Here is a 54,640-nt window from a genome sequence, read left to right on the forward strand (position 1 = left end):
TACCGGGCCCGGGGGCCAGGCGCCCCATTGCGGGGCCACGGAAAAGGTAACGGGGCTGGGGATGCCGTCGCCCGGCCGCTCGGCGTTCTGCAGAGCGGCGAAGTCGGCGCGGGCCGCTTCGACGGCTTCGGGGTATGCCTGGGCCTTCTCGTGCTCGGCGAGCGCCGGTAGATGCTGGCCAGGGAAGGGTTCTGGCCTTTGCGCTTGCCGGTAAGGATGATCAGGTCGGACCGGATCTGCTCGACGGACTCGCCGTTCGCCCGGCGCCGGAGCACGGTGTGCAGCATGTCGTCGGTGATGACCGCGGGCCGGCCGCCCTGCTTGCCCCTGCGAGCCGCGGTGCCGAGTCCTTCCAGCGTCGACTCCCGGATGTTCTCCCGCTCGGTCTCCGTCATCGCCGCAAAGAACGCGAACAACAGCCTCCCTGCGCCGCTGGGGTCGTACAACCCCTGGAGGGGGCCCGCGAGCATCTCCAGCACCAGGCCGTGCGCGGTGAGGTGGTCCGCAAGGGCTGTGAGCTCGGCGGCATCGCGTCCCAGCCGTTTCGTCTCGTACACGCGACCGGGCCGGGCGACGGCCCCCGCTCGTCGCTCGGCCCGGCAGAGCGTGCACGATGACCCGGCAGTGCGGGGCATGGGCCTTGATCTCCCGGGCGGCCGTGAGCGCAGCCTCGAACCGCGGGCGCACCCGCAGAACTGCGGGCGCACCCGCACCCGGGTGCTGATCTTCTCGCTGAAGATTTTGTCCCTCGGGATGCCGTGCTTGGCGAGGGCATCCAGCTGAGACTGGAGCTCTTGGCTCCGGTGCGAGCATCTCGCATACCCGATGCGGATGTCCGCGCTCGGGGTGTCCGGCCGATCGGCGCCGGGGGCGGGGTGCCGGGCCGCCACGACTGCCCCGGGCTCCGGTCGGCCGGGGTCGGCACCCGTAGCGGCTTGACAAGCCGAGCAACCTTCGTGAAGCGGCCTGTGCGGTAGGTGCCTGCGACCGCGCCGCCGCGCGAGCGGCACGGAGAGCCGGGCTCGGCCGCACAGCGGGGGCAGGGATGGCGCCCGACTTCGTCCGCGTCGGTCGGGGAAGGCCTTTGAGGGCCCGTCATGCCCCTGGATCTTGTCACAAACATTTCCCAGAAGGGGGCAGCTCACCTCTTTGAGCGAGAACGGGTTCTGAGAATCGATCCAAGATCAACGGCGTCCCGGTCGCCCCAGCAGCCGCAGCCGGATCGCCGGAGCAGTTCATCCAGACCGGCGCAGAACCGCGCCACATCCGACTTCAGGAAACCGATCGTCGGGTCATCGCTCACCACGCACACCCTGGCAGCACAGCTCACGGTCCGTCAAAAATTCTGACAGCTCAGCCGGCTTTCTGTTGCGTTCCTACCCGGCCCCCGGTTCGGCTGCCGCCCTCCCGAGTGTCACCTCGCGGGACGCGACCGAATCCCTGCGGAAGCAGGCGCTCAGCGCTCCAGCAGCATCCGCTGCAACTCCCTGGCCGCCCGCGGCGGAGCCACATCGCTGCGGTGCGCGAGCGCGATGGTGCGGTGCAGTCCGGGCCGGGCCAGGGGCGTGACGCGCAGTCCGCGGCCCGACCGGGTCGCGACCATGCGCGGGACCACGGCGACGCCCAGTCCGGCGCGCACGAAACCCAGCACCGCGTCCATCTCGCCCCCCTCCACCGCGAAGTCCGGCTCGAAACCCTCGGCGCGGCACGCGGCCACGGTCAGTTCCCGCAGGTCGTAGCCGTGGCGGAACATCACCAGGCGCTCGCCCTCCAGATCGGCGACGCGGACCGTGCGCCGTCCGCCCCCCGGCCGGGGCGCGTCAGGGGAGGACACCACCACCAGGTCCTCGCGCAGCAGCTCCACGGTGGTCAGCGCGGGGGAGGGGGTGGGCAGCGGGAGGACGATCAGCGCGAGATCGAGGGCGCCGCGCGCCAGCTCCCGCACCAGATCGTGCGAGCCGCCCTCCTCGATCAGCAGCCGGATGCCGGGATAGCGGTCGTGGAAGGCGCGCAGCACCTCTGGCAGCAGGCCCGTGCACACGCTCGGCGTGGCACCCAGGCGCACCCGGCCGCGGCGCAGCTGTACCAGCTCCTGCACCTCGTGCCGGGCGGTGTCCGCGTCGGCGAGGATGCGGCGGGCGAGCGGCAGCAGTGCCTCGCCCGCGTCCGTGAGCGTGATGTTGCCGCGCGCCCGCAGGAACAGATCCGCCCCAAGCTCCCGCTCCAGCGACTTGATCTGCTGCGACAGCGACGGCTGGGCGACATGGACGAGATCGGCGGCACGGGTGAAGTGCCGGGTCTCGGCGACGGCCACGAAGTACTGGAGCTGCTGGAACTGCACCCCATCAGCATAGGGTCTTCCTATCGAAACGAGCCGGACCATGTCTTGGACCGATAGGGACCTTCGGCCCTAGCGTTCTGACCCATGGCTCTGGCAACGCGGACGGACCGACGGCCGTCGATGGCACGCACCGTGTGGGACAGCACCGTCGGCAAGAAGACAGTGATGGCGGTCAGCGGCCTGATCATGCTGCTGTATCTGCTCGCCCACATGATCGGGAACCTGAAGATCTACTTCGGGGCGGGCGAGTTCAACCACTACGCCCACTGGCTGCGTACCGTCGGCGAACCGTTCATGCACTACGAGTGGACGCTCTGGCTCATCCGCGTCGTCCTGGTCGCCGCCGTCGTCGCGCACGCGGTCTCGGCGTACCAGCTCAGCCGCCGCGACATCAAGGCGCGCCCCAGCAAGTACGTGCACAAGCGTCCGCAGGCGAGTTACGCCACCCGCACCATGCGCTGGGGCGGGATCATCCTCGGCCTCTTCATCGTCTGGCACATCCTCGACCTGACCACGGGCACCGTGCACTCCGGCGGCTTCCAGGAGGGCCATCCTTACCAGAACGTCGTCGATACGTTCTCCACGTGGTACGGCAACGTCGTCTACATCGTGGCGATGCTCGCCCTCGGCCTGCACATCCGGCACGGCCTGTGGAGCGCGGCCCAGACCCTCGGCGTGGGCAGCCGCACCCGCGACCGAGCCCTGAAGACCGTTGCCAATGTCCTTGCGCTGCTGCTCACGGCCGGGTTCATCGCCGTACCCGTGGGCGTCATGACCGGAGTGGTGAGCTGACATGACCGCATCCTCTGAGTACACGGACTACGTGACCGGCGCGCCGGTCACCGACACCAAGGCCCCGTCCGGCCCGATCAACGAGCGCTGGGACAAGCGCCGTTTCGAGGCCAAGCTGGTCAACCCGGCGAACCGGCGCAAGCACACCGTGATCGTCGTCGGCACCGGCCTGGCCGGCGGCTCCGCGGGCGCCACGCTCGCCGAACAGGGTTACCACGTCGTCCAGTTCTGCTACCAGGACTCCCCGCGCCGGGCGCACTCGATCGCCGCGCAGGGCGGTATCAACGCGGCCAAGAACTACCGCAACGACGGCGACTCCATCCACCGCCTCTTCTACGACACCGTCAAGGGCGGCGACTTCCGGGCGCGCGAGTCCAACGTGCACCGACTGGCCCAGATCTCCGTCGAGATCATCGACCAGTGCGTGGCGCAGGGCGTCCCCTTCGCCCGCGAGTACGGCGGCCTCCTCGACACCCGCTCCTTCGGCGGGGTGCAGGTCTCGCGCACCTTCTACGCCCGGGGCCAGACGGGCCAGCAGCTGCTGCTCGGCGCGTACCAGGCGTTGTCGCGGCAGATCGCGGCCGGCAACGTGGAGATGCACCCGCGTACCGAGATGCTCGACCTGATCGTCATCGACGGACGGGCCCGCGGCATCGTCGCCCGCGATCTGGTCACCGGCAGGATCGACACCCACTTCGCGGACGCGGTCGTGCTGGCCTCGGGCGGCTACGGCAACGTCTTCTACCTGTCGACGAACGCCATGAACTCCAACGCCACCGCGATCTGGCGGGCCCACCGCCGTGGCGCCTACTTCGCCAACCCCTGCTTCACGCAGATCCACCCGACCTGCATCCCGCGCACCGGCGACCACCAGTCCAAGCTCACCCTGATGAGCGAGTCGCTGCGCAACGACGGCCGGATCTGGGTGCCCAAGGCCAAGGGCGACACCCGTCCGCCGAACGAGATCCCCGAGGAAGAGCGCGACTACTACCTGGAGCGCATCTACCCCTCCTTCGGCAACCTCGTGCCCCGCGACATCGCCTCCCGCGCCGCGAAGAACGTCTGCGACGAGGGCCGCGGCGTCGGCCCCGGCGGCCAGGGCGTCTACCTCGACTTCGCCGACGCCATCAAGCGGATGGGCCGGGGGAAGGTCGAGGAGAAGTACGGCAACCTCTTCGACATGTACGAGCGGATCACCGCGGAGAACCCGTACGAGGTGCCGATGCGGATCTACCCCGCGGTGCACTACACGATGGGCGGCCTGTGGGTCGACTACGACCTGCAGACCACGATCCCGGGCCTGTTCGCGATCGGGGAGGCCAATTTCTCCGACCACGGGGCGAACCGGCTCGGCGCCTCCGCGCTGATGCAGGGCCTCGCCGACGGCTACTTCGTCCTCCCGTCCACGATCAACGACTACCTGGCCCGCAACCCGCGCCAGGAGGAGGTCACCGCCGAACACCCCGCCGTCCAGGAGGTGCTGACCGAGACGCAGGACCGGCTCGCCCGTTTGCTCTCCGTCGACGGCGACCGCACCCCCGACTCCTTCCACCGCGAGGTCGGCGAACTCATGTGGGAGTTCTGCGGCATGGCGCGGACGGACGCGGGACTGCGCAAGGCCCTGGAGCGCATCCCGCAGATCCGCGAGGAGTTCTGGCGGCGTATCAAGGTGCCCGGCACCGGCGAGGAGTTCAACCAGTCGCTGGAGAAGGCCAACCGCATCGTCGACTACCTGGAACTGGCCGAGCTGATGTGCCTCGACGCGCTGCACCGCGCCGAATCCTGCGGCGGCCACTTCCGCGAGGAGTCCCAGACCCCGGACGGCGAGGCGGCCCGCAAGGACGACGCGTTCGCGTACGCGGCCGCCTGGGAGTTCACCGGCACCGGCACGGCCCCCGTCCTGCACAAGGAAGACCTGGTCTTCGAGTACGTCCACCCCACTCAGCGGAGCTACGCATGAAGCTCACCCTGCGCGTCTGGCGGCAGAAGAACACCGACGCCGACGGTGCGATGTCCACGTACGAGGTGGACGGAGTCTCACCCGACATGTCCTTCCTGGAGATGCTGGACACCCTCAACGAGGAACTCATCCTCAAGGGCGAGGACCCGGTCGCCTTCGACCACGACTGCCGCGAGGGCATCTGCGGCGCGTGCTCGCTGGTCATCAACGGCGACGCGCACGGCCCCGAGCGCACCACCACCTGTCAGCTGCACATGCGGTCCTTCAAGGACGGCGACACGATCGACGTCGAGCCGTGGCGGGCCTCGGCCTTCCCGGTCGTCAAGGACCTCGTCGTCGATCGTTCGGCCTTCGACCGCATCATCCAGGCCGGCGGCTACATCACCGCCCCGACCGGTGCCGCGCCCGAGGCCCACGCCACGCCCGTACCGAAGGCGGACGCCGACTTCGCGTTCGAGCACGCCGAGTGCATCGGCTGCGGAGCCTGCGTGGCCGCCTGCCCGAACGGCGCGGCGATGCTGTTCACCTCGGCGAAGATCAACCATCTCAACGTCCTGCCGCAGGGCGCGCCCGAGCGGGAGACCCGAGTGCTCGACATGGTGGCGCAGATGGACGAGGAGGGCTTCGGCGGCTGCACGCTCACCGGCGAGTGCGCCACCGCCTGCCCGAAGGGCATCCCGCTGGTCTCCATCACCGCCATGAACAAGGAGTGGCTGCGCGCGACCCGCAAGGCGGGCCGCCGCTAGGGGGTGTTTCGAAAGTCCCGCACAGCACCCACGGCGCCCTGCACGCCGTCCCAAGCTCTTCGAGCAGGGGGCACCCCCACTCGCCGCGCCGGGTCCAGACCCGAGTACATCCAGTACGAGGGTCAGGGCCCGGCACGCCTAGAGCACGCTCCCCCACGCTCGGCTGCGCTCGCGCGGGCTGTGCCCCCACGACGCCGCGCGGCCCGCCCCTCGGGCGGACGACGGGAATGCGACGGCAGGGCCCGGCCGGAAGACGCGGCGCCGCCGGGACGGGGCGGCTTTGCAGCTTCCGACGGCGGGAATCCCGGCCGCGGCTCCGGCCGGGCTTGTGCGGACGCGGCGCGGGCGTCGGGGCGGTCGCGACCGCGGTCCGGTCGAACGGACCGGTCAAGCAGCGTGACGCTCGCCATCACCCTCACGCCCAGCCGTTCAACAACCTCACACCCCCTCTCTCCGCGCCGGTCACGCACAGGTCAGCCGGCATCGGCAGAACTGGGGCGGCGGACGCACGACACCGGTCCGCCGCTCCCGCCGAACCGGCCCGTGACCAGGAGAGAGCCATGACCGGCGTTTCCGCCCTCGCCAGCCCCCCACCGACCGCGGCACCGACCCGCTACACGGTCACCCTCGCCCGTGACGAGGACGACGTCCGGGCCGCGCAGCGGCTGCGCCACGACGTCTTCGCCGGGGAGATGGGCGCCCTCCTGCCCACTTCGCAGCCGGGCCTCGACGTCGACGCCTTCGACGCGTACTGCGACCACCTGCTCGTCCACGACACGGTGAGCGGCCAGGTCGTGGGCACCTACCGGCTGCTGCCGCCCGAGCGGGCCGCGGTCGCCGGGCGGCTTTACTCGGAGGGCGAGTTCGACCTCGGCCCGCTCACCGGGATCCGCTCCGGGCTCGTCGAGGTCGGCCGCTCCTGTGTCCACCCCGACCACCGCGACGGCGCGGTCATCGGACTGATCTGGGCGGGCATAGCCCGCTACATGGTGCAGGGCGGCCACGAGTGGCTGGCCGGGTGCTGCTCCCTGCCGCTCGCCGACGGCGGGGCGCTCGCCGCGGGAGCGTGGGAGCGGGTGCGCGCCAGGCACCTGGCTCCCGCCGAGTACCGCGTACGGCCGCTGCTGCCCTGGCACCCCGGCGTCGCAGCCCCGGCCGGGCGCACCGAGCTGCCCCCGCTGCTGCGGGGCTACCTCCGCCTGGGCGCCTGGGTCTGCGGGGAGCCCGCCCACGACCCGGACTTCGGCGTGGCCGACCTGTATGTCCTGCTGTCGATGCGCCGGGTGAACCCGCGCTATCTGCGGCACTTCCTCTCGCTCGTCCCGGCGTGATGACCGCGCCTCGCAGCGGTGCGACGCCCATGTCCCGGATCGGTGCGTCCCTGCGGCCGCGCCGGGGCACGCCGGTGCTCGCGGGCCCCGGCGCGAGCGCGGCCGTGCTGTCGGCCGACCCGGCCCCGTCCACGCCGCGGCGCGTCCCCGCCCACCCGGCCGCCGCCCCGGCGAGCGCGTGGCTGCCCGGCGCGCCGTGCTCGCCGCAGTCCTGCGTGGACGCCACGGCGTCGGTCGCGGCCGTCCCGCGCGCCGTCCTCCGGCTCCATGCCGTCCTGGCGCTGGTCGTCACCGGGATCGTGTGCTTCCCGGCCGTCCGGCGGTTCCCCGTCGCCCCGGGCGAGCGGATCACCAGGGCCTGGTGCCGGACCGTCGTGCGCGCCGCGGGCGTCCGGGTACGGATCGCCGGGTCCGCGCCGCCGCGCGGCGGTCTGCTGGTGGTCGCCAACCACATCTCCTGGCTGGACGTCCCGCTGCTCGCCGCAGTCCGTCCCGGCCGGATGCTCGCCAAGACCGAGATCCGGCGGTGGCCGGTGGCCGGCGCGCTGACCGCGCGCAGCGGCGCGCTCTTCATCGACCGGGACCGGTTGCGCGCACTGCCCGGCACGGTCGCCCGGATCGCGGACGGCCTGCGCGCCGGGTCGGCGGTCGTCGTCTTCCCCGAGGGCAGTACCTGGTGCGGACGGGCGCAGGGCCACTTCCGGCGGGCCGCCTTCCAGGCGGCGCTGGACGCGGGCGTGCCCGTCCAGCCGGTGCGCCTGCGCTACCGGCGCGACGCGGGCCCGGCGAGCACCGCGCCCGCGTTCGTGGGCAGCGACTCACTGCTGACGTCCCTGTGGCGGGTCGTCTCGGCACGCCGGCTCGTTGCGGAGGTCAGGGTCATGCCGGTGCTCGCGCCGGACTCCGGCACCGACCGGCGCTGCCTGGCCCGCGCCGCCGAGCGGTCCGTGGGACTGCGGGCGGGACGGCACGCCGGGACGCCGGCACGGCATACGGCCCTGCCGTGAACTCCCCGGACCGCCAGGGGAGATGACGGTGGGATCCCCGTCCGGCCACGCCCCCGTCATTGCTACGGTTCACCGGTGTCCGAATCGTCATCCGAATCGTCATCCGAATCCTCGCGCGACACCGCCGAGGGCGCCGGCTGGGGCGCCGCGGAACCCGGTGGCTACCGCGCATTGATGCCCCGTCAGGTCGAGAAGCTCTCCTGGCTCGACCCGAGAACCCTGTGGGCGGCGCGCAACGGCGTGGTGGCCTCCTGGTTCGGGGACCCCACCGGACGGACCCGCGGCCGCTGGGTGCGGCAGTGCGAAGCCGAGGGGGCACCCGCCGACAAGCTGATCCGGCGTGACGACCCGGACCGCTTCTCCTTCATGGTGCTCGGAGACACCGGCGAGGGCGACGGCCCCCAGTACGCCGTGGTGCCCGGCTTCCTGAAGGCCGGTCAGGACACGAGGTTCGCCATCGTGGCCAGCGACGTGATCTACCCCGTGGGGGACGCGGCCGACTACGGTACGAAGTTCTTCCGGCCGTACCGGGACTACCCGGCCCCCATCTACGCCATACCCGGCAACCACGACTGGTACGAGGATCTGCACGGGTTCATGCGCGTCTTCTGCGACGCCGAGCCGCTCGCCCCGGAGCCCGCGCCACGCCCGCCGACCCGTGCCTGGCTGCGTGCGCTGCTGTGGCACAGGCCGCACCGTGTGGACGAGCAACGCCTCTCCGAGGCACGGACGTTGCGCTCCGCCCCCGCCCAGCGGGCACTCCAGCCCGGCCCGTACTGGGCGATCGACGCCGGACCCGTCCGCATCATAGGAATCGACACCGGGCTGCTCGGCACCATCGACGCCGAACAGGGCCGCTGGCTGCGCGAGGCCGCCCGGGGACCCCGCCCCAAGATCCTCATCACCGGCTCACCGCTGTACGTGGACGGCGAGCACCACCCCTGTCCCATCGACGGCGGCGGCACGGTCGACGACATAGTCCGCGACCCGGACCACCGCTTCGTCGCGGCGATAGGCGGTGACATCCACAACTACCAGCGCTACCCGGTGGACGTGGACGGCCGCACGATCCAGTACGTGGTCTCCGGCGGCGGCGGGGCGTTCATGCACGCCACGCACACCATCCCGCGCGTGTCCGTCGCGAACGTCACGGAGCGGGACTTCCGCTGCTATCCGCTGCGCGGCGACTCCCTGGCCTTCTACAGCAGGCTCTACGGGCGCCGGCTGCGACTGCGCCGCTTCTTCACCCTGACCGATGCGGAGGCGACCGCCGTGGTCGCCGAGCGCCTGGGCATCCCCCCGACCCGCAGCCCGGGCACGTCCGCCCGGATCACCCGGCGCACCCGTCTCGTGGCCGGTCTGCTGGGAGCGGGCGGCCGCCCCGACCGTACGTCGCGGTTCCGGCTGCCCGTGCGGAAGATCTACACCCGGCTCTTCTCGCCGGGTTCGGCCACCTACAGCCCGCCGTTCTTCAAGAGCTTCCTGCGCCTGGACGTCGCCCCGGAGGCGATCCGGCTGCGCTGTTTCGCGGCGACCGGCAATCTGCGGCAGGAACAGCGGCCACCCGTCGAGGACGAGGTGACCATCCGCCTGGCGTGAGCGCGGGAGCGGTCGTCGCGCGCCGGGCCGGGAGCGCAAACGGCCGCGCCCTTGCGTGAGAACCAGCGTTCTCCTACCGTGGTCCCCCATGGAGAGAACGGTCGTTCTCTCCGTCGGTCGGCCGCTGCCGCCCGGCGTCCCGACCCCATGGAGACGACATGACGCACGAAGTGCGCCCCCCGTTCCCGCCTTTCACCCGGGAGACCGCCGTGGAGAAGGTGCGGCTGGCGGAGGACGGCTGGAACTCCCGTGACCCGGAAAAGGTCGCCCGCGCCTACACGGCGGACTCCCGCTGGCGCAACCGCGCGGAGTTCATCCACGGCCGCGACGAGATCGTCGCCTTCCTCACCCGCAAGTGGCGCCGCGAACTCGACTACCGGCTCATCAAGGAACCGTGGGCCTTCGCCGGCGACCGCATCGCGGTCCGGTTCGCCTACGAGTGGCATGACGACGCCGGCACCTGGTTCCGCTCGTACGGGAACGAGAACTGGGAGTTCGACGAGAACGGACTGATGCGGGTCAGGCACGCCAGCATCAACGACCTGCCCATCCGCGAGTCGGAACGGGCCTACCACTGGCCCCTCGGGCGCCGCCCCGACGACCACCCCGGCCTCGGCGACCTCGGTTTCTGAAGCGCCGGGCGGGCATCACCCGCGGACCGCCTCGGGGCGACGGCCGGTGGCGCGACGCTCGCACCACATCGGCGCCGCCCCGGCGCGGCCGTCAACCTCACGTCCCGGTTACGGATCCCTCAACCGCTGGTGTCGGTGCGGTGAGAACACGACGATGGGGCCATGACTCTGGCTCAGCGTGCCCTGGAGCGGCTCGAGGGCTGGCCCGACCTCACGGCGGCGCCGGCCGGTTGCGGTACAGGGCGGGCACTTCGCTCCGCGCTCAGCGAGATCGTCCACCTCCACTCCGGCCACGAGGCGGACGTCCACCTCACCAGCCGGGCCATCCGGCGCTTCTCCGCGAACCTCGCGGAGTCGACGGCCTTCCGCGTGGTGCCCGGCTCGTGCTGGGTGACCGTGCGCCTCGACTGCGACACCGACATCGATCTGCTGATGAGCCTGGTGAGCATGGCTCTGCAGGCCCACCAGGCGTGGCCTTCGTCCGCGAGTCCGGGCCGCTCGGAGTGCAACTTCCGTCGCGTCACGGTGCTTCCGCGACCCTGAGGCGCCGACGTCGGCGCCGGCCGTGCGCGCCGTTCACCGGCCATCACGCCTCGCGGAGTCCGGCCGCGCCCACGGGATCGATCACCGAGATCGTGCCCTGGGCAACCGCGCACGGCGTCTCCACGCCGACGCCGTCCACGGTGGACACATCGCAGCGGCAGACGATCCGGGTACGGCCGGCCCGGACCACCCGGGCGCGGGCGCGGAGGACGTCTCCCCTGGCCGGCCGCAGGTAGTCGATGGTGAAGCCCGAGGTGATCAGCCCCTGGCCGGCCGCGGCGCCGGCCGCGAACGTCAGCGCGTTGTCCGCGGCGTAGGCGAGCACGCCCCCGTGGACGAAGCCGTACTGCTGGCGCAGGTCGTCGCGGATGTCCAGTTCCAGCGTGGCCGCGCCCTCGCCGAAGGCCACCAGCCGGGCGCCCAGAAGTGTGCTGAAGGGCTGAGCCCTCAGTACCTCACGGGCTGCCGCCAAGTCGGGGACGCCGCTCACGAGCACCTCACTTCACTAGTGAAGTGACAATGGCGTCCGGCGGTGACATCTGTCAACATCGCCACCATGCCCGACCCCGACCAGCGCCTCTTCTTCCTGCTGCAGCGCGCGGCGCACCAGGTGCGTACCATCGCCGACCGGCGTCTGCTGGACGCCGCTGGGATCACCACCGCGCAGCTCGGCGCCCTGTACGCCGTCCAGGACGAGCCGGGCATCACCCAGCAGCGGCTCGCCCGGGCCCTCGGGCTGCGCGAATCGGCGGTCACCGGGCTCGTCGCCCGGCTCACCGCGGCCGGGCTGGTCGTCCGGCAGGCGCATCCGAGTGAGCACCGCGCGGTGGTCGTGCGATTGGCCGAGGCGGGGCATGCCGCACTGCGCTCGGCCCAGCCGGAGGTCGAACGCTTCAACGCGGAGCTGCGCGCCCTGCTCGGTGCCGACGGATTCACCGGGACGGCCGCCGCCCTGCACCATCTCGCCCACTGGCAGCGCTGACCCCTTCCTCAGCCCTCGCCCGCGCGCCTGCGGGAGGCGTCGATCTCCGCGTACGCCCGGGCACGTCCCTCCCAGTGGGAGCCCTCGACGGACTTGCCGGGCTCCAGGTCCTTGTAGACCTCGAAGAAGTGGGTGATCTCCAGCCGGTCGAAGGACGGGACGTCGCCGATGTCCTGGAACCCCGTGTACCGCGGGTCGTGCGCCGGGACGCAGAGGATCTTCTCGTCGGGGCCCTTCTCGTCCCTCATGACGAACATCCCGATGGCCCGGCACTCGATGACACAGCCGGGGAACGTGGGGTCGCCGACCAGGACGAGGGCATCGAGCGGGTCGCCGTCACGGCCGAGGGTGTGCTCGATGTAACCGTAGTCGGCCGGGTACCGGGTGGAGGTGAACAGCATCCGGTCCAGGCGCAGGCGGTGCAGTGCGTGGTCCATCTCGTACTTGTTGCGCGATCCCTGGGGGATCTCCACGATCACGTCGAATTCCACGACGGCCTCCTTGCCCGGTCGGCAGGCCGGGTGGCCGCTGGGCGGCCGGGCCCGCCGTGGCGGCGAACACCAGGACCGGTGGCCCGCCGGTGCGGAACCGGCGGCCCTTCCAGTCTGCCCCTGCCCCGGGCACCGCGACAGCCGGACCGGCGCCGGGCGCGGGGCCACGGCTCGGCCCAGGGTGCGACGTGATGGTCCGGCCCCGCCGACGGCGAGTCGCCCGGCGGCCGCGCCGTACCAGGGGTGAGACGGTGTGAGAAGCCGGATCGCCCACCGGCAGCCCACAGGGAGGAGGAGCGGCAGTGCCGCGGATGGAAGAGGACGAGGCACGGCGGCGGTTCGCCGAGGCCCGGGTCGCACGGCTGGCCACGGTGGACTCCGCCGGGCGCCCCCATCTCGTACCGGTCGTGTTCGCCGGCCGCGGCGACCACGGGATCGTCATGGCCATCGACCGCAAGCCCAAGGATTCCCGGCGGCTGAAGCGGCTGCACAACATCGCCGTCCAGCCGGCCGTGTGCCTGCTCGCGGACGCCTACGGCGAGGACTGGAGCCGGCTGTGGTGGGTCCGGGCCGACGGGGGCGCCCGGACCGTGCCGCCCGATGCCGCCGCGGAGCCGGACCGGACGGCGTACGAGGCCGCCGTCGGCCTGCTGACGGAGAAGTACCGCCAGTACCGGGACGGCCCGCCGGACGGCCCGGTCATCGAGGTCACCGTCCACCGCTGGAGCGGCTGGCGTGCCTCTTCGGCGTCGCCGGGCCCGGGTGACCGTGCCGCGCCGCGGTGACAGGGGCCCTCAAGGACGGGTTTCGGGTCCCGCCGTCTCGTCGGCCGCGGTGGTCCGGCGCGCCCGGTGCCGCCCGCGGCCGCCGTGCCGGGGATGTGTCGCCGCGTTCACGACCGTGGCCAGGCCCAGCGCGAACAGCAGCGCCAGGACGAGCCCGGCGCTGAAGACGGCGAGGGAGTTCATGGTCGCGATGGGGTGATCGAGCACCGCCACGGTGTAGTCGGGGCCACCGGACAGGTTTCCGGCGATCGCCAGAGCGACGAAGGCGCCGGTGGCCACGAGGAGGAGCAGTCCGACGAAGAGCATCCGAGTCATCTCCCCAGAGAGTTCCGACCCCTTTCGCGTACCCGTCCCGGCACGGGCCAGACGGCGGCGGGGAGACCTGCTCGGGGACCGGACGCCTCCCGCCCCTCGGCCGCCCGTTCCGCCGAAACCCCGGACGTCGTGATCATCCGACGGCAGAATGGCGGCGGGCGGGGGCGACGGGCCACCGCGAGGAGCGCACGGCCGCCGACGCCGCACGGGTCGCGAGGAGGGGAGAGGCACATGAGTGAGCACCATCGTCCGTCGAGTGGGCCGGTCCGGCTGAACACGGAGGTGGCCCACAACGCGCGGGTGTGGAACTACTGGATCGGCGGGCGGGACAACTACGAGGTCGACCAGCAGGTCGGGGACCATGTCGCGGCGATGTTCCCGGTGATCCGCGATGTGGCGCGCGCCGACCGGGAGTTCCTCGGGCGCGCGGTGCGCCACCTGGCCGCCGAGCGAGGGATGAGGCAGTTCCTGGACATCGGCACCGGGCTGCCGACGCTCGACAACACCCATGAGATCGCCCAGCGCGTCGCGCCCGGCTCCCGGATCGTCTACGTCGACAACGACCCCGTGGTGCTCGTCCACGCCCGCTCGTTGCTGACCAGCGCGCCCGGGGGAGCCACCGACTACATCGAGGCGGACGTCCACGACCCGGAGGCCGTCATCCGCGGTGCGGCCGCCACCCTCGACCTCGGTCGGCCCGTCGCCGTCATGCTGCTCGGCATCCTCAACTTCGTCCTCGACACCGCCCGGGCGCAGGACATCGTCCGTGTGCTGATGTCGGCGCTCCCCTCGGGCAGCTGCCTCGCCCTGACGCATCCCACCACGGACGCCGACCTCGGCGGGCAGGGCAACGTCGAGGCGATGCGGTTCTGGAACGACAAGGCGACCCCGCCCATCACGGCCCGTACCCGGGCGGAGGTCATGTCCTTCCTCGACGGCCTGGAGGTACTGGAGCCGGGCCTCGTCTCCTGTGCACGATGGCGGGCCGGCTCCGGCTCCGCCGCCGTCGTGCCGCAGTTCGGCGCGGTCGCCGTGAAGCCCTGACCCGGTGCCGCCCGCCCCGCGGTCCGCCGCCACGGCCCTTCCCCGCAGTGGGCCGTGTGACGAACAGCAGCAGGCCGGTCGCCGTCTTCGATCTCGACAACACCCTCGCCGACACCGCGCACCGGCAGCGGTTCCTGCAGATACGACCGCGGGACCGGGACGCGTTCTCCGCCGCCGCGCCGCAGGATCCCCCACTGGCCGAGGGGGTCGCGCCGGCGCTGAAGAGCACTGAGGAGCACGAGGTCGTCTGTCTGACCGGGCGGCCCGCGCGCTGCCGGCGCGACACCCCCGACTGGCCCGCCGCCCACGGGCTGCCCCGGGGGGCGCCTGTACATGCGGCCGGACCACGACCGCAGGCCCGCCCGTGTCACCAAGCTGGAGGTGCTGCGCCGGCTGGCCCGCGACCGGGAGGTCCGTGTCCTCGTCGACGACGAACTGGTCTGTCAGGACGCCGAACGGGCGGATTTCACCGTCGTACGCGCCCGCCGGGCGGCCCCGTCCGCCGAGCCGGCGGACGCGCAGGAGCGGGAAGGCCGCACCTGACAGGCCGCGTCAGCTCTCACTGGTCGGAGTCCTCCAGGCGGAAGCCCACCTTCAGGCACACCTGGTAGTGCTCGATCCGTCCGTTCTCGATTCGCCCCCTGACCTGGCTGACCTCGAACCAGTCCAGGTGGCGCAGGGTCTGCGAGGCGCGGTCGATGCCGTTGCGGATCGCCTGGTCGATGCCCTCCGGTGAGCTGCCGACGATCTCGGTGACCCGGTAGGTGTGGTCGGTCATGCGGGGACTCCTCTCCGCGGCAGGTGTGCCCCCTCACTCCACCGTGCCGCACGGGGCGGCGGACCGCGAGACATGGGACCGCCCCTCGACCTCCGTATTGGTCCATACCAAAATCCGGAGCACCCGTACGAGCACTGCGCTCGTCCCCTCACGCCGGGCCCCCGTCCCTTGTCCGCAAGGCAGAACAGGACCCTCCGTGAGACGTCGCCTCCTCGCCCTCGCATGTGTGTCCGCCTTCCTCCTCAGCGCGTGCGGGGTCCTGCCCGGCGGCCGGAGCGAACAGCGCCGGACCGTGACGGTGCGGCTGATGAAGGACAGTGCCTCCGCCGCCTTCCTCGACCGGTTCACCCATGCCTTCGAACGCACCCACAAAGACCTCCGGCTCGACATCCGCATCCAGGAGCGGACCGGGACAGGCGCGAAGATCCAGGCGGCGCTCCGGCGGACCGACGGCGGCGGCCCCGACGTCATCGAGGTGGGCAGCACCCAGGTCGCGCAGTACGCGGACGATGGCGGGCTGCTCGACCTGACCCTGGAGTCGATGCGCGACTGGGGGATGGGCGACTGGCTGCCGGGGCTCGCCCAGCCGGGCGGTTTCGCCGGGCACCAGCACGGCATCCCCTGGTACGCCGCCAACCGTGTCGTCATCTACCGCAAGGACCTCTTCGCCCGCGCCGGCATCACCGGGCCGCCGAGGACACGCGCCCGGTGGCTCGCGGACACGGCGAAGCTCAACACCCGTGGAGTGCAGGGCATCTACCTGGCGGGCCAGGACTGGTACACCCTGTCCGGATTCATCTGGGACGAGGGCGGCGACCTCGCCAGGCAGTCCTCGGCAGGAGGCTGGGAGGGCAGGCTGCAGCCGCCGGCCGCGCTGCGCGGCATGGACTTCTACAAGCGGCTGCAGGCGCTGGGCGCCGCTCCCGTGGACGCCGACGAGGAACACCCGCCGCAGGCCGGGGTGTTCGCCCGGGGCAGGCCGCCCAGATCGTCGCCGTGCCCGGGCTCGCGCAGGCGATCGTGCGGCGGAACCCCGGACTCAGTGACCGCCTGGGGTACTTCCCCATGCCGGGCAAGACGGCCGCCCGGCCCGGCGCCGTGTTCACCGGCGGCTGCGAGCTCGTGGTCGCCGAGAACACGGACGACCGCCGTGACGCCATCGCCGTCGTCGCCGCGCTCACCGGCACCACCTGGCAGACCGACCTGGCCCGCACCATGGACTGCGTGCCCGACAAGACGACCCTGGCCGGGGCGGTCGCGGGCGAGGAGGGCGTCGCGGCCATGGCGGCGGGCGCCGCACAGGGCCGGGCGACGCCCTCCTCGCCCGCCTGGGCGGACGTCGAGGCGGACAACCCGATCAAGACCTGGATGACCAAGGTGCTGCAGGGGGGCGGACCCGGCGGCCGAGGCGGTCCGCGCCTCCCGCCGCATCACCCGGATACTCGCCGGCGGATGACCGCGCGCCGTCGTCAGCGGGCCATGCTCAGCGACAGCGCGAACCTCCCCTCCGCGTCGGTCCACCAGTGGGTCAACTCCAGCGAGGCAGCGGCCAGTTCACGCCGGATGCCGTTCTCGCGGAACTTCGTCGACACCTCGGTGCGCAGTTCCTCGCCCGCCGCGAAGTCCACCGTCAGGTCGAGTGCGGGAATCTTCACGGTCTGCGCCGCGCGCGCCCGCAGCCGCATCTCGATCCACTCGTTCCCGGGGTCCCACAGGGCCACATGAGTGAACGCGTCGACGTCGAAGTCGGCGCCCAGCTCACGGTTGACGACGGTCAGCACGTTCTTGTTGAACTCGGCGGTCACCCCCGCCGCGTCGTCGTACGCCGCCACCAGCACCGACTCGTCCTTCACCAGGTCGGTGCCGAGCAGCAGCGCGTCCCCGGGCGCGAGCAGCGACCGTACGGACGCCAGGAACGCCGCACGCTCCGCGGGCACCAGGTTGCCGATCGTGCCGCCCAGGAAGGCGACCAGCCGCGGACCGGGCGTCCCGGGAAGGGTGAGAGCGGTGGTGAAGTCGGCGATGAGCGCGTGGACCTCCAGGCCCGGCCGCTCGGCGACCAGCGCCTGCCCCGCCCGGGTCAGCGCGCTGTCGCTGACGTCGACGGGCACGTAGGTGTGCAGCCCGCTCAGCGCGTCCAGCAGGTACCGGGTCTTCTCGGACGAGCCGGAGCCCAGTTCGACCAGCGTGCGCGCGCCGGTGGCGGCTGCGATCCGGCCGGAGCGGACGGCCAGGATCTCGCGTTCGGCGCGGGTGGGATAGTACTCCGGCAACTCGGTGATCTTGTCGAACAGGTCGCTGCCGTGAGCGTCGTAGAACCACTTCGGCGGCAGCGTCTTGGGTGTGCGGGTGAGGCCGTGCAGCACATCGGCGCGCAGCGCGGCGCCGGTGGCGTCCTCGGGAAGGGTGCGGGTCACACGGAACGGGCTCACGTGCAGGGCTCCTCGGACGGTGCGGATGCCAGGTCGGTGCGCAGGTCCTTGAGCGGCGTCAGCAGGACCTCGGTGCGGTCGGCCGCGAGCAGCGTGAGGTCGGGTACCTCACGCCAGCGCGGGTCGTCGTCGTACGGTTCGGAGGCCACGACGATGCCGGTCCCCTCCGGCCGGGCGGAGCCGGGGCCTCGGGGGAGTCGGCCGGGCCAGGCGAGGTACCAGAGGGTGTCGCCCCACGTGGTCGCCGTGATCGTCTCGCCGTCGGTGAGCAGCAGGTTGAGCCGGGAGCCCGGGGCGGCCTCGTCGATCTCCAGGACCGTGTCGGCCAGCGCCCGGCCCGGGTCGTCGCCGCGGCGCAGCCGGTGGAGCACCAGCGCCCACACGAAAGCCGCGTCGCACTGCGCCTGAAGAGACAGCAGGTCCGCCGCGGGCAGGGTCCGCACGAGCGGGGCCGCCGTCCGGGGCCATCCGGACACGGCCCCGTTGTGGCTGAACAGCCAGCGGTCCGCGGTGAACGGCGCGGCCGCCGCCTCCCCGTCCGGGCCCGGCACGGTGGCGCTGCGGACCGCGGCGAGCACGGCCCGCGAGCGCACCACCCGCGCGAGGTCCGCGAAGGCCGGGTCGCCCCAGATCGGCCCGGCCCGGCGGTAGCGGGCCGGCACCGGGTCCTCCTCCGCGTACCAGCCCACCCCGAACCCGTCGGCGTTGACGGTGCCGTACCGCTGTCTGCGCGGTGCCCAGGACTGCCGGTACAGACCGTGCTCGGGCTCCACGAGGAGCCGGCCGAGCCGCTCGGCCGGCCCCAGGAAGGCAAGGTGACGGCACATCAGGCGTCCCTCGCGGTGCGGAACCCGGAGAAGATCTGCCGCCGGACCGGATAGTCCCAGTTGCGGAACGTGCCCCGGCAGGCCACCGGGTCCACGGCGAACGAACCGCCCCGCAGCACCTTGTACTCCGGCCCGAAGAACACCTCCGAGTACTCCTTGTACGGGAACGCGGTGAACCCCGGGTACGGCAGGAAGTCGCTCGACGTCCACTCCCACACGTCGCCGATCAGCTGGCGTACGCCCAGCGGTGAGGCGCCGGCCGGGTAGCTGCCCGCCGGCGCCGGGCGCAGATGCCGCTGCCCGAGGTTGGCGTGCTCCGGCGCCGGGTCGGCGTCGCCCCACGGGTAGCGCCGGGAACGGCCCGTCGCCGGGTCGTGGCGCGCCGCCTTCTCCCACTCGGTCTCGGTGGGCAGCCGGCGCCCCGCCCAGCGCGCGTACGCGTCCGCCTCGTACCAGCACACGTGCAGGACGGGCTCGTCGGGTGGTACGACCTCGGTGACGCCGAAGCGCCGGCGCAGCCACTGCCCGCCCTCGCGGCGCCAGAACAGCGGGGCCTTGAGGCCGTTCGCGCGGATGTGGGCCCAGCCCTCAGGGGTCCACCAGCGCTCGTCCCCGTAGCCGCCGTCGTCGATGAAGGCCTGGTAGGCGGCGTTGGTCACCGGCGTCGTGTCGATGTGGAAGGCCGGGACCAGCCGCCGGTGCGCCGGCCGTTCGTTGTCCAGCGCCCACGGCTCGGTGGACGTGCCCATGGTGAACGGGCCGCCGGGGACGAGGACTTCGGACGGGCCGTGGTACGGCGGTGCGGGCGCCGGATCGGGGGCGGTCAGCGCCTGCGGCCCCTTGCGCAGCTGATGCGTGATCAGCATCGTTTCGTCGTGCTGCTGTTCGTGCTGGGCGATCATGCCGAAGGCGAATCCCGCCTCCGTGAGCCGCCCGCCCTGCAGCGACGCGCCCTCCAGCACGTCCAGGGCTCGGCCGCGGACCTCGGCGGCGTAACGGCGGGCCTCGTCGGGCGGCAGCAGTGGCAGTGAGGGCCGTTCGGCGCGCGGGTGCTCGAAGGCGTCGTACAGTCCGTCGATCTCGGGCCGCATGGCATCGCGGCCGGCGACCGCGCGCAGCAGCCACAACTCCTCCTGGTTGCCGATGTGCGCGAGGTCCCAGACCAGCGGTGACATCAGCGGGGAATGCTGAGCCATGAGGTCGCGGTCGTCGACGCAGGTGGTCAGGAGCGCGGTGCGCTCGCGGGCCGTGGTCAGCACGTCCAGCGCGCGCTCCCGGAGCGCTTCTGGGTCGAGGGGCGACCGGTCGTCGGTCATGTGGGGATGTCCTTCTCGTGAAAGCGGAACAGCAGGTCGTCGGCGGGGCAGCGGCCCCGGGCCACATAGCGCTCGGTGAACTCCGCGACGGCGCCCCGGACCAGGGAGGTGGCGCCGATCCTGGGCAGGGCCTCGGCGGCGATCGCGAAACAGGCGACCGCGACCTCGTGCAGCTCGGGATCGGTCAGACCGTCCCGGGCGGCGGCGACCCACAGCGGATTGCACGGTGGCGGCAGCGAACCCGACCGTTCCGCGAGGGGTTTGACGGTGCGGTAGGCGATCTCGGCCGCCTCGGGGTCGTCGAAGAGCGCCGTCGTCACGGCGAGCGGCACGATCCACCCGTCGTCGCCCGGCTGGGCGTCGATCATGCGGAGTTCGAGATGGCCGCGGGGCCGGACCGGGGGGAACAGGGTGGTGAGGTGATAGTCGAGATCGCTGCGGTCCGGCGGGTCGGCGGACCGCGTCCACTCCCGGAAGCTCATGCCGTCGGGCACGCGCCAGGGGCCGGCCGCGTTCCGTACGCACATCACCGGCGCGTCCATCACATGCCGGGCCCAGGACGCGCGCGGATCACCGCCCAGGGGCGGGGCACTGCTGCGCCCCGGGTCCATGGCGGTCCACAGGGACTGCCGTGTCGAGCGCCAGCCCGTGGGCCGGCCCCGGGCCAGCGGGGAGTGCGCGAACGCGGCGACCAGCACCGCACCGAGGTGGTGCGCCAGCCACCAGCGCCGGCCGAGTCCCAGCGGGCCCGGCTCCTCGTGTCCGGCGTCCAGGCAGACCTGGACGGAGGCGGAGGAGCACATCATGGACCGCCCCTCGGGACCCGTGCGGTCGAGGCAGCACTCCATGGCGTCGTAGCGCGGCTCACGGAGAAAGCGGCGTGGGGGGTTCCAGGGATCGTGGCCGTGGCCGCTGAGGCCGAGGCCCGCCTCGCGCAACAGGGCGCGGACCGCGGCGAGGTCGGCGGAGACGGACCCTATGCACTCCATCAGGGAGGCCGCCGGAGGGGAACTGAGCTCCAGCTGGCCGCCGGGTTCGACGGTGAGGGCCGACCGCAGGGGCAGGGTCCGCAGCGCGGCGTAGGCCGTTCGGAGACGTTCGGGTGGTACGGGCAGCCGCGGGCTGCTCAGCTCATGGACGAACCATTCCACTTCGACGCCCAGGCAGCGGGGTGGCCCGGTCTTGAAGCAGATGCCGCGGACCAGTGCCTCCACCTCGGCCTCGGTGACGGCGGAGTGCTGCTCCGCGCCGTCGCGTACCGAATCGGACATGTCGGGATCCTCCTGAGATTCCACCATGTCACCGACCCGGCGTCGGTGTGCCGGGTCGGTATCGCTCGTCCCACTCAAGACCCTCGAACGGAATCACACAAGGGCGCACAGCGGGACGCGTCGGACGGATGCTTCCTGTCTTCCGGGACGGGAACGGGTCGCTCTCCGTGCCGGGAAAACTCCGTTGCGGCGCACGACCAGCATCGCCCACCATGCGTTCATGAGCACGACGGGGGAGACCGGCGGCGCGCCGGGGGAGGCCGCGCACGCCGCGGTCGCGGCGCCCACGGGGGTGGCGCCGTGAGCGCGCGGCTGCGCGGGATCGCGCAGCAGACGGAGGAGATCGTCGTGGCGGGGTCCTACCGTACGCCGAACGGGCGAACTGCGACCATCGCCGCGGCGGTCGAGGCCGCCCGCTCCGGCACCCGCATGTTCGGGCCGGAGCCGGTGGCCGCACCGCGGACCGGTCCGGTCGCCACCCTCGTCGAGGTCACCGGGGAATCCAGCCTGGAGGCGGCCCGGCGCCTCACCGGGCGGTCCGCGGACCCGGTGGCCGTGCTGAACTTCGCCTCGGCGCGAAACCCCGGCGGCGGATACCTGAACGGGGCGCAGGCCCAGGAGGAGGCCCTGTGCCGGGCCTCGGCGCTGTACGCGTGCGTCCGCGAGGTGAGGGAGTTCTACGACCATCACCGGGCGCACCGCGACCCGTTCTACTCGGACCGCGTCATCCACTCGCCCGCGGTGCCCGTCTTCCGCGACGACCGCGGGCGCCTGCTCGATACGCCGTACGAGACCGGCTTCCTGACCGCCGCCGCGCCGAACGCGGGCGTGGTGCTGCAAAGGGCCCCGGAGCGCGCGGGTGAACTGCCGCGCGCCCTGGCCACCCGCGCCGAGCGCGTCCTGGAGACGGCGGCCGCCTGCGGCTACCGGCGGCTGGTGCTGGGCGCCTGGGGCTGCGGGGTGTTCCGGAACGACCCGGCGCAGGTGGCCGGGGCGTTCCACGACCTGCTGGCCGGGGGGCGCTTCACGGGGCACTTCGAGGAGATCGTCTTCGCCGTGCTGGACCGCACGCCGAGTGCCGCCACACGGACCGTGTTCGAATGTGTCTTCGACCAGGCGGGCACCCCGTGACCCCGGCCCTCAGTTCCAGCCGTAGCGCTCCCGCAGCCGGTGCACCACGAGGTTGAACCGCATCCGGTCCAGCGCGCACGCCTCGCGCCGCATGCCGTCCTCGTGCAGCCGCAGGACGCGGTCCACGGCCACCCACGAGTCGCGTCCCGACCGGTCCCAGGGCCCGCTGCCCACCGGCACCCAGTCGTGGTCGCCGTCGTGCCGCTTGCTGGACAGCTGCACCGCGAGCAGCGTGCCCGCCGCCTCACGGGCGACCACGAGCACCGGACGGTCCTTGCCGCGCCCGTCGTTCTCCTCGAACGGCACCCACGTCCAGACGATCTCCCCCGGGTCGGGGTCGCCGTCGTGTGCCGGGGAGTACTCGGTCCGCACCCGGCCCACCTCACGGGGGCCGGCCTCGGTGGTCGCACAGGGGCCGGAGCGGCCGGGGATCTCTTCTTCGGTGAAGGCAGTCACGCGCCCACGGTAGAGGCCCGCCACGGGCGCGCTTCGCGCGGGTCGGTGTTTGGTGGGGCCCCGTCAGCTCGGGGCGCCGCACCGGCCGTTGAACGGTTCTGCCGGTGAACGCCGCTCGGCCGCCGCGGCACGGTCTGTCGCTCGTGCCGTTGCACGCGCTCGGCGAGGACGCCACCACCCGGGACGCGGTGGCGCCCCTTCTCGCCCGTGGCCGGCGGGTGCCCGCCCTCGACCTGGTGCGAGCCGGCGTGTTCCGGTTCCCGGACGTGCTGGGCCTGGACGCGGTGAACCCGGTCGGGCGTTCTATGACGGGGTCGTGGTCCGCGTGCTCGCCCAGGCGCATCCGTGGCGGCCGCCGTCCGATGGCCGAAGCCCCCTCCCGGTCGAAGGCCAGAGCACCGTCCGGCCCGGCCGGGGCGACCGGCCGCGGGAGGCACGGGAGGGAAACGTCCTCCAGCACGATCGGCCGGCCCGGTCCCCGTCGGCTGGAGCGGCTGGGTGAGATCACCACCAGGCCCTCCTGCCGGCCGGCCCCGGAGTACGGGCCGCAGAGGCGGTACGGGCGGAACCCCCGCCTTGTGCGGCCCGCACCGCCGGTGCCGGGTTACCGTCGGGCTGGTGAGGCGCCCGCGCAGCGACGTGCCGTCCTCGATGCACCGGAAGTGAGCCACGCATGACCATTGCACGAGACCTGCTGATCGTCGCCATGGACACCGCCCAGGGCGGTCCCGTCGAACAGGGCGACCTGTCCCTGTCGCTCGCCGGCGCCGAACTGATCGACCTCATGGACGCCCGGGCCCTCTTCCTGGACGGCGAGTTCATCGTCCCGGGCGATCCGCCCGTGACCGACGACCGCCTGCTGCGCGAGGCCGCGTCGTCGCTCGTCCGGCAGACGCCGTACGAGTCGGTCGAGGACTGGCTGTGGCGCAGGGGGCGTGGACTGTCCGCGGCCTATCTCGCCGCCTTCGAGGAGGAGGGGCTGCTCGCCCGGCAGCACCGCCGGTGGCTGCCCGCCTGGACCGGGGAGGCGGCGCTGGTCGATTCCCCCGCACGCCGGCGGGCGGCGGACCGCTGGGCCGCGGGGGAACCCCTGCTCGCCGCCCTCGGGACGGCCGTCGGAATCCGGGAGAAGCCGGCCGGAGACCTCCAGGGCACGACCGACGACGCGGCGGCGACCGTGCTGGCCGCCGTCGACGACGCGGTCACGGAGCTGACGGCCGTGCGGCAGCGGCGCGCGATCGAGAAGGCGGCCTTCGACAACATCTGGAGGGGCCAGTGACGCGGGCGGCGGCCCGCTCCCGGTCCTGATCCGGGCGGCACCCGTCCGCGAGGCGCAACACCGGCAGATCTCGCCCCGTCGAGGCCGGGGGAGGACCATGGGAGATGAGCGACCAAGGGAGGCCCACCATGAAGACCGGAGCCTCGTACTACGACTCCTGGCTGTACTCCCACACGCCCTCCCAGGCCGAGGGCGAGCGCGACGAACCCGCCGAGCGCACGGCAGGGGAGCAGCACCCGGACGTCCCCAGGACCGAGCCGTCGCAGGCCGAGGGCGAGCGCGTCGACGAGGGCAGGACCGCATGACCGCCGACGGACGGTGCACCGGGCCGGACGGGGGCGCGGGGCGGTACGCGGCCCCGTTTGGCCCGAACCCCGGCGCCTCGGCGGCAGGGGCTCACCGCTTGTCCTCCTCCACGGTCACCTTCTCCGGCCGCGGCGGCACGCCATGCGTACGGGCAGGCGGCGATCACGGACCGGTCGGTGTTCCAGCCGTTCATGTGCAGCGGCGCGGGCACATCGTCCCACCGAACGGTGACCTGCGGGCCGGTGATCCGGTACGGAACGCGCAACTTCCCACCGGCAGCGGGTAGTTCAGGCCGGGTCGGTACCCCCGGGGGGCCGACCGCCGCGGTCGCTCTGCAAAGATGCGGGACGTCATGGTGCAGATACGGAAAGAGTCCGTCCCCCCGTCGCCCGCACCCTCCGCCGCGCCGACGAGTGCCGATGTGGCACGCCTGGCCGGTGTTTCGCGCGCGACCGTCTCGTACGTCCTCAACAACACCAGCGCCGTGCGCATCAGCGAGGCCACACGCCGCCGCGTCCACGACGCCGCCGAGGAACTCGGCTACGTTCCGCACGCCGCCGCGCGCAGCCTGCGCGCCGGACACAGCCGCATGGTGCTGATGCCCGCGCCGAACGTGCCGATGGGCCCGCTCTACAGTCAGTTCATCAACGAACTGCAGTGGGCCCTGGGCCGTCTCGACTACACCGTCGTGCAGTACGGCAGCATCGGCCTGCGCGGCGACGAGGCCGCCCGCGCCTGGGCCGAACTGCGGCCGGTCGCGGTCCTGGTGCCCGGCGGCGGCCTCGGCCCGCAGGGCGTGCACGTCCTCAAGCGCTCCGGCGCCCGCGCCGTCGTCACCCTGGGCCCCGAACGCGTCGATGGCGCCCACGCGCTCCTCATGGACCACCACCGGGTCGGGCACAGCGCCGGGGCGCACCTGCTGGCCCGGGGCCGCCGCCGGGTCGGTGTCGTCGTACCGCGGGAACCCGGTCTGGAGTTCTTCTCCAGGCCCCGGCTCGAAGGCGTACGGCACGCCGCGCGGGACACCGACGCGACCGTCGCCGAACTGCCGCTGGCCTACACGGAGGAGGACGCCGCGCGGCTCGCCGCGCGCTGGCGCTCCCTCGGCCTGGACGCCGTCTTCGCGTACAACGACGAGTACGCGATGCTGCTGATGCGAGCCTTGCAGGACGAGGGCATCGCGGTTCCGGACGACACAGCCGTGGTCGGCGCCGACGACCTGACACTCGGCCGGCTGCTGCGGCCGCGGCTGAGCACGGTCCACATCGACCTGCCGTCCGGACGCGACCTCGCCGAACTGGTCGACCGCGTGGTCCGCGATCCCGCGGGCGCGCCCGAGGCACACGAGGTGTTCGGCGCGCGGATCGTGCACCGCGAATCCAGTTGACGGGGCGGGGCCGCGGCCCCGCCGCCGTGTCCACCCTGGGGGGAGGCCGGGCCTCCCCGGGATCACTCGCCGTTCGGCCCGGCCTGCGCCTGCTGCTCGGCGACCGCCTTGCGGACCTCGTCCATGTCCAGCTTGCGGGCCTGTCCGATGACGTCCTCCAGGGCGGCCTGGGGCAGGGCGCCCGGCTGCGCGAACACGGCGACCCGCTCCCGGACGATCATCAGCGTCGGGATCGACCGGATACCGAAGGCGGCGGCCAGCTCGGGTTGCGCCTCGGTGTCCACCTTGCCGAACACCAGGTCCGGGTTCTCCTTGGCGGCCTTCTCGTAGACCGGCGCGAACTGACGGCACGGCCCGCACCAGGACGCCCAGAAGTCGATCAGGACGAAGTCGTTGTCCGTGACCGTCTGGTCGAAGTTGTCCTTGGTGAGCTCCACGGTGCTGCTCATGGCATGTATCTCTCTTCCTGGTGTGTGGGCTGAGCCGCCTTGCACAACCGTGACGCACGGCCGCCTATTCCGCGCACATACCCGTGTGGCCCCCGCGCACACCAGCCACCAGACTGACCCCATGACGGAAACGGAATCCATTGCCTATGACGTCGTGGTGCTCGGCGCCGGGCCCGTGGGCGAGAACGTCGCCGACCGTACCCGCGCGGCCGGTCTGTCCACCGCGGTCGTGGAGAGCGAGCGGGTCGGCGGCGAGTGCTCCTACTGGGCGTGCATGCCCAGTAAGGCACTGCTGCGCCCGGTGATCGCCCGGGCGGACGCCCGCCGTGTCCCGGGCCTGTCCCACCTGGTGCAGGGCGCCCTCGACGTGCCGGCCGTCCTGGCCCACCGGGACCACGAGGCGTCGAACTGGCGGGACGACGGCCAGGTCGCCTGGCTGGAGGGCATCGGGGCCGATTTGTACCGGGGGCACGGGCGCCTGGCCGGACCGCGCACCGTCACGGTGACCGGCCCCGAGGGAGAGCACCGGGTGCTCACCGCACGCCACGCGGTGGCGGTGTGCACCGGCAGCCGCGCGCAACTGCCCGGACTGCCGGGGCTCGCCGAGGTGAACCCGTGGACGAGCCGTGAGGCGACGAGCGCACAGTCCGTTCCGGGCCGTCTGATCGTCGTGGGCGGCGGTGTGGTGGCCACCGAGATGGCCACGGTCTGGCAGGCCCTCGGCTCCCGGGTCACCGTCCTGGTCCGCGGCAAGGGCCTGCTGTCCCGTATGGAGCCCTTCGCCGGTGAACTGGTCGCCCGGACGCTCACGGAGGCGGGCACGGACGTCCGCCTGGGCACGTCCGTGGAGTCGGTGCGGCGCGAGGGCGGCACCGTCGTGGCCGTCACGGGCTCCGGTGACCGCCTGGAGGCGGACGAGATCCTCTTCGCCACGGGCCGGGCGCCCCGCACGGACGACATCGGCCTGGACACGGTCGGTCTGGAACCAGGGTCCTGGCTGTCGGTCGACGACACACTCAGGGTGAGGGGCAGCGAGTGGCTGTACGGGGTCGGTGACGTCAACCACCGTGCGCTCCTCACCCACCAGGGCAAGTACCAGGCGCGCATAGCGGGTGAGGCGATCGCGGCCCGGGCGGCGGGGGTGCCGCTCCTGGAGACGGACCCCTGGGGCGCCCACGCCGCGACCGCGGACCACGCGGCCGTCCCGCAGGTGGTGTTCACCGACCCGGAGGCCGCGGCCGTGGGCCTCTCCCTGGCGGAGGCCGAGCGGGCAGGCCGCCGGGTCCGCGCCGTGGACGTCGACCTGTCCTCGGTCGCCGGCGCCGGTCTGTACGCCGACGGCTACCGCGGCCACGCCCGCATGATCGTCGACCTCGACAGCGAGATCCTGCTGGGCGTCACGTTCGTCGGCCCCGGTGTCGGGGAACTGATCCACTCCGCGAGCGTCGCCGTCGCCGGGGAGGTCCCGGTCTCCCGGCTGTGGCACGCGGTGCCGTCGTATCCGACGATCAGCGAGGTGTGGCTGCGGCTGCTGGAGGCCTACCGGGGGTGACCGGGGAGCACCGCTCGGTACCGGTCGGCACCGCCTGCCGCGGAACACCGGCCGAGCGGCGCCCGGCCACGGATCACGTGCCCGCTGCTCGTCGAACGCGGGCGGCCGCCTGCCGGGGGACCGGGCCGGGGTGTCCGGCTGATGCGAGGACTCGGGCGGCGTGGTCCGCCGTCTGCGCACCGAGGTCCGGTGGATGCGGCTGTGCACCGCGCCCTTCGCCCGGCGGGACTCGATCGCCGTGCCCGGCCCGCGCCTCAGGCCGGGGCGCGGTGTCGGGACCGGAGTGTGCCGACAGCGTGCCGCATCCGTACGGACGCCGCCTTTTCGTCGAGCTCGTCATGGTCCGGGGCGACTCGTCCTGACCGCTCCGTCGCAAGCCGTCTCCCCCGTATGGCAGGCCGATCGCGGCCCGCCGCCGGCCCTCGGGGATCACACCTCCGTGAACTCACCCGCCAGCGCCGACGCCAGCCGCAGATGCGGCTGTGCCTCGGCGTCGCGCCCCTGACGCTGCAGGGTGCGCCCCAGCAGCAGCCTGGCGTACCCCTCCACCGGGTCCCGCTCCACGATGGTGCGCAACTCGGCCTCGGCGCGGCGCAGCTGGGCCGAGTGATAGTACGCGCGCGCCAGCGGCAGCCTGGGCCCGGTCTGGTACGGAACCTCGTCCACCAGCCCGTCCAGGACCTGTGCAGCCGCGTAGTGGTCCTTGGCGTCGAAGAACATCCGCGCACGCTCCCAGCGCTCCGCGGGCGTCCCGTGGCCGTAGTACCCCGTCTCCACTGGAGACCTCCTTCCGTCGCACACAACGGAGGCGAGCGGGTGGAGATTCCACGGCCGCCGGGGTCCCGGCGGCGCCCGCGGGTCAGGCCGCTCCACCTTCTTGATCGGGTTGATCGAGCCATTCGTGGGGTTGGGTCGCCCAGGTGTGCTGGGTGTGGCTGTCAGGCCGCTGCCAGGTCGGCGTTCGCGCGCTCCAGCACCAGCGTCAGGACGCGGCCGGCCGTCTCCAGGTCCTCTTGCGGGATGCCCGCGTACAGCCGGGAGGCGATCTCCCGGGCGCCGGCCTGGATGCCGTCGGACAGGTCCCGGCCGCGGTCCGTCAACGACACCCGCTCCTGCGCGATCTCAAGCAGTCCTTCTGCGATCAGCGTGTCGACGGCCGTCCGGGCCACCGCCTCGTCGCCGATCTTGAGCCCGTCCCTCAGGCGGGCCACGAGCGCGGTGTGCTCCAGGGTCCCGCCGTGGTCCGCGAGCGCCCGTAGCGCCACCGACTGGTCGAACGTGGTGCCGGTACGGGCGAGCAGGCGCTCCAGCAGGGTGCGGCTCGCGTAGTGGGTGAGGCCCACGAGCCGGCTGTCGAGGGTGGGGGTGGGGTGGGTCACGGCTGCTCCTCTTGGGTGTCGTTGCCCGGGGTGCCCGTGCCGCCGGTCCCGCTGCCGGCGGCGGACGGGTCGAGCGGTGCGTCGAGCAGGGTGCGCAGGGCGCGCCGGAACTCCTCGGTGGGGGTGCTGTCGAGCCCGCCCAGCGGCCGGAGGAACTGCTCGTGCAGCCGCTGGACCACCTGGATCGCCTGCCGCGCGACCTCCAGCCCGCGCGCGGTGAGTGAGAGGCGCACGGCCCTCGGGTCCACGGGGTCGCGGGTCCGGTCCACGAGACCGGCCGTCTCCAGGGCGCGGGCGAGCTTGGAGACGTAGAGCGCCTCCAGCCCCGTGTGGTCGGCCAGCTGGCGCTGGCTGGGGCGCCGGCCGGCGCTGTGCATGCCGAACAGCGTCGCGACCAGCGCGTACTGCGCATGGGTCAGGCCCAGGGGTGCCACCGCCCGGTCGACCGCCACGCGCCACTTCATCGACAGTCGCCAGACGAGGAAACCGGGCGTCGCGCCCTCGGGTGCCGTACTCATGACCCATACTGTACATGGCTACTATAGCCATGGCTACTATTTTCGGGGACGGCCGACCGGTCCAGGCGTACGCCCGCGCGCCCTACCCGGTGACACGTCCGATTCAAGAGCCTCCCGACGGCGGGCGGAGAGCCTGACGCGGGCACCCCCTCGGGGCTAGGTTGGGCGCCATGAGCAATCTTGATCGCGAGGCGGTACCCGCCGTGTGCGGTGGCCGCGGGTTCGTGGTGGCGGAGCCGGTGCGCGAGCTCCTCAGCCCCCGCAGGGTCCCGCTCGGCGAGTCCACCGAGGTCCGCCGGCTGCTGCCCAACCTGGGCCGCCGCATGGTCGGCGCCTGGTGCTTCGTCGATCACTACGGGCCGGACGACATCGCGGACGAGCCGGGCATGCAGGTGCCGCCGCACCCGCACACGGGGCTGCAGACGGTGAGCTGGCTGCACGAGGGGGAGGTGCTGCACCGCGACTCGACGGGCAGTCTCCAGACCGTCCGGCCGCGCCAGCTGGGCCTGATGACCTCGGGCCGGGCGATCAGCCACTCCGAGGAGAGCCCGAAGCCGCACGCCCGCCTCCTGCACGGCGCGCAGCTGTGGGTGGCCCTGCCGGACGCCCACCGCCACACGGCCCCGCGCTTCGAGTACCACCCGGAACTGCCCGTGCTCGACGCGCCCGGCCTGAAGGCCACGCTGATCCTGGGGGAGATCGACGGCGCGGCCTCGCCCGGTACGGCGTACACGCCGATCGTGGGCGCCGACCTCGCCCTGGCACGCGGGGCGACCGTACGACTGCCGCTGGAGGCGGACTTCGAGTACGCGGTTCTGTCGATGTCCGGCGAGGTCCACGTCGACGGCGTACCGGTCCTGCCGGGCTCGATGCTCTATCTCGGCTGCGGACGCCGCGAACTCCCGCTGCGCGCCGAGTCGGACGCGGGACTGATGCTCCTGGGCGGCGAGCCGTTCGAGGAGGAACTGATCATGTTCTGGAACTTCATCGGGCGGACCCAGGAAGAGATCGAACAGGCCCGTGCGGACTGGATGACGGGCACGCGGTTCGGCGAGGTGAAAGGGTACGACGGGGACCCGCTGCCGGCCCCCGTGCTGCCCTCCGTGCCTCTCAAACCGCGAGGAAGGGTCCGCTGAGCTGCGGAAGCAGCGCATTCCCCGGTGTTGGGTGGGCGACTGGCCGTCGTGCGTTGCCTCCCGCCCTTCGACCGCTCGCGGGAGGGCGGCCGGGCGTGCCGCAGGCCCGATGCGCGGTGGTGGGCCATTCCGCAGTCTGACCGTCTGCGGGCAGTTGTGGCAGGACACTTGCCCACCCGATGCCAAAGGGGATCAGCCCGCCGGCCCAGATCACCAGCATCGCGACTCCCCGGACCCGGATGCCCCATCGGCCGCTGCGGTGCCGGACGCGTTTGGGTGCCCAGGTATGCCAGACCGCAACCGCGTGACGTGGGCCCTGGCGACGGCGTCCGTCCCAGCGATCGCGAGTCGCTGCCGCCTGCCGTGCTCTGGCAGCGTTGCGGATCTGTTCCATGCCGATGCGAGGCATTCCGCGGCAGGACACGGCGTGGCTGAATGAACCGGGCAGATGAGATGCGGGGTGCGTGCGGTGAACGAAGCCCGGTCCGTGACGTGGCGCGAGACCATGCTGGTGTTGTTGGTGTGCTGGGTGGTCTGCGGCCTGGCATTCCTCGTTCTGGCCGCGTCGGACGAGCCGGGCGTGCCGGTGGGTGCGCCGGTGGTCATGTTCCTCGCCCAGTGGTTCTGGACGCGACACCGTCACTGGGCCGCGGGTGCCCTGGCGGCCCTCCTCGGCTGCGGTACCGCGTTCCTCCTGACCGACGCGCTGCACCTGGGCCATGACCGTCTGACCGCGGACACGGTGGCCGTCGAGGCAGGGCTGCTGGTGGCGCTGGTCGTCTTCACCGGTGTGTCACGGCTGAGCGTGCGCTGATATGCAGCGCATCGGCCACGCCTTCCGGCTGTCCCCCCGCACCCTGTGGCTTCGCACCGTCTGGCATCGCACCTGGGGCACGTTCACCGCGCTGCTCGGGGTCGCAGTCGTCCTGGCCTCGGCCGCCGCCCTGGCCTCGGTGCCGTCGTTCACGGACGACGAGCGGTCCTTCCTCGCCGCCGGCCCTTGCCCGGCGGGGTCGTCGTCGAGCGACTGCCTGCGCTCCGTGCCGGCAACCGTGCGGGGGACGGTGATCCGCGAAGGGACCAGGACCTCGGAGTACACCCTCGAACTCGCCGGTCCACGATCCGTCCCGTCCGAAGTGGACATGGCAAGCCCGGAGCCGCTGCTCAAGCATCTCCATCGCGGTGATGCGGTGAGCGTGACGCTGTGGCGTGACTACGCGACGGCGGTCAGCAGGGACGGGGTGACCCAACAGACGAACGACACCCCGGTGGACGAACCGGTCTACGTCGCCGCCCTGGCCCTGGCACTGCTCAGTGTCGGCATCTTCGGTGCCCACGCGGGCGGCGTCGCGGCACTGCGAGCCCGTCGTCATGCCCTGCGCGGGCTGCCCCCCGCCCTGGTGACCCGCGGCAAGCAGGCCATCGGCGCCGCCCTCTGTGCGATCCCTGCGGGCATGGTCGGTGCACTCACCAACGCGCTGGGGACAATAGTGCTGTGGGCGGTCCTGGTGGGACCGGTCTGCTGGCTCATTCAACGGCTCGAGACCCAGCACGCGGGCCGACACGCTCGCTACTCCGCCGCTGCGTGCTGACGGAGGCGTGGCCTGTCCCGGCCGGCGGATCATCTCATGCCTCCTTCGTCCTGCTGCTCGCCGGCCCCGGGCGGGCTCACCAGGAGTACGGGGAGGCGGGTGTCCTGGGTGAGGGCACGGGCGACCGGGCTGATTGCGTGGTGCGCAGCCGGCTGTCCTCGCCGTGGCGGCCGATGACGATGAGGTCGCAGCCGTGGTGGCGGGCGCAGGTGTGAAGATCGTCGGAGATGTCATGCGCGGCGGCGGCCAGCCACTGGTACGGGTCGCTCCCCTCGGTGTCGCGGACATGTCGGTCTCGGTGAAGGTCAGGCCCTCGGCGCGGAGCCCGCGCCGTAGCCAGGTGCGGTACGGGCAGCCGGGCCGCCAGTAGAGGACGATCCCAGTGCGGTTCATGATTTCGGTGTCTCCGCGGGCTTGTCGGCGATGAGCAGGGCGTATCCGGCGGCGCCGTCTCGGACCACGCGCTGGGCCTGGGCGGCCAGGGCCAGGGCGCGGTCGGTGTCCACCCCGGACAACGCGAGAGCGCCCCGAGTGGTCATCCGGTAGGCGCGCAGGCGGGCGTCGATCTGTTCGACCATGCGCCGCAGCGCGTCGTCGTGCCGTTCGATGGCGGTGGTCTGGAGGCCGGCCGCGGTGAGCAGGTCGGCGTACTGTTCGAGGGAGCGGGCGTCGGCGAGGCAGGCGATCCAGCCGGCCAGGTCGGTGAGTTCGCGCGGCAGGGCGCCCGGGGTGACGGTGATGTCGGTGATGCCGGCCCGGCCGCCGGGGCGCAGGACGCGGGCGAGTTCGCGGGCGGCGGTCGGTTTGTCGGGGAACGTGCACAGCGCGCACTCGCACACCACCGCGTCGAACGAGGCATCGTCGAAAGGAAGCTGCTCGGCGTCGCCGACACGAAAGGCGACCAGGTCAGCCAGCCCCGCCTGCCGCGCGGCCTCCCGGGCCCTGGCGGTGTTCCGCTCGCCGAGGTCGACGCCGACGACCTCGCAGCCGAACTCCGCGGCGAACAGGAGCGCGGTGCTGCCGGGGCCCGCGGCCACGTCCAGGACCCGCATGCCCGGGCGCAGGCGGAGAGTTCGGCCCAGGTGCTGGCTGAGGGCCAGGCCGCCGGGGTGGTAGCTGTCGCCGAGGATCGCGGTGACGGCGTCCGACTGGTAGGCGGTGGCGCAGCACGCCTTCACGATCTCGGGCGGGTTCGGCCCGGTCATCGCAGGCGCTTTCCGGTGTTGGTGGCGTCCGAGGGCAGGTGCTCGGAGGAGGCCGCCGGGCCGGTGGCGATCCGGGAGCCGTGGGGGGAGGGCTGGGTGTGGGGCTGGAGTTCGGCGGCGTTGGGGACGACGTCGGCAACGGGGACGCCGGTGAGCTGTTCGCGGACCTGTTCGCGGTATCCGACGGAGTTGTAGGCGCAGAACGGGATGAGCCGCCCTTCGGGGGTGATCTGTTCGACGCAGCACTTCATGAGCGTTTTGACGTTGAGGGTGTAGGGGTCCTGGAAGTCCTGGATGACGAGCATGAACGCCTTGTCGGTGGCCTCGCGCAGGGCCTCGGGCAGGTCGATGCCGCAGGTGGCGCACTCCAGTTGGGACGCGGTGGTGTCGGTGCCGGGGAGGGCGGAGGCGGACCACAGCTTCTCCAGCGCGGCGCGGATGCCGGTGTCGGGCAGGGCGCGGTTGGTGACGTAGTCGAGGTAGTCCTCCAACTGGACCAGCCGGGGCAGCGGGACGACGTCGTCTCCGTCGGTGAGCAGGTAGGTGATGGAGCGGCAGGTCGGGAAGCAGCAGGGGACGGGGAAGAAGTCGTCTGCTCGTAGCCAATCGGGCAGTTGGGTGGCGATGGCCTGGATGACGTCGGAGTTGGTGAGCCGGTTGAGCGGGTCGAATTCGAGGTGGCGGCCGGCGTGGGTGACGGGCTGGAGGACGACGCCGCGCACCGCGGGGTGCTGGATGCCGAAGCGGATGATGTCGCCGATCTCGTGGTCGTTGAGTCCGCGTTCGACGGCGGCGGCGAGCATGACGGTGACGCCGGCGGCGGCGCAGGCGTCCAGGGCGCGCCGCTTGAGGTCGCGCAGGTCCTTGCCGCGGATGGCGAGGTGGGTTTCGCGGTCGAAGCCGTCGAACTGGAGGTAGACGGTGGTCCTGCGTTCGGCGAGCGCGGGGGCGAAGCGGGCGTCGGTGGCCAGGCGGATGCCGTTGGTGTTGAGGACGACGCTGCGGATCGGGCGGGCGCGGGCGGCGTCGAGGAAGTCGAGGATGTGCTTGTGGATGCTGGGCTCGCCGCCGGAGAACATCACCACCTCCGCCTCCCCCTCCGAGGCTACGTAGGTGTCGAGCATGGTTTCGACCTGGTCGAGGGTGAGGGAGAAGCTGTCGTTCTGGTGGCCGGAGTCGGCGAAGCAGATCGGGCAGTCGAGGTTGCAGGCGGAGTTGACCTCGACGATGCCCAGGCAGGCGTGTTGCTTGTGTTCGGGGCACAGCCCGCAGTCTGTGGGGCACCCGTCCTCGACCTCGGTCTGGAAGACCAGCGGCAGGGTGCCGGGCTTGTTGAATCTGGCGGAGTCGAGGTATGCCTGGGCGTCGCCGTAGACGAGGGCCTCGAACTCGCCGTGCTCACGGCAGCGTTTGCGCAGGTACACTTTGCTGCCGCGGATGTTGACCTGGGCGTCGACCACGGTCTTGCACAGCGGGCAGATGCTCTTGGTGTACTCCAGGAACACCTCGTCTCGGTCCGCCTTCCGCCGGGGGGCAGCATGTTCGGTCATCGCGGGTGGACTCCTTCGGCATCGGTGGGCACCGGAAGCAGGTGGGCCGGGGTGGGGCGGCTGGAGCCCAGCAGCAGTGCTGCGTACAGCAGGAGCAGGGCGTCCTCGGCGAGGACGATCCAGGACAGGCGCTGGGGCAGGTAGCGGCCGAAGCACCCGCACACCGGGACGGTCAGGGCGCGGGCGAACGCCTGGGCCGCCAGGGCGGCCCACAACATGGAGACGCCGGTGTAGATCCACACCGGTGCGCGGCGACGCGAGCGCGGCGCGGTGAGGAACCACAGCCCGGCAGCCAGTTCGCCGACGATGAGGACTGCGGCCAGGACGGTCATCGAGACGTGCCCGCCGACCCGGTAGGCGGCGAGGATGCGCGGCATGTCCGGCCAGGAGGCGAGCTGGCCCGCCGCCATGGCGGTGCAGGCGATGCCGAGGACCAGGCGAAGGATCATCGCAGGACTCCTCGGCGCAGACGCAGCAGGGCGCGCACCGTCGTCTGGCGTGCCGTCAGGTTGTGGCGGACTTCGGCCAGGGCGGCCAGCCACGGCCCGTCGGCGTGGGTGGGGTAGGGGTGGACGGTGGCGGCGAGCCGGCCGGCGCTCCAGCCGAGGCGGACGGCGTGCGCGAGTTCGACGATCGCCTCCCCCGCGCGCGGCCCGACGACGCTCGCGCCGACGATGCGGCCCTTCGGGTGCAGGACGAGCTGGGTGAAGCCGTCGGCGGCGTCCTCGGTGACCGCGCGGTCCATCTCCTCGTGCGGCAGCACACGGGTCCGTACGGCGTCACCGTACCGTTGGCGGGCCTGCTCGGCGGTGGGGCCGACCTGGGCGATCTCCGGATCGGTGAACACCGCGTACGGCATCGCCTCGCGGTCCGGGCGGCGGCGCAGTCCGAGCAGCGCGTTCAGGACCGCGTCGGCGGCCTGAACACCGGCGACATGGGTGAACGGCAGCCACCCGGTCACGTCCCCGGCGGCGAAAACGCGCGGGTTGCTCGTGCGCAGCCGGGCGTCGGTGGCAACGAAACCGCCGGCGGTGGTGCGGACGCCGGCCGTTTCGAGGCCGAGGGCAGCGGTGCGGGGGCGGCGGCCGGTGGCCACCAGGACCTGGTCGAAGGCGGTGGTGTGCTCGGTGCCGTCGGCCGTGGTCAGATCGGCGGCACCCGGTCGCACCGCCCGCAGTACCGCACCGGTGTGGACCGTGACGCCTTCGGCGACCAGGTGGCGCCGGAGCAGGTCCGCTGCCTGCGGCTCCATGGCGGGCAGAAGGTGCTGTTCGGCTTCGACGATGGTGACCTTCGATCCGAGGCGGGCGAACGCCTGGCCGAGTTCGCAGCCGACCGCCCCGCCGCCGATCACCAGCAGTCTGCGCGGCAGCTCGGGCAAGTCCCAGACGGTGTCCGAGGTCAGCCCGCCCACTTCGGTCAGGCCGGGCACTCCGGGAAGGTGCGGGCTGCTGCCGGTGGCGATCAGCACGTGGCGGAAGGCGACCGCCCGGTCGTCGGCGTCGAGGGCGCGCGGCCCGGTGAAGCGCGCCTTGCCGCGGATGACCTCGATGCCGAGGCGGGTCAGCGCCTCGGGTGAGTCGTGCGGCTCGATGCGGCCGATCGCCTCCCGTACCCGCGTGGCCACGGCGGTCCAGTCGGCGGGACCTGTGGCTGCGGTGAGGCCGTAGCGATCGGCGCGGCGCGCGGCGTGCACCTGCGCGGCGGCAACGAGCAGGGTCTTGCTGGGTACGCAACCGGTCCACAGGCAGTCTCCGCCGAGCCGGTCGCGCTCGATGAGGGCGACGCGGGCGCCGAGGGCGGCGGCGAGCCGGGCCGCGGTCAGCCCAGCGCTGCCGCCGCCGATCACGACCAGGTCGTACGGAGTACTCACCGTTTCGGCTCCTGGCTGCCCTCGATGCGGACGCCGTGCCAGAACGCGACGTGGTTCTTGATCCGCCGGGCGAGGAGTGACGGCCTGGGGTAGTACCAGGCGGCGTCCGGGTTGACCACTCCGTCGGCGGTCACCGTGTAGTAGCGGGCCAGGCCCTTCCACGGGCACAGGCTCCGCGTCGTCGACTCGGTGAAGAGCGCACGGTTCAGCGCCTCGGGCGGGAAGTAGTGGTTGCCCTCCACCACCACCGTGCGCGGGGCCTCGGCGAGGACGACTCCATTCCAGGTCGCACGCATCATCGAAGGTCACCTCCTGGGTGTCGCGAGCCGGTCCGGGGGGCGGTGGGGCTGCGCTGTCCGCGTTCATCCCCGCCGCCGGCCCGGGGGCCGCCCGCCTCTTGTGGGAATCGAACCGGCCGGCTGAGGCTTCGCCGTCGCGTGCTCGCCCTTGCGGGCACCGGTGTTGTAGAGGGCCAGGGCCAGCAGCACGCCGAAGACCAGGTGCGCGACGAACTCGAACGGCTGGTTCGCCATCGAGAAGGTGCGGAACGCGGTCCGGGCCAGGACCTGGAAGTTCAGCACATACAGCACACCGCCCCAGGCAAGGCCCGCCAGGGCCAGTGCGCCGTTGGTGCGCACGCGGGCGGTGAGCACGGCGAACGCCATGCCGAAGGCCATGGACAGCACCATGTGCAGCACGAGGCCGACGGGGACACTGGCGGTGCCGTTCATCATCGCGGCATCGCCCTTGACCAGCGTGGAGATCATCAGCAGCGGCGTGTCGGCCGGCTTTCCGATGCTGGTCGTGAACCACATCGTCGCCCCCGCGAAAGCCATACCGGCGGCGATGCCGCCGACGGCGCCGCGCACCAGCCCGGCGACGCCGACCGGGAGCCGCCGGGCGGCACCGATGGCATGAGTGGACACGAGGTACTCCTTTGAACTTCACGCAGCCGCCGGCACACCGGTGCCGACCGCGCTGGGGGTGGGCTGGAACGCTGCCAAGCCTTCTCGCCCACCCCGCGGACCCGCGAAGACACTGTCGGCCACACGACAATGTCCGCCGCTCACGGCGGCCCGCCGCCTGGCGTCGGGAGCGTGACAGACCCACCCGAGGAGGAACCCGCGATGACCGAGCAGCAGCAGGCGGACGTGATCGTGATCGGCCTCGGTCCGGCGGCGAACACGCCGCCGGACGCCTCGCAGAGGCCGGCCTCGGCGCGATTGGCATCGAAGCGGGACTCGTCGGCGGCGAATGCCCCTACTGGGGCTGCACCCCAGCAAGATGAGGATCCGTGCCGGAAACCTCCTCGCCGAGGCCCGCCGCATCCCCCCGCGTCGCCGGAACCTCCCGGGTCACCCCCGACTGGGCGCCGGTCGCCGCTCGAATCCGCTGCGAGGCCACCGACGACCGGAACGACCAGGTCGCCGTTGACCGACTCACCGGCGAGGGGCGGCCGGTTCATCCGAGGACTGGCCCGCCTCACCGCACCCGGCCGCGTCGCGGTCGACGACGGTGAACTCACCGCCCGCCGCGGCATCGTCATCGCCACCCCGTCCAGCTCCGCACGCGGCTGGACCCACAAGGCCGGCAACGAAGGGTTCGTCAGGCTCGTTGAGGACGCGGACCGGGGTGACCTCGTCGGCGCCACCACGGCAGGACCGGCGGGCGGGGAGATGCTGTACGGCCAGGTCGTCGCCATCCAGGCCGAGGCGCCGATCCGTCCCCTGCGTCACATGACCCACGCCTACCCGATTTTCCGCCGTGCCGTCGAAACCGCCCTCGCCGGCCCCCCTGACGAGGGAGGATTGTCGGCTCGCCGACAGTCTTCAGCCATTCCGCCCGCCCACCCGCCTACAGTGCCCGCCATGCCAGACATCCTCGGCCTGCGCGCACCCGACCCGATGGCCCTGCGGGCAGCAGCCTGGATGGCCCGCTGCGTCGGCCGAGGCGACAGCGCGCCACTCCACCCCGACGACCTCACCGCGCTCTCCCGCTACCTCCAGCCGCAGACCCTGAAGGCAGGAACCGTCCTGTTCCACGCCGGCACCCCCTCCACCGGGGTGTGGATCATCCGCCACGGCACCGCCGAACTCACCGTCGGCACCGGCCCTCGCCGCGTCGCCGTCGCCCTGCTCCACCCCGGCGACGTCGACGGCGACATCCAGCTCCTGCTCGACATGCCCGCCCCGTACACCGCACGCGCCGTCGGCGACCTCGGCACCTACTTCATTCCGGCCGCCGCCTTCGACGGCCTGCTCGGTGCCCACCCCGCCATCGCCCGCCGCTGGCTCACCTCCGTCGCCGCGCGCACCACCAGCTCCCAGACCCGCATCATGGACCTGCTCGGTGCCACCCTCACCCAGCAGACCGCCCGCCTCCTGCTCAGCGAGGCCGACCCCGCCACCAGTACCGTCCGCCTCCCGCAGCGGGTCCTTGCCGCGATGCTCGGAGTCCAGCGCTCCAGCCTCAACAAGGTCCTGCGCGACCTCGAACGCGAAGGCGCCCTCGAACTCGGCTACCGCACCATCCGGCTGCTGGATCACAAGTCCCTCGACGGCCACGCGGGTCGAGCCTGACCATCAGACGATGCGACATCGTCCCCGCTGCGGGGCCCCTTCCCGCCGATCAGAGCGCAGCAGAGCGCTGCGCTCGCCAGGCTCGCGGTGCCAGCCCCGATCGGATGGTGTCAACTACGGATTGGCGCCCCATTCCAGGGCCCGGGCCCGCTTCTCCTCGCTGCGGCTGGTGGCGTACACGACGGCGCCCGCGGCCACGGCCAGTTTGATCGCCGCGGAGGCGACCCCGCCGCCCGCGCCCTGTACGAGGGCCCGGTCGCCGGCGGTGGTCCGGGCCTGGTGAAGAGCATGCGGTACGCGGTGCCCCAGGCGACGGGCAGACAGGCGGCCTCGTCGAAGGAGAGCCACGACGGCGTGGGGACGAGGCTGCGGGTGGGGACGGCGAGGTACTCGGCGAACGCTCCGTCGTGCCGCTCCGACAGCAGGGCACGGCCCGGGTCGGGCGTCTCGTCGCCCGATCCGGCGTCCGGGTCACCGATGACGGGGTGTACGAGGACCTCGTTGCCGTCCTCGTCGTAGCCCGCGGCGTCGCAGCCGAGGACGATCGGAGTTCGGCGTCGCCCAGATGTTCGCCGCCCTCGCCCGGGTCCCCGGCGTCTTCGAGCAGGACCTGAGCCACCTCCGCTCGGTGGTGGTCGCGGGAGCTCCGGTGCCGCCCGCGCTCATCTCCCGCTACGCGGAGCACGGTGTGCTGCTCCAGCAGGCGTGGGGGCTGACGGAGGCCGCCCCCTTCGCCACCCGTCTGCCGGCCGAACGCACCCTGGACAAGATCGGATCCGCCGGCATCCCCATGCCGTTCACGGAGATCCGTGTCGTCGACGCGATCACCTACGAACCCGTCGGGCCCGGCGAGCCCGGGGAGATCGTCGTCCGCGGCCCCCATGTGACCGCCGGGTACTGGAACAACCCGGAGGCCGACCGGGCGGCGTTCGACGACGAGGGCTGGTTCCACTCGGGAGACATCGGCCACCTCGACGAGGACGGATACCTGTACATCGTCGACCGGCTGAAGGACATGATCATCAGCGGTGGTGAGAACGTCTACCCGGCGGAGGTCGAGCGGGTCCTGGCCGCCCTGAAGAGCGTGGTCGACGTCGCCGTCGTCGGGGTGCCCGACGAGCAGTGGGGCGAGACCGTGGCCGCCGTGATGAGCGTGGACGACCGGGTGGAGATCATCCTGGAGGACGTCCGCGCCCACGGGGGCGCGCCCAACTGGCCCGGTACAAGCTGCCGACACGCCTCAAGGTCGTTCCCGCCGTCCCGCGGAATGCCGCCGGGAAGCCGGACAAGGTCGCCGTCCGGCGGCTGGCGGAGGAGGGCTGACATGCTCGCGGTACCGCGCCTGCCCGAATTCGGCGTCCCGCGCGGATGGCGGACCGCCGTCGAGTCGTGGACCCGCGTCACGGGCCGGATGCGGCTGCACCGCCGGGACTTGGACGTCGGCGTCCAGGTGGAGCGCTGTGCGGCAGGGCGGCTGAGGGACGCCTACCCGGCCGGCGCGCGCGATCTGGAACTGCGGATCGGACCGGGGTGCCCCGACGGCGCCCTGCCCGAGGTCCTCAGGGCCCTCGTCCAGGCCGTGGGGACATCGGATCCGGGCTGCCGGCGGATCGTCCACGCGGTCCCGGAGGGTGACCGGGGCGCGGTCACGACGGCGGAGGCCGCCGGCTTCCGCCATGTCGTCGACGTCGATCTCGGGGAGGAGCAGCTCAGCCTGCTGGTTGCCGAACCCGGCCGGGGCACCGCCGCCGGCGCGGACCCGGATCACCCACCGGGAACGTGAGCGCTGCCGCTTTGGGGCTGCGGATCGTCCTCTAGTCTGGAAGGGATTGAAGAGTTCTTCAATTCGCCAGTTGCCGGGGAAGGCGACCGCGGAGGGGCGGAAGAGGGGCGATCCGGATGCCGGTTCCGCTGTACGAGGCGAAGGCGGAGTTCTTCCGCATGCTGGGGCACCCGGTGCGCATCCGGGTGCTGGAACTGCTGCAGGACGGACCGAAGCCGGTGCGTGAGCTGCTGGCCGTGATCGGGGTCGAGCCGTCGAGCCTGTCGCAGCAGCTGGCCGTGCTGCGCCGCTCGGGCATCGTGACCGCCACGCGTACCGGCTCCACCGTGGTGTACGAGCTGGCCGGCGGCGATGTGGCGGAGCTGCTCGGCGCGGCGCGGCGCATCCTGGCCGTTCTGCTGGCCGGCCGGCAGGACTTGCTGGACGAGCTGCGCGGGGCGGAGACGGCGCGGTGACGGGCAAGGGCGGCTTCCGGCTGCCGTGGCGGCGCGGCAGGCCGGCGGCGGCGATCGAGCATGTGCCGCCCCCGGTGCGACGCCATGTCACCTCGGTGGAGGTGGGACCCGAGGCGGTCGGACGGGCCCGGGAGGCGGTGTCGGGACACCTGGCCGCGGCCGGTGTCGTCCCGGGGTCGGCGTTCGCGGACACGGTGCTGCTGGTCGTCAGCGAGCTGGTGACCAACGTGCTGCGGCACGCCCCCCGGTCGCCGGTGACCGATGTCTGTACGACCGTCGCGGGAGGGCGGCTGGTCGTCGGCGTAGCGGACGCCGAGCCGCGGCTGCCCGACCTCACCGGCGAGGGGACGGGCGAGGGGCTGCGCATGGTGACCGAACTCGCCGCCGCCTACGACGGAGACGTCAGCGCCGAGCCGGCCGTCGGCCGCAGCGGCAAGATCGTCCTCGTACGCTTCGAGATCCCCTCGTAGAACCCACCGGCATGCGGCCTGGTGCGGGGTGCGGGCGTGGAGCCCCGGGGCGAAGGCCGGGCGCAGGGCACCGCGTGGGGGGAGGCACAGCGGCTCCGGTCGTTGGGCAGGGCACCGCAGGCTGGTCTGCGGACCACCGGCGGCGCCTGCCGGGCAAATGCCTTGGCGGGGGCTGTCGTGCACCGGGCTCCGGATGCTGGGCGCCGGGCGTCGCACGTCACGTCTGGCGCCGTCGCGAGGATGGCGGCTCGGGGCGGCCGTCGTCCCGTGCGCGGAGCCGTGTCCGGCTCTCGGGGGACGGCCGCCGGTGGGGGGACGCCGCTACGACGGGAGTCTCCGTTCTCCCTGGGCGGCCCGGAGATCGGCGAGCAGTTCGGCCTGTCCGGCCAGGACACCCGACAGGATCGTGCGGGCGACCCGGAGCAGCTCTGCGACGTGCGGGCTGGTCAGCGAGTAGTACACGGTCGACCCCTCCTTGCGGGTGACCACCAGGTTCGCCCGCCGCAGCACCGCGAGCTGCTGGGAGAGGTGCGCGGGCTCGATGCCCACCTCGGGCAGCATCTCGGCGACCGCGTGCTCGCGTTCGCTCAGCAGTTCCAGGACCCGGATGCGTGCCGGGTGGCCCAGCGTTTTGAAGAACTCGGCCTTGAGCTGGTACAGCGGCGTGCTCATCGCGCCGTCCCCTTCCCGGCGCAACAGCACGGCCCCACCGGCCGGACCTCCATGCATCGCATCCACCCACTCGTCGACAACATGCGGTCCATCCTCGCGTGCGCCACGGACAGGACCGAATCCGCGTCCGGACACCGGGCGCGGGACGGCCGGCGGCGGCCTCAGGACGCGTTGTCCGGCCGCTCGCCGTCGGGCCACCCGGTGGTGCGCCACTCGTGACGGCCCTCCGCCTGCCCGTCGTCGCCCGCGCGGTGTGCGGCGCGCGCGGTGGCCAGGTCGGGGTGGACCGGAATGGGCGGGCAGTCCCCGTCGGGCACGAGGGAACCGTCGGCGGGAATGGCGGCCAGCTCCAGGCTCCGGCCGCCCGCGGCGAGCCGGTGCGCCGCCTCGACGATGGCGAGCTGCCCCTCTGCGGACCAGCTGCGCAGCTCGGTCAGATCGACGACGACCGGGCTGGTGCCGCGGGCCAGCACCCAGCCGACGGCGCCGGTGAACCGGTGCACGGCCTCGGGGCCCAGGTATCCGGCGACGGAGAGGACGCCGAGGTTCTCCTCGACCGTGTAGCGCCACTCGATGGTCATGTGAACTTCCTTGTCCGTCACAGGGGCAGGGTGATCCAGATGCTCTTGCCCCGGCCGTCGGCATCCGCCCGGACGACCGCGGTGCCGCCGAGGCCGAGGGTGAGCTCCATGACGGTGCCCAGTCCGCTCGTCCCGCTGCCGGGGGCCGGTCCGCACAGTGGCGGCTGGTAGGGGTGGCGGTCGTGGACGGCGAGGGCGAGGCAGTCCTCGCTCGCCGCGTAGACGATCGTGACCTGGGGGGAGGCCGCCGCGGCGTGCCGGACGCTGTTGGTGACCAGTTCGCCGAGGATCAGCAGCGCCGGGTCCACCGCGGGGTGGCGCAGTCCGATCCCCCACTCCACGAGGGCCATCTCTGCCGTCTCCCGGGCCAGGCGGACGGCGGACGGTTCGCTGGGCAGGGTGAGCACGTGCCGATGGGGGAGTGCCTCGAGTCGTACCTGCATCACGCCCCCGGGCCGACGAGACGGTAGCCGCGCACGATCTTGGGGCGCAGGTACAGCAGGGTGTCATGGGGGCCGTGGGTCCAGCCGGGCAGCGTGCGCCGGTAGTGGGCCGCCTCGTCGGGATCGTCGACGACCTGCACCGGGCCGGAGGCGGCGACGGTCCAGCCGGTGCCGGTCGCGGCACGGACCTCGTCCACGTGGTACGTCGCCGAGACCGGCACGACCGCGGCGGGCGCGGGGGCGCGGACGACCAGGCGGCCGAACTCCCACACATGCCGGGCGGGCCGGATGACGGCCGAGTCGTGCTGCACGTACACCAGCCGCCCCAGCCCCCTGCCTTCCAGCATCCACAGGGCTTCCGCCCCGGACAGCTCGATCATGTGCACGGCGGTGGCGGACGGGCTCATCGGACGGCTTCCTCGCTGGTCCTGCTGTTCTTCGCGGGCTTCGGGACGGCGGCGGTGGGCAGCACCCCGGCGTATTCGAGGTACTCCCGCGCGCCGCGGATCGCCTCGGGCGTGGTGGCGTACTCCCGGCCCTCGCGGCGCAGCAGGTCGAGAGCGCCGACGGAGTCGAGGGCCTGGCGCTGGCCGGGACGTATGCCGGAGGCCATGACGGCGATGCCGCGCCGGCCGAGCTTCTCGATCGCGTCCTTGAGGACCAGCGCCCCCGTGGCGTCCATCGTCGACACCCGCGACATGCGAAGGATCACCACGCGGACGTCGGCCACCTCGGTCAGTTCGAGGAGGAAGCGGTGGGCCGCGGCGAAGAACAGCGGCCCGTCGACGCGGTAGGCGACGATGTGCTCGGCCAGCAGCGCGTGCTCCTCGGCGCTGTGGTCTCCGCGGTCGAGCGGGACCTGTTCGAAGCGGACCTGCTTGGCCATGGCGCGCAGGGCGAGGGCACCGGCGACGACGAGACCGATGATCACGGCGTAGACCAGGTCGAGGGCCAGGGTCGCGGCCGCGGTCAGGACGAGGATGAGCGCGTCCGAACGGGTGGCCCTGGCCATGGCTTTGAGCGAGCCGACCTCGACCATGCGGATGGCGGTGGCGAGCAGCACGCCCGCCAGCGCGGCGAGCGGGATTCTGGACACCAGCGGTGCGGCGGCGAAGACGATCACGGCGAGGACCGCGGCGTGGACGAGGGCCGCGAGCCGGGAGTCGGCGCCGGTGCGGACGTTGACCGCGGTCCGCGCTATGGCACCGGTCGCGGGCACGCCGCCGAACAGCGGCGCGGCGATGTTGGCCACCCCTTGGCCGAGCAGTTCGCGGTCCGGGTCGTGCTTCTGGCCCACCGTCATGCCGTCGGCGACCGACGCCGACAGCAGCGACTCCAGCGCGGCCAGCGCGGCGACCGCGACCGCGGGTGCGAGCAGGGTCCCCAGCGATCCGAGGTCGAGGAAGGACAGCGAGGGGGCGGGCAGCCCCGACGGCAGGGTGCCGATCGGTTTCGCCGCGTGCAGGCCGGCGACCTGCGCCACGGCCGTCGCCGCGATCACGGCTAGGACGGAGAAGGGGATCGTCGGCCGCCACCGGGCCCCGATCAGCATGATGGCGGCCACCGCCATCGCGAGGCCGAGAGCCGTCCAGTTGGGGGACGTGGCGAACTCCTTCACGGCCCGCCAGGTCACCACCAGGACCCGGTCGCCCTCGGGCTTGGGCACACCCAGCGCGTTCGGCAGCTGCTGCAGCCCGATCACGCAGGCGATACCGAGCGTGAAGCCCTCCACGACAGGCGCGGGCACGTACTGCATGTACTTGCCCGCCCGCAGTACGGCGAGCGCGACGAGGATGACACCGGCCATCAGTCCGACGGTCAGCACTCCGCCGGGCCCGTACCGCCCGACGATCGGCACCAGGACCACCGTCATGGCACCGGTGGGCCCCGACACCTGCAGATTCGAACCGCCGAACAGAGCGGCGAGCGCGCCCGCTACCACCGCGGTCGCCAGGCCCGCCTCCGCGCCCAGCCCGGAGGAGACACCGAAGCCGAGGGCGAGCGGCAGCGCGACGATCGCCACCGTGAGGCCCGCGAGCAGGTTCCGGCGCGGGTCGCGGCGCATCTCGGTGAGATCGGAGCGGCCGGGCAGCAGCGATGCGATCCGGGCAAGGGCCCGGCTGGTTCCCGATGTCATCGCGCGGCGACCTCGGCTCCCCGCAGCTCGGCCAGCAGCTCGTTCTGCCCGGCCAGCATCTCGGTGAGGATCCGGCGGGCGGCCTTCATCAGATCCGTGACGTCCCCGCCGGCCGGCTGGTAGACGACCGTGGAGCCCTCCCGGGCGGAGGTGACGATCCCGGAGCGGCGCAGCACCGCCAGCTGCTGGGACAGGGCCGACGGCTCCACCTCGATCGCGGCCAGCAGATCCCGTACCGGCATGGGCCCGTCCTGCAGGAGTTCCAGTACCCGGATCCGTACGGGATGCCCGAGCATCCGGAAGAACTCGGCCTTGGCCTGGTACAGCGGAACGGACACGATCCTCGACTTCCCTTCGAGACCCCGGCTCCGGGCGGCGGGGCAGCGGGGAGCAGCGCGAACGCTGTGCCCGCGGCTACCTGCGGGCACAGCGAACAAAGCATCTAACCAATTGCGAAATTTTGCAATTCCGCATGCCTGTGAGAGCGAAGTGTTTGGTTTGCCCAAATGATGTACTGAGGAGCCTTATCGGGCATAACGTCCGAATAAGTGGTGATGTGTATCACGCGGGGCTTTCAGGAGGAGGACATGTCCGGGACGGATCAGCCCTCCGGCGTCCCCTGGTCGCTGCCGGACGGCCTCGGGGCCGCTCTGGCCGACACCGTGCGCGGTATCGGTGCCTCCGCCGGCGGCCTGTACCTGGTCGAGGAGACAGAGCCGGCGCTGCGCCTGGTGGCGCTGTGCGGTCTGCCCGTCCACCTCTCCGTCCCGTGGCGGCGTCTACCGCTCGCCGCCTCCGGACCGGTCGCCGACGCCGTCCGCGAGGACCGGCTCGTCTGGGTCGGCAGCCGGGCCGACATGGCCCGACGCTATCCGCGCGCCTCCGCGGCCGTCCCCTACCGGTTCGTCCTCGGCGCCGTACCGCTGCGCGGAGTCCGCCGCCTGTGGGGCGGCATCGTCCTGCTGTGGCCCGCCGATCACCCGCGGGAGGCCGCACCCCGGGAGCGCAGCCACCTGACCTCCAGCGCCCGCCGCCTGGCCCGGCTGCTGGACGACGCCCCACGCCCGCCCGTCCTCCCCGATCAGCCGTGCGTCGTCCCCGTCGCCACCTCACGCCATCCCGTCCAGACGGAACTGGCCGCCGCCGACTATGCCGAACGCCTCCCCGAAGGCGGCCTGGCCCTCGACCTGGAGGGCAGGACGACCTTCGTCACCGCGACCGCCGCGCGCCTGCTCGGCCTCGACGCCGACCGGCTGCTCGGCACCCGGCCCTGGCAGGCGCTGCACTGGCTGGACGAGCCCGCCTGCGAGCAGCGCTACCGCACAGCGGTCGTCAGCCGCACCCCCCAGTCCTTCACCGCGCTGCGCCCGCCCGACCACTGGCTGCTCTTCGAGCTCTATCCCGGCTCCTGCGGCATCAGCGTCCGGATCATCTCCGAGGCCCGGCACACCCCACGCGGCGTGCGCCTCGCGGTTCCGCGCCGCACCGCGGCGAAGCCGGCGGGCCCTCTGTACCCGCTGGTGCACCTGGCCGCCACGCTCAGCGAGACGGGGAGCGTGCGCGACCTCGTCGATGTGATCGCCGATGAGATCCTGCCCGCGTTCCGCGCCCAGGGCCTGGTGCTGTCGGTCGCCGACGCCGGCCGGCTGAGGATCACCGGCTGCCACGGCTACGCGAGCGCCGTCATCGAACGGGTCGACGGCCTGTCGCTGGACACCGACCTCACCCCCGTCGGCCAGGTCCTCGCCAGCGGTGCCCCCGCCTTCTTCGCCAGCGCCGCCGAGCTGGCCCGCACCTACCCGAGGGCACCCCAGATCAGCGACAAGCAGGCCTGGGCCTTCCTCCCCCTGATCGTCACCGGCAGGCCCGTGGGCTGCTGTGTCCTGTCCTACGACCACCCCCACACCTTCACCCCCGACGAGCGGGCCGTCCTGACCCCGCTCGCCGGGCTGATCGCCCAGACCCTGGACCGCGTCCGGCTCTACGACGCCAAGCACCAGCTGGTGCGCGGACTCCAGCAGACGCTGCTGCCCCGCGCCCTGCCCGCCGTGACGGGACTGGACGTGGCCGCCCGCTATCTGCCCGCGAGTCACGCCCTCGAAGTCGGCGGCGACTTCTACGACCTGCTGCGACTCGACGACACGACCGCCGCCGCCGTCATCGGCGACGTCGAGGGGCACAGCATCGCCGCGGCCGCCCTGATGGGCCAGGTCCGCACCGCCATCCACGCCCACGCCACCGCGGGCGCGAGCCCGGACCAGGTCCTGGCCTGCACCAACCGGCTCCTGGCCGACCTCGAGTCCGAGCTGCTCGTCTCCTGCCTGTACGCCCAGCTCGACCTGGCCCGGCACACGATCACCCTCGCCAGCGCGGGCCATGTCCCGCCACTGCTGCGCCTGGCCCGCCACCAAGCCTGGGTCCTCGGCGTCGATCCCGGGCCGCTGCTGGGCGTCGAGCCCCAGGTCCGCTATCCCCTGACCGCAGCCTCCCTGCCCCTGGACGCGATCCTGGCCCTCTACACCGACGGCCTCGTGGAGGTCCCCGGCAGGGATGTCGCACGGACCATCGACGGCCTCGTCCGCCAGCTGGCCGACGCCGACGACCAGGACCTGGAGCACCTCATCGACGGCCTGGTCCACCGCACCCGGCCGACCGGATGGCACACCGACGACATCGCCGTGCTGCTGCTGCGCGCCACCGGCCCGCGGCCGTGAGCCGGCAGAGCGGCGCGGCGGACATCCGATCCGGTGCTCACACGGACTGCCGGGCCGGCGGCGCGGCCGCCGAGGCGCCGCGCGCCGCCGCCGGGACCGCTCGACGGCGGTAGACGAGGTACGGGCGCACGAGATAGCCGACGGGGACGCTCCACACATGGACGAGGCGGGTGAACGGCCAGGCCGCGAAGAGCAGGCAGGCGGTCAGCGCGTGCAACCGGAACAGCAGCGGGGCGCCGGCGATCGCCTCGGGTTGCGGCTGGAGCGTGAAGACGCCCCGGAACCAGACGGAGACGGTGGCGCGGTAGTCGTAACCGCCGCCGAACACGTTGTGCGCGGCCGTGGCGCTGATGCCGAGCAGCACCGCCGCCGAGAGCAGGGGGAAGAGGACCTTGTCGCTGCGGTCGGTGCCCAGGCGGATCCGCCGGGTCAGCAGGCGCCGGGCGCTGAGCATGCCCAGCCCGGTGAGCATGGCGGCGCCCGCGACCGAGCCGGCCCAGACGGCGGTGGTGTGGTAGGCGTGCTCGCTGATGCCGGCGGCCTCGGTCCACGAGGCGGGTACGGCGAGCCCCACCACATGCCCGCCGATCACCATGAAGGCGCCCAGGTGGAACAGCGGGTTGCCCCAGCGCAGCCAGCGGTGCTCCAGCAGCTGGCTGGTGTGCGAGCTCCAGCCGAACTGGTCGTGGCGGTAGCGCCAGACGTGCCCCACGACGAACACGGCCAGGCAGACGTAGGGGAAGGCGACCCACAGGAGGAGGTCGGCTCCGGAAGCGTTCATCGGTGACCTTCCGCGGATGTCGTCGGGGAAGGGGGCGCAAGGGCCGGCGGTGCCTGCTCGGGCGGGACGAAGGCGTCCGGCGGGGCGAACAGCCCTCCGGTGTACGGGTCGACGCCGACCTCCTCGCCCGGCGGGCCCTCGGCGGCCAGCCGGGCCACCGCCGTCAGATCCGCCTCGGTGGGCGGCGGCAGCAGGGTCAGCAGGGCGGCCAGGACGTGCCGGTAGGGGGAGTCCGCGTCCTGGAGCGCCCGGTGGATCAGCTGGAGCCCGCGCCGGTGCCGGTACAGGGGGGCCTCACCCGCGCCCGGCCCGCACAGCGCGGCGAACTCCAGGACGACCGGGAGGTGGTCGGGCAGCTCCCCGCCGTCGGTCTCCCAGCCCGCCGCCCGGTAGGACTGGGCCAGGACGAGGAGTGCCATGCCTCTGCGGCGGGTGTCGCCGTGCAGGTAGTACGTGAGGTAGAGGCTGCTCTTGCGGCGCAGGTCGAACATCTCGACGTAGTGCCGTTCCAGCGCGTCGGGGGACTGGGCGGTGAACCAGGCGGTGAAGGCCGCCAGTTCGGTCGCGGCGGGGGACGGGGGCAGCGCCCGCACCGCGGCGGTCACCGTGGGGCGGGCGGCCGCCAGTTCGGCGTCGGGGTACTGCAGCAGCAGAGATATCAGCCGCAGCAGCAGGCTGCGCCGCTCTCCCTCAACCGGGTCCGATGCGGCATGACGGCGGACGGCCGCGCGTACACGGGCGCGGACGATGGCGGGAACGGTGGCGGGCAGCGGGCTCATGCGGAGCCTCCCTCGGACGTGCGGCGCAGGGTGGGGATGCCGAGCATCACCCGGCGGCCCGGAGCGCCGGGCACGTCGCCGGGGGACTCGACCGGGCAGCGGTTCTCCAGGGCGGTCAGGGCGGCGTCCTCCGTGTGCGCGGCCGGAACGACATAGCGGTCCGCGTACTTGGCGACGGCGAGGAGCCGGTGCAGGTCCTCCGCCTCGCGCGCGGTGAGGCCGACGGCCTTGAGGGCCCTCTCATCGCCCTCCTCGCCGAGGGTGCGCTCACGCATGTACGAGCGGAGGGCGGTGAGCTTCATCAGCACCCCCGCGACCACGTCGGTGTCCCCGGCGGTGAACAGACTGGCCAGGTACTCCATCGGGATGCGCAGCCGGGTGACGGCGGCGAAGACGTGGTCGGGGTCGTCCGCGTCGCCGCCCGCCTCGCCCACGGCGTCCAGGACCGGGGAGAGCGGGGGGACGTACCAGACCATGGGCAGGGTGCGGTACTCCGGGTGGAGCGGCAGCGCGACCCTGTACTTCTCGACCAGGTCGTACACCGGGGAGCGGCGGGCCGCGTCCAGCCAGTCCTGCGGGATGCCCGAGGCGCGGGCCGCGGCGATCACGGCGGGATCGGCCGGGTCGAGGAAGACGTCGCGCTGGGCGTCCAGCAGGTTCTTCTCGTCGGGGGCCGCGGCCGCCTCACCCACGCGGTCGGCGTCGTACAGCAGCAGACCGAGGTAGCGCAGCCGGCCGACGCAGGTCTCGGAGCACACGGTGGGCTGGCCGGCCTCGATGCGCGGGAAGCAGAACGTGCACTTCTCGGCCTTGCCGGTGGCGTGGTTGACGTACACCTTCTTGTACGGGCACGCCGTCACGCACATCCGCCAGCCGCGGCAGCGGTCTTGGTCGACCAGCACGATCCCGTCCTCGACCCGCTTGTACATCGCGCCCGAGGGGCAGGCGGAGACGCAGGCCGGGTTGAGGCAGTGCTCGCACAGCCGCGGCAGGTGGAACAGGAAGGTCTGCTCGAAGGAGAACTTCACCTTGTCCGCCCACGCCCCGGTGAGGTTGGGGTCGGCCCCCGCGTGCTCGGGCGCGCCCCCGAGGCCGTCCTCCCAGTTGGCGCCCCAGGTGATGGCGGTGGGCTTGCCGGTCAGCACGGAGCGGGGGCGGGCCACCGGGACGTCCTGCCCGGCCGGGGCGTTCACGAGGTTGTCGTAGTCGTAGGTGACCGGCTCGTAGTAGTCCTCGATGGCGGGCAGGTCGGGGTTGGCGAACAGCGACAGCAGCCGCTTGACCCGTCCGCCGGAGCGCAGGACCAGGCGCCCGCGCTTGTCGAGCATCCAGCCGCCCTTCCACTGCTCCTGGTCCTCGTAGCGGCGCGGGTAGCCGACGCCGGGCTTGGTCTCGACGTTGTTGAACCAGGCGTACTCGACGCCGGTCCGGTTGGTCCAGGTCTGCTTGCAGGTGACCGAGCAGGTGTGGCACCCGATGCACTTGTCGAGGTTCATCACCATCGCGACCTGCGCCAAGACGCGCATATCAGTACTCCACTTCCTGGCTGCGGCGGCGGATGACCGTGACCTCGTCGCGCTGGTTGCCGGTGGGGCCGTAGTAGTTGAACGCGTAGGTGAACTGGGCGTAGCCGCCGGCCAGATGGCTCGGCTTGAGCAGCAGTCTGGTCAGGGAGTTGTGGATGCCGCCGCGCCTGCCGCTGACCTCGGTCTTGGGGACGTTCACCGTGCGGTCCTTGGCGTGGTACATGTACACCGTGCCCTCGGGCATCCGGTGCGTGACCACGGCGCGGGCCGCCACCACACCGTTGCGGTTGTACGCCTCGACCCACTCGTTGTCCTTCACCCCGATCTTCTCGGCGTCCGCGGTGGACATCCAGATCACCGGGCCGCCGCGGGAGAGGGCCAGCATGTACGCGTTGTCCTGGTACTCGGAGTGGATGGACCACTTGGAGTGCGGCGTGAGGTAACGGACCGTCACCTCGGTTCCGCCGTCCCCCAGGTGCTCGTCGCCGTAGTGCCGCCGGGCGTCCAACGGGGGCCGGAACACCGGGAGCTGCTCACCCAGCTCGGCCATCCAGTCATGCTGGACGAAGAAGTGCTGGCGGCCGGTGAGCGTGTGCCAGGGCTTGCGGTGCTCGACGTTGATGACGAACGCCGAGTAGCGGCGCCCGCCCGCCTCCGACCCCGACCACTCGTAGGAGGTGATGACCGCTCGCGGCTGGGTGCGGGTGTCGGCGAAGGTGATGCGCTCCGCCTTCCGTTCAGCCGCCAGTTCCACCAGGCCCTCGCTGCCCGTCTGCCGCTCCAGCTCACGGAGACCCTCAGTGGCCAGGCGGCCGTTGGTGGTGCCGGACAGGGCGAGGATGGCCTCGCACATGTCGGAGGCCGTGGCGAGCGAGGGCCGTCCGGCGGCCACCCCGTCGCGTACGGTGCCGCAGCGCCGCCGCAGCTCCTCGATCTCACGGTCCGGACGCACGGTGACGCCCTTGGTGGTGGTGCCCAGGGTGTCCAGCAGCGGGCCGACGGCACGCATCTTCTGCGCGACGGTCGCGTAGTTCCGTTCGATGGTGACCAGCTTCGGCATGGTGCGGCCCGGAACGGGCTCGCACTCGCCCGTCTTCCAGTCCCGTACGGTGCCGCCCGGCTGGGCGAGTTCGTCGGGGGTGTCGTGCTGCAGCGGCACCGCGAGGACGTCGGTGCGGGTGCCGAGGTGCCCGGCCGCCAGTTCGGTGAACCGGTCGGCGATCGCCAGGAACGTGTCGTAGTCGGTGCGGGCCTGCCAGGGCGGGGTGATCGCCGGGGTGAAGGCGTGCACGAACGGGTGCATGTCCGTGCTGGACAGGTCGTCCTTCTCGTACCAGGTGGCGGCCGGCAGCACCACGTCGGCCAGCAGGCCGGTGGAGGTCATCCGGAAGTCCACGGCGACCATCAGGTCGAGTTTGCCCTCGGGCGCCTCCTCGTGCCACTCCACCTCCGTGGGCCGGGCCCCGGGCGGCGTCTCCTGACTGCGTACGGCGCTGTCGGTGCCCAGCAGGTGGCGCAGGAAGTACTCGTTGCCCTTGCCGGAGGAGCCGAGCAGATTGGCCCGCCACACGGTCAGCACCCGCGGGAAGTTGGCCGGGTCGTCGGGATCCTCGGCGGCGAACCGCAGCCGTCCCGCCTTCAGTTCGTCGACGACGTACTCCGCCACGGGCCGGCCGGCCGCCGCGGCCTCGTCCGCCAGGTCGAGCGGATTCCGGTTGAAGCCGGGGTGGCCGGGGGTCCAGCCCAGCCGGACGGCCTGCGCCAGGCAGTCGGCGAACGCCTTGCCCGTGAACCGGCCGTTGCCGAGCGGGGAGGCCAGCTCGTCCGGCCCGAACGCCTCGTAACGCCACTGGTCGGTGTTGAGGTACCAGTACGAGGTGCCCGCCATGTGCCGGGTGGGCCGCTGCCAGTCGAAGGCGAAGGCGAGGTGCTGCAGGCCGGTGACCGGACGGACCTTCTCCTGGCCCACGTAGTGCGCCCAGCCGCCGCCGTTGACGCCCTGGCAGCCGGTCATCGTGGTCAGCGCCAGGAAGGCCCGGTAGATGGTGTCGGAGTGGAACCAGTGGTTGGTGCCCGCGCCCATCGCGATCATCGAACGGCCGCGGGTGCGTTCGGCGTTGCGTGCGAACTCCCGGGCGATCCGGGCCGCCTGCCCGGCCGGCACCGACGTGATCGTCTCCTGCCAGGCCGGCGTGTAGGGCTCGGCTGCGTCGTCGTACGAGGACGGCCAGGCGCCCGGAAGGCCGGGCCGGGCCACCCCGTACTGGGCGAGCATCAGGTCGAAGACGGTGGTCACCGTGCGGCCGCCGACCCGCAGCACCGGAACACCGCGCACCATGACCGAGCCGCCCTCCGTGGCGCCCTCGTCGAAGCGCGGCAGGGACACGGCGACCGCTTCCCCGGCGCGCTCCACCAGGCTCAGCTCGGGCACGGTGTCGCCCAGGTCGAGGTTCCAGCGGCCCTCGCCCTCCTGGCCCCAGCGGAAGCCCAGGGAGCCGTTGGGCACCACCGGCTCGCCGGACGCGCTGTCCAGCAGGACCGTCTTGAAGCCGGCGTGCTCGCCGGTGTCCCCGAGGTCGGCGGCGGTCAGGAACCCGTCCGGCACGAAGCCGCCGTCCTTCTCGCGCAGGGTCACCAGGAACGGCGCATCGGTGTATGTCCTCAAGTAGTCTTGGAAGTAAGGCACTTCACGGTCGACCAGGAACTCCCGAAGGA

56 protein-coding genes and 4 pseudogenes (1 of these 60 cut by a window edge) are annotated in these 54,640 nt (G+C 72.6%); 27 read left to right on the forward strand and 33 right to left on the reverse strand.

Translation table 11 applies throughout. From position 1 onward, the window contains the following. The 3 genes and pseudogenes from ACFSL4_RS33505 to ACFSL4_RS33510 form a co-directional block, all read right to left on the reverse strand. The coding region (locus tag ACFSL4_RS33505; protein WP_381091357.1) for a recombinase family protein at nt 1–557 on the reverse strand (557 nt) is incomplete at its 3' end. A 419-nt stretch (nt 558–976) separates the two neighbouring features. Beyond that, a pseudogene (locus ACFSL4_RS37725) lies at nt 977–1,123 on the reverse strand (zinc finger domain-containing protein); the annotation flags it as partial. A 333-nt stretch (nt 1,124–1,456) separates the two neighbouring features. Continuing rightward, nucleotides 1,457–2,341: a LysR family transcriptional regulator gene (locus ACFSL4_RS33510; protein ID WP_381091359.1), complete on the reverse strand. Its 885-nt coding sequence runs from the start codon at nt 2,339–2,341 to the stop codon at nt 1,457–1,459. A gap of 120 nt (nt 2,342–2,461) precedes the next feature. Between ACFSL4_RS33510 and ACFSL4_RS33515 the strand changes: the two genes are divergently transcribed. The 8 genes from ACFSL4_RS33515 to ACFSL4_RS33550 all read left to right on the forward strand — a co-directional run bounded on the left by ACFSL4_RS33515 (nt 2,462) and on the right by ACFSL4_RS33550 (nt 10,951). Then, entirely contained in the window at nt 2,462–3,133 is a 672-nt protein-coding gene (locus ACFSL4_RS33515; protein ID WP_381091485.1) for a succinate dehydrogenase, read from the forward strand. Between the two features lies 1 nt (nt 3,134). Beyond that, nucleotides 3,135–5,093 carry a fumarate reductase/succinate dehydrogenase flavoprotein subunit gene (locus tag ACFSL4_RS33520; RefSeq protein ID WP_381091361.1) on the forward strand — a complete coding sequence of 653 codons (1,959 nt, stop codon included), beginning with the start codon at nt 3,135–3,137 and terminating at the stop codon, nt 5,091–5,093. Next, nucleotides 5,090–5,839: a succinate dehydrogenase/fumarate reductase iron-sulfur subunit gene (locus tag ACFSL4_RS33525; protein WP_381091362.1), complete on the forward strand. Its 750-nt coding sequence runs from the start codon at nt 5,090–5,092 to the stop codon at nt 5,837–5,839. The genes ACFSL4_RS33520 and ACFSL4_RS33525 overlap by 4 nt, the downstream gene beginning before the upstream one ends. 560 nt (nt 5,840–6,399) lie before the next feature. Further along, nucleotides 6,400–7,170, forward strand: coding sequence for a GNAT family N-acetyltransferase (locus ACFSL4_RS33530; RefSeq protein ID WP_381091364.1), 771 nt, complete (start codon nt 6,400–6,402; stop codon nt 7,168–7,170). Between the two features lie 29 nt (nt 7,171–7,199). Next, nucleotides 7,200–8,177, forward strand: a complete 978-nt coding sequence (locus ACFSL4_RS33535; protein ID WP_381091366.1) for a lysophospholipid acyltransferase family protein — start codon at nt 7,200–7,202, stop codon at nt 8,175–8,177. Nucleotides 8,178–8,351: 174 nt separating this feature from the next. Then, on the forward strand, nt 8,352–9,776 hold the full coding sequence (locus ACFSL4_RS33540) for a metallophosphoesterase family protein (RefSeq protein ID WP_381091368.1): 1,425 nt from the start codon (nt 8,352–8,354) through the stop codon (nt 9,774–9,776). 158 nt (nt 9,777–9,934) lie between these two features. Beyond that, nucleotides 9,935–10,408, forward strand: a complete 474-nt coding sequence (locus ACFSL4_RS33545) for a nuclear transport factor 2 family protein (protein WP_381091370.1) — start codon at nt 9,935–9,937, stop codon at nt 10,406–10,408. A gap of 162 nt (nt 10,409–10,570) precedes the next feature. Next, a complete protein-coding gene (locus ACFSL4_RS33550; protein ID WP_381091371.1) occupies nt 10,571–10,951 on the forward strand; it encodes a luciferase domain-containing protein in 381 nt (126 codons plus the stop codon). Nucleotides 10,952–10,994: 43 nt separating this feature from the next. On the opposite strand, the gene ACFSL4_RS33555 is transcribed toward ACFSL4_RS33550, so the two are convergent. Then, a complete protein-coding gene (locus tag ACFSL4_RS33555) occupies nt 10,995–11,441 on the reverse strand; it encodes a PaaI family thioesterase (protein WP_381091373.1) in 447 nt (148 codons plus the stop codon). A 42-nt stretch (nt 11,442–11,483) separates the two neighbouring features. Between ACFSL4_RS33555 and ACFSL4_RS33560 the strand changes: the two genes are divergently transcribed. Further along, complete coding sequence (locus tag ACFSL4_RS33560; RefSeq protein WP_381091375.1) at nt 11,484–11,933, forward strand: MarR family winged helix-turn-helix transcriptional regulator; 450 nt, start codon at nt 11,484–11,486, stop codon at nt 11,931–11,933. Nucleotides 11,934–11,941: 8 nt separating this feature from the next. Here ACFSL4_RS33560 and ACFSL4_RS33565 read toward each other — a convergent pair whose 3' ends face one another. Beyond that, nucleotides 11,942–12,424, reverse strand: a complete 483-nt coding sequence (locus ACFSL4_RS33565) for an inorganic diphosphatase (RefSeq protein ID WP_381091377.1) — start codon at nt 12,422–12,424, stop codon at nt 11,942–11,944. Between the two features lie 302 nt (nt 12,425–12,726). Between ACFSL4_RS33565 and ACFSL4_RS33570 the strand changes: the two genes are divergently transcribed. Beyond that, nucleotides 12,727–13,209: a TIGR03668 family PPOX class F420-dependent oxidoreductase gene (locus ACFSL4_RS33570; RefSeq protein WP_381091379.1), complete on the forward strand. Its 483-nt coding sequence runs from the start codon at nt 12,727–12,729 to the stop codon at nt 13,207–13,209. 9 nt (nt 13,210–13,218) lie between these two features. Here the strand turns inward: ACFSL4_RS33570 and ACFSL4_RS33575 are convergent, their stop codons facing one another. After that, nucleotides 13,219–13,524 carry a hypothetical protein gene (locus ACFSL4_RS33575; RefSeq protein ID WP_381091381.1) on the reverse strand — a complete coding sequence of 102 codons (306 nt, stop codon included), beginning with the start codon at nt 13,522–13,524 and terminating at the stop codon, nt 13,219–13,221. Between the two features lie 231 nt (nt 13,525–13,755). Between ACFSL4_RS33575 and ACFSL4_RS33580 the strand changes: the two genes are divergently transcribed. Next, the gene (locus tag ACFSL4_RS33580; RefSeq protein WP_381091383.1) at nt 13,756–14,568 is read left to right on the forward strand and encodes an SAM-dependent methyltransferase; all 813 of its coding nucleotides are present in this window, start codon (nt 13,756–13,758) and stop codon (nt 14,566–14,568) included. Nucleotides 14,569–14,624: 56 nt separating this feature from the next. Beyond that, nucleotides 14,625–15,111 (forward strand): annotated as a pseudogene (locus tag ACFSL4_RS33585) (phosphatase domain-containing protein). Nucleotides 15,112–15,127: 16 nt separating this feature from the next. Here ACFSL4_RS33585 and ACFSL4_RS33590 read toward each other — a convergent pair. Continuing rightward, nucleotides 15,128–15,346, reverse strand: a complete 219-nt coding sequence (locus ACFSL4_RS33590) for a dodecin (protein ID WP_381091384.1) — start codon at nt 15,344–15,346, stop codon at nt 15,128–15,130. Between the two features lie 196 nt (nt 15,347–15,542). Here ACFSL4_RS33590 and ACFSL4_RS33595 point away from each other — a divergent pair. Then, nucleotides 15,543–16,802 (forward strand): annotated as a pseudogene (locus ACFSL4_RS33595) (extracellular solute-binding protein). A gap of 13 nt (nt 16,803–16,815) precedes the next feature. On the opposite strand, the gene egtD reads toward ACFSL4_RS33595, so the two are convergent. Genes egtD through egtA form a run of 4 tightly spaced genes read right to left on the reverse strand, consistent with a single transcriptional unit; the run spans nt 16,816 to nt 21,192 of the window. After that, nucleotides 16,816–17,778: an L-histidine N(alpha)-methyltransferase gene (gene egtD, locus ACFSL4_RS33600; protein ID WP_381091386.1), complete on the reverse strand. Its 963-nt coding sequence runs from the start codon at nt 17,776–17,778 to the stop codon at nt 16,816–16,818. Beyond that, nucleotides 17,775–18,605 carry an ergothioneine biosynthesis protein EgtC gene (gene egtC / locus ACFSL4_RS33605; protein WP_381091388.1) on the reverse strand — a complete coding sequence of 277 codons (831 nt, stop codon included), beginning with the start codon at nt 18,603–18,605 and terminating at the stop codon, nt 17,775–17,777. The genes egtD and egtC overlap by 4 nt, the downstream gene beginning before the upstream one ends. After that, on the reverse strand, nt 18,605–19,921 hold the full coding sequence (egtB, locus tag ACFSL4_RS33610; RefSeq protein ID WP_381091389.1) for an ergothioneine biosynthesis protein EgtB: 1,317 nt from the start codon (nt 19,919–19,921) through the stop codon (nt 18,605–18,607). The genes egtC and egtB overlap by 1 nt, the downstream gene beginning before the upstream one ends. Then, the gene (gene egtA / locus ACFSL4_RS33615; RefSeq protein ID WP_381091391.1) at nt 19,918–21,192 is read right to left on the reverse strand and encodes an ergothioneine biosynthesis glutamate--cysteine ligase EgtA; all 1,275 of its coding nucleotides are present in this window, start codon (nt 21,190–21,192) and stop codon (nt 19,918–19,920) included. The genes egtB and egtA overlap by 4 nt, the downstream gene beginning before the upstream one ends. Nucleotides 21,193–21,492: 300 nt before the next feature. On the opposite strand from egtA, the gene ACFSL4_RS33620 reads away from it, so the two are divergent. Beyond that, nucleotides 21,493–22,323, forward strand: coding sequence for a TIGR02452 family protein (locus ACFSL4_RS33620; RefSeq protein ID WP_381091393.1), 831 nt, complete (start codon nt 21,493–21,495; stop codon nt 22,321–22,323). Nucleotides 22,324–22,332: 9 nt separating this feature from the next. Here the strand turns inward: ACFSL4_RS33620 and ACFSL4_RS33625 are convergent, their stop codons facing one another. After that, nucleotides 22,333–22,779, reverse strand: a complete 447-nt coding sequence (locus ACFSL4_RS33625) for a type II toxin-antitoxin system PemK/MazF family toxin (protein WP_381091395.1) — start codon at nt 22,777–22,779, stop codon at nt 22,333–22,335. A gap of 673 nt (nt 22,780–23,452) precedes the next feature. Here ACFSL4_RS33625 and ACFSL4_RS33630 point away from each other — a divergent pair. The 3 genes from ACFSL4_RS33630 (at nt 23,453) to ACFSL4_RS33640 (ending at nt 25,751) form a co-directional block, all read left to right on the forward strand. Beyond that, on the forward strand, nt 23,453–24,058 hold the full coding sequence (locus tag ACFSL4_RS33630) for a GOLPH3/VPS74 family protein (protein ID WP_381091397.1): 606 nt from the start codon (nt 23,453–23,455) through the stop codon (nt 24,056–24,058). A 128-nt stretch (nt 24,059–24,186) separates the two neighbouring features. Then, entirely contained in the window at nt 24,187–24,363 is a 177-nt protein-coding gene (locus tag ACFSL4_RS33635) for a hypothetical protein (protein WP_381091398.1), read from the forward strand. Between the two features lie 353 nt (nt 24,364–24,716). Then, nucleotides 24,717–25,751 (forward strand): LacI family DNA-binding transcriptional regulator, encoded by a 1,035-nt coding sequence (locus ACFSL4_RS33640; protein WP_381091400.1) that lies wholly within the window; start codon nt 24,717–24,719, stop codon nt 25,749–25,751. A 62-nt stretch (nt 25,752–25,813) separates the two neighbouring features. Here the strand turns inward: ACFSL4_RS33640 and trxA are convergent, their stop codons facing one another. Beyond that, on the reverse strand, nt 25,814–26,200 hold the full coding sequence (gene trxA, locus ACFSL4_RS33645; protein WP_381091402.1) for a thioredoxin: 387 nt from the start codon (nt 26,198–26,200) through the stop codon (nt 25,814–25,816). A 121-nt stretch (nt 26,201–26,321) separates the two neighbouring features. Here trxA and ACFSL4_RS33650 point away from each other — a divergent pair, with 121 nt between their 5' ends. Next, on the forward strand, nt 26,322–27,752 hold the full coding sequence (locus ACFSL4_RS33650) for a dihydrolipoyl dehydrogenase family protein (RefSeq protein ID WP_381091404.1): 1,431 nt from the start codon (nt 26,322–26,324) through the stop codon (nt 27,750–27,752). Between the two features lie 429 nt (nt 27,753–28,181). Here ACFSL4_RS33650 and ACFSL4_RS33655 read toward each other — a convergent pair whose 3' ends face one another. From ACFSL4_RS33655 to ACFSL4_RS33665, 3 genes are all read right to left on the reverse strand, one after another. After that, the gene (locus ACFSL4_RS33655; RefSeq protein ID WP_381091406.1) at nt 28,182–28,529 is read right to left on the reverse strand and encodes a tetratricopeptide repeat protein; all 348 of its coding nucleotides are present in this window, start codon (nt 28,527–28,529) and stop codon (nt 28,182–28,184) included. Between the two features lie 161 nt (nt 28,530–28,690). Continuing rightward, entirely contained in the window at nt 28,691–29,131 is a 441-nt protein-coding gene (locus ACFSL4_RS33660; protein WP_381091408.1) for a MarR family transcriptional regulator, read from the reverse strand. Beyond that, the gene (locus ACFSL4_RS33665; protein WP_381091409.1) at nt 29,128–29,649 is read right to left on the reverse strand and encodes a MarR family winged helix-turn-helix transcriptional regulator; all 522 of its coding nucleotides are present in this window, start codon (nt 29,647–29,649) and stop codon (nt 29,128–29,130) included. The genes ACFSL4_RS33660 and ACFSL4_RS33665 overlap by 4 nt, the downstream gene beginning before the upstream one ends. 170 nt (nt 29,650–29,819) lie before the next feature. Here ACFSL4_RS33665 and ACFSL4_RS33670 point away from each other — a divergent pair, with 170 nt between their 5' ends. From ACFSL4_RS33670 to ACFSL4_RS33685, 4 genes are all read left to right on the forward strand, one after another. Next, the gene (locus ACFSL4_RS33670; RefSeq protein ID WP_381091411.1) at nt 29,820–30,785 is read left to right on the forward strand and encodes a pirin family protein; all 966 of its coding nucleotides are present in this window, start codon (nt 29,820–29,822) and stop codon (nt 30,783–30,785) included. Between the two features lie 469 nt (nt 30,786–31,254). Next, entirely contained in the window at nt 31,255–31,599 is a 345-nt protein-coding gene (locus ACFSL4_RS33675) for a hypothetical protein (RefSeq protein WP_381091412.1), read from the forward strand. Between the two features lies 1 nt (nt 31,600). Further along, a complete protein-coding gene (locus ACFSL4_RS33680; protein ID WP_381091414.1) occupies nt 31,601–32,377 on the forward strand; it encodes a hypothetical protein in 777 nt (258 codons plus the stop codon). A 163-nt stretch (nt 32,378–32,540) separates the two neighbouring features. Next, entirely contained in the window at nt 32,541–32,747 is a 207-nt protein-coding gene (locus ACFSL4_RS33685; protein ID WP_381091416.1) for a hypothetical protein, read from the forward strand. Between the two features lie 19 nt (nt 32,748–32,766). Here the strand turns inward: ACFSL4_RS33685 and ACFSL4_RS33690 are convergent, their stop codons facing one another. The 6 genes from ACFSL4_RS33690 to ACFSL4_RS33715 all read right to left on the reverse strand — a co-directional run bounded on the left by ACFSL4_RS33690 (nt 32,767) and on the right by ACFSL4_RS33715 (nt 37,931). Further along, nucleotides 32,767–33,582: a class I SAM-dependent methyltransferase gene (locus ACFSL4_RS33690; protein WP_381091418.1), complete on the reverse strand. Its 816-nt coding sequence runs from the start codon at nt 33,580–33,582 to the stop codon at nt 32,767–32,769. Continuing rightward, complete coding sequence (locus ACFSL4_RS33695; RefSeq protein ID WP_381091420.1) at nt 33,579–35,132, reverse strand: radical SAM protein; 1,554 nt, start codon at nt 35,130–35,132, stop codon at nt 33,579–33,581. The genes ACFSL4_RS33690 and ACFSL4_RS33695 overlap by 4 nt, the downstream gene beginning before the upstream one ends. After that, entirely contained in the window at nt 35,129–35,581 is a 453-nt protein-coding gene (locus tag ACFSL4_RS33700) for a MauE/DoxX family redox-associated membrane protein (RefSeq protein WP_381091422.1), read from the reverse strand. Before ACFSL4_RS33700 ends, ACFSL4_RS33695 begins: the two co-directional genes overlap by 4 nt. Further along, entirely contained in the window at nt 35,578–37,005 is a 1,428-nt protein-coding gene (locus tag ACFSL4_RS33705; RefSeq protein WP_381091424.1) for a dihydrolipoyl dehydrogenase family protein, read from the reverse strand. Before ACFSL4_RS33705 ends, ACFSL4_RS33700 begins: the two co-directional genes overlap by 4 nt. Then, complete coding sequence (locus tag ACFSL4_RS33710; RefSeq protein ID WP_381091426.1) at nt 37,002–37,304, reverse strand: DUF427 domain-containing protein; 303 nt, start codon at nt 37,302–37,304, stop codon at nt 37,002–37,004. Before ACFSL4_RS33710 ends, ACFSL4_RS33705 begins: the two co-directional genes overlap by 4 nt. A gap of 63 nt (nt 37,305–37,367) precedes the next feature. Then, nucleotides 37,368–37,931, reverse strand: a complete 564-nt coding sequence (locus tag ACFSL4_RS33715) for a hypothetical protein (protein WP_381091428.1) — start codon at nt 37,929–37,931, stop codon at nt 37,368–37,370. A gap of 504 nt (nt 37,932–38,435) precedes the next feature. On the opposite strand from ACFSL4_RS33715, the gene ACFSL4_RS33720 reads away from it, so the two are divergent. Further along, nucleotides 38,436–39,584, forward strand: coding sequence for a cyclic nucleotide-binding domain-containing protein (locus tag ACFSL4_RS33720; RefSeq protein WP_381091430.1), 1,149 nt, complete (start codon nt 38,436–38,438; stop codon nt 39,582–39,584). Between the two features lie 123 nt (nt 39,585–39,707). Here ACFSL4_RS33720 and ACFSL4_RS33725 read toward each other — a convergent pair. Further along, a pseudogene (locus ACFSL4_RS33725) lies at nt 39,708–40,138 on the reverse strand (MDR/zinc-dependent alcohol dehydrogenase-like family protein); the annotation flags it as partial. Between the two features lie 11 nt (nt 40,139–40,149). On the opposite strand from ACFSL4_RS33725, the gene ACFSL4_RS33730 reads away from it, so the two are divergent. The 3 genes from ACFSL4_RS33730 to ACFSL4_RS33740 all read left to right on the forward strand — a co-directional run bounded on the left by ACFSL4_RS33730 (nt 40,150) and on the right by ACFSL4_RS33740 (nt 42,292). Then, complete coding sequence (locus ACFSL4_RS33730) at nt 40,150–41,367, forward strand: AMP-binding protein (protein WP_381091431.1); 1,218 nt, start codon at nt 40,150–40,152, stop codon at nt 41,365–41,367. 116 nt (nt 41,368–41,483) lie between these two features. Further along, complete coding sequence (locus ACFSL4_RS33735) at nt 41,484–41,822, forward strand: ArsR/SmtB family transcription factor (RefSeq protein WP_381091433.1); 339 nt, start codon at nt 41,484–41,486, stop codon at nt 41,820–41,822. Beyond that, on the forward strand, nt 41,819–42,292 hold the full coding sequence (locus ACFSL4_RS33740) for an ATP-binding protein (protein ID WP_381091435.1): 474 nt from the start codon (nt 41,819–41,821) through the stop codon (nt 42,290–42,292). Before ACFSL4_RS33735 ends, ACFSL4_RS33740 begins: the two co-directional genes overlap by 4 nt. Nucleotides 42,293–42,613: 321 nt before the next feature. Here the strand turns inward: ACFSL4_RS33740 and ACFSL4_RS33745 are convergent, their stop codons facing one another. The 6 genes from ACFSL4_RS33745 to ACFSL4_RS33770 all read right to left on the reverse strand — a co-directional run bounded on the left by ACFSL4_RS33745 (nt 42,614) and on the right by ACFSL4_RS33770 (nt 46,463). After that, nucleotides 42,614–42,964 (reverse strand): ArsR/SmtB family transcription factor, encoded by a 351-nt coding sequence (locus tag ACFSL4_RS33745; RefSeq protein WP_381091437.1) that lies wholly within the window; start codon nt 42,962–42,964, stop codon nt 42,614–42,616. A gap of 161 nt (nt 42,965–43,125) precedes the next feature. Then, nucleotides 43,126–43,545 (reverse strand): STAS domain-containing protein, encoded by a 420-nt coding sequence (locus tag ACFSL4_RS33750; protein ID WP_381091439.1) that lies wholly within the window; start codon nt 43,543–43,545, stop codon nt 43,126–43,128. A gap of 17 nt (nt 43,546–43,562) precedes the next feature. Next, nucleotides 43,563–43,988 carry an ATP-binding protein gene (locus ACFSL4_RS33755; protein ID WP_381091441.1) on the reverse strand — a complete coding sequence of 142 codons (426 nt, stop codon included), beginning with the start codon at nt 43,986–43,988 and terminating at the stop codon, nt 43,563–43,565. Continuing rightward, nucleotides 43,988–44,395: a pyridoxamine 5'-phosphate oxidase family protein gene (locus ACFSL4_RS33760; RefSeq protein ID WP_381091443.1), complete on the reverse strand. Its 408-nt coding sequence runs from the start codon at nt 44,393–44,395 to the stop codon at nt 43,988–43,990. Before ACFSL4_RS33760 ends, ACFSL4_RS33755 begins: the two co-directional genes overlap by 1 nt. Beyond that, nucleotides 44,392–46,125, reverse strand: coding sequence for a SulP family inorganic anion transporter (locus ACFSL4_RS33765; RefSeq protein ID WP_381091445.1), 1,734 nt, complete (start codon nt 46,123–46,125; stop codon nt 44,392–44,394). The genes ACFSL4_RS33760 and ACFSL4_RS33765 overlap by 4 nt, the downstream gene beginning before the upstream one ends. After that, a complete protein-coding gene (locus ACFSL4_RS33770) occupies nt 46,122–46,463 on the reverse strand; it encodes an ArsR/SmtB family transcription factor (RefSeq protein ID WP_381091447.1) in 342 nt (113 codons plus the stop codon). Before ACFSL4_RS33770 ends, ACFSL4_RS33765 begins: the two co-directional genes overlap by 4 nt. 249 nt (nt 46,464–46,712) lie before the next feature. On the opposite strand from ACFSL4_RS33770, the gene ACFSL4_RS33775 reads away from it, so the two are divergent. After that, the gene (locus tag ACFSL4_RS33775; RefSeq protein WP_381091449.1) at nt 46,713–48,839 is read left to right on the forward strand and encodes a SpoIIE family protein phosphatase; all 2,127 of its coding nucleotides are present in this window, start codon (nt 46,713–46,715) and stop codon (nt 48,837–48,839) included. A gap of 37 nt (nt 48,840–48,876) precedes the next feature. Here the strand turns inward: ACFSL4_RS33775 and narI are convergent, their stop codons facing one another. The 4 genes in view from narI to ACFSL4_RS33795 are tightly spaced (at most 1 nt apart) and all read right to left on the reverse strand, a layout consistent with a single transcriptional unit that may run on beyond the window. Next, nucleotides 48,877–49,620 carry a respiratory nitrate reductase subunit gamma gene (gene narI / locus ACFSL4_RS33780; protein WP_381091451.1) on the reverse strand — a complete coding sequence of 248 codons (744 nt, stop codon included), beginning with the start codon at nt 49,618–49,620 and terminating at the stop codon, nt 48,877–48,879. Further along, nucleotides 49,617–50,399, reverse strand: a complete 783-nt coding sequence (gene narJ / locus ACFSL4_RS33785) for a nitrate reductase molybdenum cofactor assembly chaperone (RefSeq protein ID WP_381091452.1) — start codon at nt 50,397–50,399, stop codon at nt 49,617–49,619. The genes narI and narJ overlap by 4 nt, the downstream gene beginning before the upstream one ends. Beyond that, a complete protein-coding gene (gene narH / locus ACFSL4_RS33790; protein WP_381091454.1) occupies nt 50,396–51,925 on the reverse strand; it encodes a nitrate reductase subunit beta in 1,530 nt (509 codons plus the stop codon). Before narH ends, narJ begins: the two co-directional genes overlap by 4 nt. A gap of 1 nt (nt 51,926) precedes the next feature. Further along, nucleotides 51,927–54,640, reverse strand: the 3' portion of a protein-coding gene (locus ACFSL4_RS33795) for a nitrate reductase subunit alpha (RefSeq protein WP_381091456.1). Its footprint extends 982 nt past the window's final position; 2,714 of the gene's 3,696 nt are visible here — the last part of the coding sequence; its start codon lies beyond the right edge, outside the window; it ends in the stop codon at nt 51,927–51,929.

The sequence above is a fragment of the Streptomyces caeni genome, from assembly GCF_042678285.1.
Taxonomy (GTDB): domain Bacteria; phylum Actinomycetota; class Actinomycetes; order Streptomycetales; family Streptomycetaceae; genus Streptomyces; species Streptomyces caeni.

Bases quoted from the DNA above. Each gene is read 5' to 3' on its own strand.
- ACFSL4_RS33775 (WP_381091449.1), top strand. From the start codon at position 46,713: ATGTCCGGGACGGATCAGCCCTCCGGCGTCCCCTGGTCGCTGCCGGAC.
- trxA (WP_381091402.1), bottom strand. From the start codon at position 26,200: ATGAGCAGCACCGTGGAGCTCACCAAGGACAACTTCGACCAGACGGTC.
- narH (WP_381091454.1), bottom strand. From the start codon at position 51,925: ATGCGCGTCTTGGCGCAGGTCGCGATGGTGATGAACCTCGACAAGTGC.
- ACFSL4_RS33735 (WP_381091433.1), top strand. From the start codon at position 41,484: ATGCCGGTTCCGCTGTACGAGGCGAAGGCGGAGTTCTTCCGCATGCTG.
- ACFSL4_RS33530 (WP_381091364.1), top strand. From the start codon at position 6,400: ATGACCGGCGTTTCCGCCCTCGCCAGCCCCCCACCGACCGCGGCACCG.
- ACFSL4_RS33665 (WP_381091409.1), bottom strand. From the start codon at position 29,649: ATGAGTACGGCACCCGAGGGCGCGACGCCCGGTTTCCTCGTCTGGCGA.
- ACFSL4_RS33680 (WP_381091414.1), top strand. From the start codon at position 31,601: ATGCAGCGCATCGGCCACGCCTTCCGGCTGTCCCCCCGCACCCTGTGG.
- ACFSL4_RS33525 (WP_381091362.1), top strand. From the start codon at position 5,090: ATGAAGCTCACCCTGCGCGTCTGGCGGCAGAAGAACACCGACGCCGAC.
- ACFSL4_RS33630 (WP_381091397.1), top strand. From the start codon at position 23,453: ATGACCATTGCACGAGACCTGCTGATCGTCGCCATGGACACCGCCCAG.
- egtA (WP_381091391.1), bottom strand. From the start codon at position 21,192: ATGTCCGATTCGGTACGCGACGGCGCGGAGCAGCACTCCGCCGTCACC.
- ACFSL4_RS33670 (WP_381091411.1), top strand. From the start codon at position 29,820: ATGAGCAATCTTGATCGCGAGGCGGTACCCGCCGTGTGCGGTGGCCGC.
- ACFSL4_RS33760 (WP_381091443.1), bottom strand. From the start codon at position 44,395: ATGAGCCCGTCCGCCACCGCCGTGCACATGATCGAGCTGTCCGGGGCG.
- ACFSL4_RS33635 (WP_381091398.1), top strand. From the start codon at position 24,187: ATGAAGACCGGAGCCTCGTACTACGACTCCTGGCTGTACTCCCACACG.
- ACFSL4_RS33765 (WP_381091445.1), bottom strand. From the start codon at position 46,125: ATGACATCGGGAACCAGCCGGGCCCTTGCCCGGATCGCATCGCTGCTG.
- ACFSL4_RS33520 (WP_381091361.1), top strand. From the start codon at position 3,135: ATGACCGCATCCTCTGAGTACACGGACTACGTGACCGGCGCGCCGGTC.
- ACFSL4_RS33575 (WP_381091381.1), bottom strand. From the start codon at position 13,524: ATGACTCGGATGCTCTTCGTCGGACTGCTCCTCCTCGTGGCCACCGGC.
- ACFSL4_RS33550 (WP_381091371.1), top strand. From the start codon at position 10,571: ATGACTCTGGCTCAGCGTGCCCTGGAGCGGCTCGAGGGCTGGCCCGAC.
- egtC (WP_381091388.1), bottom strand. From the start codon at position 18,605: ATGTGCCGTCACCTTGCCTTCCTGGGGCCGGCCGAGCGGCTCGGCCGG.
- ACFSL4_RS33580 (WP_381091383.1), top strand. From the start codon at position 13,756: ATGAGTGAGCACCATCGTCCGTCGAGTGGGCCGGTCCGGCTGAACACG.
- ACFSL4_RS33515 (WP_381091485.1), top strand. From the start codon at position 2,462: ATGGCACGCACCGTGTGGGACAGCACCGTCGGCAAGAAGACAGTGATG.
- ACFSL4_RS33590 (WP_381091384.1), bottom strand. From the start codon at position 15,346: ATGACCGACCACACCTACCGGGTCACCGAGATCGTCGGCAGCTCACCG.
- ACFSL4_RS33755 (WP_381091441.1), bottom strand. From the start codon at position 43,988: ATGCAGGTACGACTCGAGGCACTCCCCCATCGGCACGTGCTCACCCTG.
- ACFSL4_RS33540 (WP_381091368.1), top strand. From the start codon at position 8,352: ATGCCCCGTCAGGTCGAGAAGCTCTCCTGGCTCGACCCGAGAACCCTG.
- ACFSL4_RS33535 (WP_381091366.1), top strand. From the start codon at position 7,200: ATGTCCCGGATCGGTGCGTCCCTGCGGCCGCGCCGGGGCACGCCGGTG.
- ACFSL4_RS33545 (WP_381091370.1), top strand. From the start codon at position 9,935: ATGACGCACGAAGTGCGCCCCCCGTTCCCGCCTTTCACCCGGGAGACC.
- ACFSL4_RS33695 (WP_381091420.1), bottom strand. From the start codon at position 35,132: ATGACCGAACATGCTGCCCCCCGGCGGAAGGCGGACCGAGACGAGGTG.
- ACFSL4_RS33700 (WP_381091422.1), bottom strand. From the start codon at position 35,581: ATGATCCTTCGCCTGGTCCTCGGCATCGCCTGCACCGCCATGGCGGCG.
- ACFSL4_RS33730 (WP_381091431.1), top strand. From the start codon at position 40,150: ATGTTCGCCGCCCTCGCCCGGGTCCCCGGCGTCTTCGAGCAGGACCTG.
- ACFSL4_RS33650 (WP_381091404.1), top strand. From the start codon at position 26,322: ATGACGGAAACGGAATCCATTGCCTATGACGTCGTGGTGCTCGGCGCC.
- ACFSL4_RS33640 (WP_381091400.1), top strand. From the start codon at position 24,717: ATGGTGCAGATACGGAAAGAGTCCGTCCCCCCGTCGCCCGCACCCTCC.
- egtB (WP_381091389.1), bottom strand. From the start codon at position 19,921: ATGACCGACGACCGGTCGCCCCTCGACCCAGAAGCGCTCCGGGAGCGC.
- ACFSL4_RS33745 (WP_381091437.1), bottom strand. From the start codon at position 42,964: ATGAGCACGCCGCTGTACCAGCTCAAGGCCGAGTTCTTCAAAACGCTG.
- narI (WP_381091451.1), bottom strand. From the start codon at position 49,620: ATGAACGCTTCCGGAGCCGACCTCCTCCTGTGGGTCGCCTTCCCCTAC.
- ACFSL4_RS33750 (WP_381091439.1), bottom strand. From the start codon at position 43,545: ATGACCATCGAGTGGCGCTACACGGTCGAGGAGAACCTCGGCGTCCTC.
- ACFSL4_RS33710 (WP_381091426.1), bottom strand. From the start codon at position 37,304: ATGATGCGTGCGACCTGGAATGGAGTCGTCCTCGCCGAGGCCCCGCGC.
- narJ (WP_381091452.1), bottom strand. From the start codon at position 50,399: ATGAGCCCGCTGCCCGCCACCGTTCCCGCCATCGTCCGCGCCCGTGTA.
- ACFSL4_RS33690 (WP_381091418.1), bottom strand. From the start codon at position 33,582: ATGACCGGGCCGAACCCGCCCGAGATCGTGAAGGCGTGCTGCGCCACC.